The organism is Paenirhodobacter sp. (genome assembly GCF_041916475.1).
Taxonomy (GTDB): Bacteria; Pseudomonadota; Alphaproteobacteria; order Rhodobacterales; family Rhodobacteraceae; genus Rhodobacter.
This window is the reverse complement of record NZ_JAYRZN010000005.1, coordinates 1-53,856: the sequence shown is the minus strand read 5'-3', so window position 1 is coordinate 53,856 and position 53,856 is coordinate 1. Positions and strand designations below refer to the sequence as shown.

The window sequence follows — 53,856 nt, the reverse complement described above, 5'->3', positions numbered from 1 at the left end:
CAAGCGGCAAAGTGAAGCCGCGATATAGGTCCCCGCCCGTTGATAGGCAAGGGAAACTCAGTCCACCCGCAGCGTATCCCTGGCTACGGCCAGAGTGTAACCCTTGCGTGAAATATTCCTGACCAGCAGCTCCGACACCAGCGCATTGCCAAGCGCATCGCGCAGCCGCTTGATCCGCGTGGCCCCCGCCGCCTCCTCGCATTCGGCTTCGGGCTTGCCGGTGATGACCGATTCGATCTGCGCGCCGGTCAGCATTTCGTCGTCCATCCGCGCCTCGGCCAGCACCGCGAGCGTCTCTATCGCGGCGGGTGTCAGGGTGAAGACCATGTCGTTCAGCATCACCGCATTCTCCGCGCGCAGGATGCGCAGGCTCTGCACCTGAATGCCCGAGCGGCGGATCTCGCCCATCCGGCGGTTCTGGCTGACCACGGTGAGGAGCAGGACCAGCGCCGCCACCATCAGCGCCGATCCGAACACCAGCAGGATGAAAATGATCATGCGGTAGGAGGTCAGCACTTCGGAGAAGGCCGTGCCCGATTGCGCCAGCACCTCCAGCAGCCGCAGCTGCGTGGGGCTCGTCAGCGCATCATTGGCAACGAAGATCTGCTCCACGCGTTCGTTGAAGGCATCGGCATCGGGCAGCGCGAGGAACAGCAGCGCCGCCGCCAGCGCGAGGATCGCCGCGATGGCACCGACCCCCCAGACCAGCGCCCGCGACCCGGTCCGCAGCCCCTCGATGACGGAGGAAGAATGGTCCGGCACGGTGTCTCTATCTCCATTTTCCCACAGGAACATCACGTCATCCCTGGCGTTTCAAGGGATCTGCATTGCTTTTGTTCCCGTCGCCGCCTGCCGTCTATCGGCGCAGGTCCAGGACGTCGAAGGAAGTTCCACTCGCCCCGGCGCTGTCCTGGCGCTGCGAAAGCCCGTCTGCCCCGAAGATGGAGACCACGCTGAGCAGCGTCCAGCCGCGCTCGGCCAGGCGCGGGCGCAGCGCGCGGGCGGCCGATTGCTTGTCGCAGGCGTCCGGCGGCAGCAGGGCCACGCCGTATTGCAGCCGCAGCGGCGCGTCCCGCTTGGCCTTGTAATCGGCGTAGCATTCGGCCCCGGCGGGCGCGGCCAGAAGCAGCGAAAGGGCAAGGCACAGGGCCTGGGGCGCGCGAGTCATCATGCGCCCACGCTGCGGTGCGGGCTGCGCCGAGGCAAGGGCGAAAGCGGAAAACCGCCGTGTTATCGGATAACCGCGCGCCGATATTGCCTGTCTCTGGAACCGCTCCCAGTTTGGCGGCATGTATCCCCGGGGCGCATCCGCCCCGGCATGAAAGGACGGATCGACATGATCGGAGTTTTCCGCAAGCCGCTGCTGGGCGCCGCCATGGCGCTGGTCGTTGGCCTCGGCAGCCTGACGATGACCGCCCGCCCCGCCGCCGCGCTGACCGACCGCGAGGCCCTGGGGCTGGCGCTCGGGATCGGCGCCGCCGCGATTCTGCTCGACAATGACAAGGACCGCCGCAGTTATCGCGAGCCGCCGCGCCCGCGCTACTACGACAGCCGCGAGCGCTATGACCGCTATTATGATCGCGGCCCGCGCGAGGTCTATGTGGTGCGCCCCGATCGCCGCTGGGACCGCGGCTGGCATGACAACGGCCACCACAAGGGCTGGTACAAGCAGCGCGGCAGGGACCGCGACTGGGATTGAGCACAGGAGCAGGGGCGGAGCGATCCGCCCCTTTTTCGTTGCGCGGACGTGCGCGCCGGGGCACAGCGGGGCATGGCACACAAACCCGATGACATGCTCGAACAGGCCGCCCGCGCGCGAGGATGGCTCCGAATCGCCGGCGTCGATGAGGTCGGCCGCGGCCCGCTCTGCGGCCCGGTGGTGGCGGCGGCGGTGATTCTCGATCCGGACCGGATCCCGGTGGGGCTCGACGATTCGAAAAAGCTCAGCCCGGCGCGCCGCGCCGCACTGGAGGCCGAGATCAAGGCCAGTGCCGAATGGTGCGTGGCCGAGGCCAGCGTCGCCGAGATCGACGCACTGAACATCCTCCAAGCCAGCCATCTGGCGATGTGCCGGGCGATCGCGGGGCTCCTCCGCGCGCCCGATCATGTGCTTGTTGATGGCAACCGCCTGCCGAAGGCGCTCGCGATCAGCGCCGAGGCGGTGGTGAGGGGCGACGGGCGATCGGTCTCCATCGCGGCGGCCTCGATTCTGGCAAAAGAGGCGCGCGACCGGCTGATGGTGGATTTGGCGCAACAGTATCCGGGCTACGGCTGGGAAAAGAACGCCGGTTACCCGACGCCGGATCACCGCAAAGCGCTCCTAAATCTGGGTGTGACCCCTGTGCATAGGCGTTCGTTTAAGCCCATCCACAACATCTTGTGCCAAGGCCATTCTGTAAGCTCTTGATTTGAAAAAGAATTTGACGGCGAATCCGTCCTGACTCATCTTAACGATTACCAGATCGGCACAAGCCGGCACCCAACGAGCAGACTGAAACAGACCCGAAAACGGGCAGATCCGGCATCAAGTCGGGCAGAACGAGGCAGAGATGACGAAAACGACTACGCGGGCTGCGCAGGCGGCGCTACCGCTCAACCAGATTTTGGCCGGCGATTGCGTCGAGGTGATGAACTCCCTCCCGGAGGCCTCCGTCGACCTGATTTTCGCCGATCCCCCCTACAACCTGCAGCTCAAGGGCGAGCTGCACCGGCCAGACAATTCCCGCGTCGATGCGGTGGATGACGCCTGGGACCAGTTCAGCTCCTTCGCCGAATATGACCGGTTCTGCCGCGAATGGCTGGCGGCGGCGCGCAGGCTGCTGAAGCCGAACGGGGCGATCTGGGTGATCGGCTCCTATCACAACGTGTTCCGGCTGGGCGCCGAGCTGCAGAATCAGGGCTACTGGATCCTGAACGACGTGGTCTGGCGCAAGTCGAACCCGATGCCGAATTTCCGCGGCAAGCGGCTGACCAATGCGCATGAGACGCTGATCTGGGCGTCGAAGGCCGAATCGTCGAAATACACGTTCAACTACGAGGCGCTGAAGGCGCTGAACGAAGGCACACAGATGCGCTCGGACTGGGTGCTGCCGATCTGCACCGGGGGCGAGCGGCTGAAGGACGCGGCGGGCGACAAGGCGCACCCGACGCAAAAGCCCGAAAGCCTGCTGCACCGGGTGATCGTGGGCACCACGAACCCGGGCGATGTGGTGCTGGATCCGTTCTTCGGCACCGGCACCACCGGCGCGGTGGCGAAGATGCTGGGGCGCGATTTCATCGGCATCGAACGCGAATCCGACTACCGCGAGATCGCGCAGCGCCGGCTGGACCGGGTGCGGAGGCTCGACCGCGAGGTGATCGAGGTCACCGGATCGAAGCGCGCCGAGCCGCGCGTGCCCTTCGGCCAGCTGGTGGAGCGCGGCATGCTGCGCCCGGGCGAGGAACTGTATTCGATCGGCAACCGCTTCAAGGCCAAGGTGCGCGCCGATGGCACGCTGATCGGCGATGATGTGAAGGGCTCGATCCATCAGGTCGGCGCCCGGCTGGAAGGGGCGCCGTCGTGCAACGGCTGGACCTACTGGCACTACAAGCGCGAGGGCAAGCTCGTCCCGATCGACCTTCTGCGCCAGCAGATCCGCGCCGAACTGAACTGATTTCCCGACGGGATATGGTTTCCGCCAGTGTCCGGGCTGCCCGGACACCACCTGCCCCGCCGTGCTTCGGCGGGGCCTTTTCATTGGGCTCAGCTTTCGTCCAGCCGCTGGCGCAGCTCGCGCAGCACCGGCAGGGTGGCGCGGATCTTCTCCGGCCCGATGGCGCGCACCACATCGGTGATCACCGGCATGAAGGCCGCCAGCGCCGCATCCCGCGCCTGCCGCCCCGCAGGCGAAATCGCCACCAGCTTGCGCCGGGCATCGTCCCAGTCCGGGCGGATGTGGATATGCCCGGCCCATTCCAGCTTCGAGAGCGTGTTGGTCATCGCGCCCCGGGTCACGTGGAAGGTCGCGGCCAGCTGCGCGGGCGTGCGCTCCTCGCCGATATGGGCCAGATGGTTCAGCACCGAGAAATGCGAGATCTCCATGCCTTTCGGCAGCGCCCGGCTGACCACGTTGCGGGCCAGCTGGTCGACCATGAACACCTCGGCAAAGAGGCTCGCGGCGAGGGGGTCGGAGCCGTCGTTCATGGCCCCTCGAAATCGCGGTCGTGCAGCAGCGAGGGCACCCGCCCGCGGGCCTGGGCCAGGCGCTCCATGTCGATATCGACCAGCGTCACCCCGGGCTCGGTGCCGCCATCGGCCAGAATCTCGCCCCAGGGCGCAATCACAAGGCTGTGGCCCCAGGTGCGGCGCGCCCGCTCGGGCGCCTTCGGGCTCCGGGCGGCATGGGTGCCACATTGCGCGGGCGCCAGCACGAAGCAGGTGTTCTCGATCGCGCGGGCGCGCAGCAGCGTCTCCCAATGCGCGGCGCCCGTGGTGTCGTTGAAGGCCGCGGGCACGGTCAGGATTTGTGCCCCGCCCTGCGCCAGCCGGCGGAACAGCTGCGGGAAGCGCAGGTCGTAGCACACCGCCATCCCTACCCGCCCGAAGCCTGTTTCGGCCAGAACGGCCCGGGCGCCGGGGCGGTAGCCCTCGGATTCGCGGTACTTTTCCGTCTCCGAGACGTTCACGTCGAACATGTGGATCTTGTCGTAGCGCGCCACGATCTGCCCCGCGGGCCCGATCATGAAGCTGCGATTCGCGAAGCGGCCATCGGCATCATGCGTGCGCAGCCCCAGCGAGCCGATCAGCAGCCAGATCCCGAGCCGCTCGGCCTCGGCGCGCAGCGCATGCAGGGTCGGGTCCTCGTCCTCAAGGCACAGCACTTCGCGCTGCCAGGCCCGGTCCGAGGACAGCAGGTTGGTGCATTCCGGGGTCGCGACGAACTGCGCCCCGCTGCCCGCCGCCTCGCGGATGAAAGCCACCGTCACCGGCAGGTTCCGCGCCGGATCGTCGGTCACGTTCAGCTGGACCAGCCCCGCCTTCATCTCAGCCCTCCAGCAGCGCGTCGAGCTTGCCTGCGGCCTCTAGGGCATGCAGGTCGTCGCAGCCGCCGACATGGGTCTCGCCGATGAAGATCTGCGGCACGGTGCGGCGCCCGCCCGCCCGCGCCATCATCGCCGAACGGTCGGCGGAGACGTCGGTCTCGGCGAAGGCCACCCCCTTCTTGCGCAGCAGCGCCTTCGCCGCCAGGCAATAGGGGCAGGTCGGCGTGGTGTAGATTTCAACGGTTTTCATGGCGCATCCCCTCGGGTCATTCTTCATAGCGATGTAAGCCCCTTGCGGCGAATGCGCAAATGCCCCGTGGCCGATGCCCTGCTCAGCCCTCATGCGCGACGCGCGCAACGGCCGCGACGCGCACCTCGGCCGCCCCCGCGGCCAGCGCCGCTTCCGCCGCGGCGGTGAAGGTCGCCCCCGTGGTGAGTACATCGTCCACGATCAGCACCGTGCGCCCGGCAATCTGCGCGGCGCGGCGCGGATTGACCCGCAGCGCATCGGCCAGGTTCTCGTAGCGCTGGTCGCGGTTGCGGCCCTCCTGGCTCGGCGTGGCGCGGGTGCGCTGGAACAGGTCGGGGATATGCAAAAGCCCCGCCCGCCGCGCCACCTGCGCCGAGAGCAGGGCGGACTGGTTGTAGCGCCGCTTCAGCAGCCGCAGCCGGTGCAGCGGGATCGGCGCCACCACCATCCCCTCGGTGATCAGCGGCGCCGCCGCGCGGGCGAGCCATTCCCCCATCGGCCGCGCGAGATCGAGCCTGTCGCTGCGCTTGAAGGCCAGCACCAGCTTGCGCCCGGTCCCGGCATAGCGCACGGCCGCGCGACCCCGGCTCCAGGCGCGCGGGTTGCGCAGGCAATCGTCGCAGGCCACCACCCCGGCGTCCTCGCCGGGCAGGGGCGCGCCGCAGCAATCGCAGGCCAGCCCGGCGATGAACCCGGTATCGCGCCAGCATTCGCCACACAGGGCGAAATCCGTGCCCACCGCCCCGCCGCAGGCAATGCAGCGCGGCGGAAACAGGATATGGAGCGCCTGCGTCGCCACCTTGCCGATGAGCGCTGGCATCCGCGCCCGAAGCGCCGTATTTTCCATGTCCATCATGAGCACGCCCCCCAGACTGACCGATCCCCGCGCCCTGGCCCGCCACCGCGCCCGCGCCGCCCGCAACCCCGCCCTGTTCCTGCATGAGGATGCCGCCGAGGAGCTTCAGGAAAGGCTGCTCGAGGTTAACAGAACGTTTACGAAACCGGCCCTGGTGACGAATTTCGCGGCGCCGTTCCGCGCCGTGCTGCCCGGCGCGCGGGTGGTGCCGGATGCGGAGCTGCTCGCGCTGGAGCGCGGGGCGCATGATCTCGTGGTGCATGCGATGTGCCTGCATTGGGCGAATGACCCGGTGGGACAGATCGTGCAGGCGGCGCGCGCGCTCGCGCCTGACGGGCTCTTCATCGCGGTGATGTGCGGCGGCCAGACGCTGCAGGAGCTGCGCGCGGCCCTGGCCGAGGCCGAGATCGCGGCCACCGGCGGGCTCAGCCCGCGGGTGCTGCCGATGGGCGAGATCCGCGATCTGGGCGCGCTCATCGGCCGGGCGGGGCTGGCGCTGCCGGTCGCGGATGCGGTGCGGCGCAAGGTGACCTATGCCGATCCGCTGCGGCTGATGGCGGATCTGCGCGCGATGGGGGAAACCAATGCGCTGGAGGCGCGGATGCGGCATTTCACCCGCCGCGCCGTGATCCTCGATGCCGCGCGCCGCTACGCCGAGACCTTCGCCGAGCCCGATGGCCGGATCCGCGCCACGTTCGACATGGTCTGGCTCACCGGATGGAAGCCGCATCCGAGCCAGCAGAAGCCGCTGAAGCCCGGCTCCGCCGCGCACCGGCTGGCCGAGGCGCTGAACACGCAGGAGCTGCCCTCGGGCGAAAAGCCCGGTGCCGCGTGATGCCGCATTGACCGGCGCGCCCGATGCATTACCTCGGGGGCAGCCAGAACAGGACCAGACATGACCTACCGCCCCGCCCATGCCCCCGCCGATCATCCGGCCCTGCCCGAACCGAAGATCGGCCTTCTGTTTGCCAATCTCGGCACGCCCGACGGAACCGACTACTGGTCGATGCGGCGCTATCTGAACGAATTCCTCTCGGACAAGCGGGTGATCGACTATCCGTGGTGGAAATGGCAGCCGATCCTGCAGCTCTTCGTGCTGACGAAGCGGCCCTTCACCTCGAGCGCGAACTACCGCTCGATCTGGAACAACGAACGCAACGAAAGCCCGATGATGACCATCACCCGCGCGCAGGTGGCCGCGCTGGCCGGGGCCGCCGCCGCCCGCTGGGGCGACCGGGTGATGGTGGATTTCTGCATGCGCTACGGCAATCCCTCCACCTTCGACGTGGTGGACCGGATGGTGGCGGCGGGCTGCGAGCGGATCCTGTTCGTGCCGCTCTATCCGCACTATGCCGGGGCCACGTCGGCCACCGCGAACGATCAGTTCTTCCGCGCGCTGATGCGGCAGAAGCGCCAGCCTGCGGTGCGGGTGGCGCCCGAATATTTCGCCCGCCCGAGCTATATCGAGGCGCTGGCGCAATCCGTGGAGCGGGCCTATGCGGGCCTGCCGGCGCGGCCCGATGTGCTGGTGGCCTCCTATCACGGCATGCCGAAGCGCTATCTGATGGAGGGCGATCCCTACCATTGCCAGTGCCAGAAGACCTCGCGGCTGCTGCGCGAGCGGCTGGGCTGGGGGCCGGGGGCGATCGACACCACCTTCCAGTCCGTGTTCGGGCCGGAGGAATGGCTGAAGCCCTATACGGTGGAGCATGTGGCCGCGCTGGCGCAGCAGGGCAAGAAGAACATCGCCGTGATCTCGCCCGCGTTTTCCGCGGATTGCATCGAGACGCTGGAGGAGATCAACGGCGAGATCCGCGAGGCCTTCGAGCATGCGGGCGGCGAGAGCTTCACCTATATCCCCTGCCTGAACGACGACGCGGCCCATATCGCCGCGCTGATGGAGCTGGTGGCGGAGAACCTGGCGGGATGGATCGCGCCGGAATGAAAAAAGGGGCCTCGCGGCCCCTTTTCCTTAAGTTCTTCGGCCCGGAGGTCAGATCAGGATCACCTGGGTGCCGACATTGGCGAGCGAATAGAGCTGCTCGATATGCTGGTTGTAAAGCCCGATGCAGCCGTTCGACGATTTGCGCCCGATCTTGCGGGTGTCGTGGGTGCCGTGGATCCGGTAATACTGCCAGCTCAGATAGAGCGCGCGGGTGCCGAGCGGGTTGTCCGGGCCTGCGGGCACGAAATCCGGCCATTCCGGGTTGCGCTGCTTCATCGAGGGGGTGGGCGCCCAGGTCGGGTTCTCGACCTTGCGGATCACCTCGGTGCGGCCGCGCCGCGTCATCTCTTCGGAAACCGGGACCGAGGTCGGGTACAGCTTGTAGACCGACTGGTCGTCGTTCCAGTAGTGCAGCGCGCGCGAGACAGTATCGACCAGGATCGCGCCGTTGCGGGTGTTGGTGAAATAGTCGCGCCAGTCCAGCTCGCGGAAGCTCGACACGTTGCGGTGCGCGTTGCTGGTCGGCGAATTGTCGATCGTCTCGAGCCCGGCATCGGGGGTCTGGGCGAGGACCGCAGGCGCCGCGAGGCCGGCGCCGATCAGGCCCGCCGTCGCGCCGAGGAAGGCCCGGCGATCAAGGGATTTTCTGGTGAAGCTCATTGTCACGACTCCGGATATCGACCGTTCAGCGCGGCCGTTATTTCGTTTCCATTAGTGCGCGTTTGCCGCAGATGCAATCCAAACCGGCGTGATCAAGGGCTTTCACGCAACTGTGCGTTTGCGCCCGCCGGGGCAGAGGTGTAAGGCTCCCCGAAAATTCCCGGGGGATCGTGAGATGAATACCGTCAAGGCCGTTGTTTTGCTGGCGACGCTTGGGCTTGCAGCCTGCGCGCCGAAGGGGCCGCAACTGGGGCCGGATGGCAAGCCGCTGCCCGAACTCTACAAGATCAGCAGCAAGGAAGCCGAGGCCATTCCGGGCCGCGTGCTGGCCAACATCAACGAGCTGCGCACGAAGCGCGGCACCGCGCCGGTGGCGATGAACACCGCGCTCAGCACCGCCGCAATGCGGCATTCGAAGGATATGGCGGACCAGAACCGGCCGTGGCACTGGGGCTCGGATGGCTCCTCGCCGCTCGACCGGGCGCAGCAGGCGGGCTTCTACGGCAAGGTCGTCGGCGAGAATATCTCCGAGACCTACGAGAACGACACCCAGACCCTCTCGGCCTGGATGGGCGTGCCCGACACCCGCGACGTGATGCTGAACCCGGCCGCCACCCAGATGGGCTTCGGCTGGTATCAGGAAAGCTCGGGCAAGGTCTGGTGGACGCTTGTGACCGGGCGTGACTGAGCTGTCGCGGGCAGCGCTTGCGGCGGCTGCGGGCATCGCGTTGCTGTCGGCCTGCCTGCCGGGCTCGCGCGCGAGCGTCTGGCCGAGCGGCCTCAGGGTGATGGGGGAGGGCTATCCGGTCCCCGCCGCGCCCTGCCGCCGGCTCGGCGAAAGCGCCGCCACGGTAGATTATCTGGACGACACCCGCGATCTGGTCGGCTGCCCGACGCGCGCGGATGCCGAAGCCCTCGGCGGGCAGATCGTGGGCCAGGTCGAGGCGGTCACGCTGGTGTCCATGCCCCGGCGCGACTGAGCCCTTACACGTTCACCTGCGTGCCGATCTCCACCACCCGCCCCGCCGGAATGCGGAAGTAATCCGAGGCGCTGGCGGCATTGCGCGCCAGATAGATGAAGATCCGCGCCTGCCACATCGGCATCGGGCTGCGCACCGAAGGCCGCAGGCTGCGCCGCGACAGGATGAACGACGTCGCCATGATGTCGAACTTCCAGCCCTTCTTGCGGCACAGCAGCAGCGCCTGCGGCACATCCGGGTCCTCGGCATAGCCATAGCTCAGCTCGACCCGGCGGAAGCGGTCGTTGATCTCCTCCATGCGCACGCGGGCATCGTCGGGCACCCGCGGTACATCGGCGGTGATGATCGTCAGGATCACGTTCTGCTCGTGCAGCGCCTTGAAATGCTTCAGGCTGTGCAGCATCGCCCCGGGCGCGAGCTCGGGCGTCGCGGTCAGATAGACGCCGGTGCCGGGCACGGTGGTAATGGATTTGGATTCGACCTGCCGCAGCAGCACATCGAGCGGCAGCTCGGTCTCGCGGTCCTTGCGCAGCAGCAGGCCCGAGCCGCGCATCCAGCTCCACATCACCACCAGCATGCCCCCTGCGATGCCGAGCGGAATATATCCGCCCTCGGCGATCTTGGTCAGGTTCGCGCCGAGGAACACCAGATCCATCATCAGGAACGGCAGCATCACCCCGACCGCGGCCCAGAGCGGCAGCTTCCAGTGCCGCCGCGCCACCACCATGGCCAGGAGCGCCGTCACCACCATCGTGCCGGTCACCGAAATCCCGTAGGCCGAAGCCAGCGCCGAGGAGGTGTCGAACATCACCACCAGCACCAGCACACCGAACATCAGCCACATGTTCACCGCGGGCATGAAGATCTGCCCCTGCTGATGCTCCGAGGTGTGGCGGATCTTCATCCGCGGCAGCAGCTTCAGCTGCACCGCCTGCTGGGTGAGCGAGAACGCCCCGGTGATGACCGCCTGGCTCGCGATGATCGTGGCCAGCGTCGCCAGCAGCACCACCGGCAGCAGCGCCCAGTCCGGGAAAAGCAGGTAGAACGGATTGGCCAGGTTCTTCGGATGCTGGAGCACCAGCGCGCCCTGGCCGAAATAGTTCAGGATCAGCGCCGGGAAGGCCACGATGAACCAGGCCAGCCGGATCGGCTGCCGCCCGAAATGGCCCATATCGGCATAGAGCGCCTCGGCCCCCGTCACTGCGAGGAACACCGCGCCCAGCACGGTGAGGCCGATCATCCCGTTGTGGACGAGGAACATGACCGCATGCGCCGGGTTCAGCGCCGCCAGCACCGAAGGGTCGTCGGCCATGCGCCAGATCCCGCCCGCCGCCATCACCAGAAACCATACCAGCGTCACCGGCCCGAAGAACCGCGCAACCGCCGCCGTGCCGCGCTTTTGCACCACGAACAGCAGCACGATGATCGCCACGGCCACCGGCTCGATGAACGGCTCATAGCCCGGCGCGATCAGCGTCATCCCCTCCAGCGCCGAAAGCACCGAAATCGCCGGTGTGATCGCGGCATCGCCATAGAACAGCGCCGCCCCGAGCATGCCCAGCAGCAGGATCGCCGGCCGCGGCCGGCCGAGCGCGCGCTGCGCCAGCGCCAGCAGCGACAGGGTGCCGCCCTCGCCATCGTTGTCCGCGCGCATGAGGATCAGGACGTATTTGACCGAAACGATCAGCACCAGCGCCCAGACGATCAACGACAGCACACCGAGCACATTCTCGCGCACCACCGCGCCGCTGTGCCCGCCCGCGGCCATCATCGCCTCGCGGAAGGCATAGAGCGGCGAGGTGCCGATATCGCCATACACCACCCCAAGCGCCCCGAGCGCGAGCGCGAAGCGCCCGCCGCCATGGCCCGAGCCTGGGATTTCCGCATCCGGCTCGGGGGCGGGAAGGCTGACGCTGTGCATGAACTCCATCCATGGCGGCCACGCCCCTGGCGGACGTAACGGAAATATGACCGCCTGTTCATAAGATTGCGAAGGGTAAATAGGCCTTTACGCATAAGGATCCCGTAAAATCCGTGGACAAATCCGCGCGCCGCGCTTTGATGCGGGCATGAGCCGGATCGAGACACCCCGCCTGCGCCCCCGGGGGCGCCACCTGATGACCGCGCCGCGCGCGCAAGGACTGCTTGGCGCGGGCGCGATGCTGGCCGTCATCGCGATTCTCATCGACCAATGGCGCCACCTGATGCCGGAAAGCGTGGCGATTCTGCTGTTCTTGCTGGCGGTACTGCTCAGCTCCACCTTCTTCGGCTTCTGGACCGGGATCCTGAGCGCGCTCGGCGCCTTCGGCATTTTCAATTTCTTCTTCGTCGAGCCGCATCTGAGCTTCCTCGCGACGCGGCCGCAGGATCTGGTGACGCTGGGCGCCTTCCTGCTGGCGGCGGGGCTGACCGGGTTTCTGGCGGGGCGGCTGCGCGAGAAGGTGGACGAGGCCGAGGGCCGCGCCGCGGTGCTGGAGGTTCTGTCCGGGGCGAGCTCCGATCTCTCTTCCGCCGAAACCGAGGAGGAGGTTCTGACTGCTGCGCTGCGCCATCTGTCGGAGCTGACGATCGGGCCCGCGCTCGCGCTCGCGCATGATGGCGAGAAGCCCGCCTTCATCGAGGCCTGGCCCGCCGGGCATCGGCCCGGGGCCTCGGATCTGCAGGCGGCCGATCAGGCCTTCTCGCGCGGGCGGGTCGAATTCGCCACGGCGCAGGGCTGGTCGGGCTCGCGCTTCACCTTCCACCCGGTTCCGCCGGGCAAGGGGGCGCGGCATGTGCTGGGCCACGTGCCGGTCGCGGCCGACCGGCGCGACAGGGCCTGGCGCGAGCTCGCGGTCTCGGCCGTGCTGCGCCAGACCGAAACCGCGCTGGACCGGCTCGCGCTCGCGCGTGCGGCCGCGGCCGAGCGCCATGCCGCCGAGAAGCAGGCGCAGCGCGCGGCGCTGCTGGCCTCGCTCTCGCATGATCTGCGCACGCCGCTCGCCACCATCCTGGGCTCCGTCACCACCCTGCGCGACCTGCGCCAGACGCTGCCGCCCGCGGCCCAGGCCGATCTGCTCACCGCGATCGAGGAAGAGGCGCAGCGCCTCGCCCGCTATGTGGAGAAGCTGCTGCAGATGACCCGGATCGTCGCGGGCGTCCATGCGCAGCTGCATTGGGTGGACCCGGACGAGGCCGCGCAGGCCGCGGTTTCGCGCGCGCGCCGGGCCTTCCCGCAGGCCACCATCGCCGTCGGCATGCCGGATCTGCCGCTGGTGCGGGCGGAGGCGGGGCTTCTGGAGCAGGCCCTGTTCAGCCTGCTGGAAAATGCCGTGCGCTATGCGCCGGGCCCGATCCTGATGACGGGGTCTGTGGAGGCGGATACGGTCGTGCTGACCGTTACCGATGCGGGGCCGGGCCTGCCCGCGGGCACGGCCGAATGGCTCGCCGCGCCGGAGCTGACCGGGGCGCCCGGCGGCGGCCTCGGCCTGCCGATCTGCAAGGGGATCGCGCGGACGCTGGGCGGCGGGCTCTCGGCGGTGCCGGCGCCCGGGGGCGGCACGATGATCTCGATCGCGCTGCCGATCCCGCCCGAGGCCGCGCCGTGAGCGAACGGCCGCTGATCCTGGTGGTGGATGACGAGCCGCAGATCCAGCGTTTTCTCGTCCATGCGCTGGCGGCCTCCGGCTACGAGACCTGCCTTGCGGGCACCGGCGCCCAGGCGCTCTCGGTGGCGGCAGAGCGGCGCCCGGCGCTGATGATCCTCGATCTCGGCCTGCCCGACATGTACGGCAAAGCGGTGATCGAGCGGCTGCGCGAGGGCTCCGATATGCCGGTGGTGGTGCTCTCCGCGCATGATCAGGAGATGGAGAAGATCATGGCGCTGGATTTGGGCGCCAATGATTTCGTCTCGAAACCCTTCGCCATCGGCGAGCTGCTGGCGCGGCTGCGGGCCTGCCTGCGCGCGCGCCGCCCGGCAGAGGCGCAGGTGACCCGGCAGGCGGGGCTGGTGATCGACCGCGATGCGCATCAGGTGAGCCGCGATGGCCAGCCGGTGAAGCTCACCCCGAAGGAATTCGAGCTCTTGCTGGCGCTGGTCGACAATCCGGGCCGGGTGATGACGCACCGGCAGCTGCTGCTGCGGGTCTGGGGCCCCGCGCATGTGGACGACGTGCCCTATTTGCGGGTGTTCATCGGCCAGATCCGGCAGAAGCTGGAGACCGAGGCCGGCCCCGCCCTGATCCAGACCGAGCCCGGCGTGGGCTACCGCTGGGCCAGCACCGCATCGGGCTGAGCGCCCCCCGGCTTGCGCGCCGGCGCGAGCTCCACCGGCTTCAGCGCCAGCGCCGCCGCAAGGCCGATGAGCACCAGCACCACCGCCGCCGTATAGACCCAGGTGAAGGCATCGTTGAACGCCCCGGCCGCGGCATCGCGCAGCGCCGGAGGCAGCGCCGCGATCTGCTCACGCGGCAGCTCCGCCGCCGCGCCGAGCCCGGGCAGCGCATGGGCGCCGAGCTGCGCCGCGAGCAGCGCGCCATAGATAGATATAGCGAGCGACGCGCCACCCATCCGCGCCAGCGTCACCGAGCCGGTCGCGGCGCCGGTATCGCGCGCGGGGGCCGCGATCTGTACCCCGATCACGGGGGCCTGCTGGCCCAGCCCGATGGCCACGCCCTGGCCCAGAAGCAGCCCCGCCATCAGCCAGAACGGCGCATGCAGCGGCAAGAGCGCCAGCCCGGCGAGGCAACAGGCCGAGAGCGCCAGCCCGCAGACGAGCCAGGGCTTGTAAACGCCGGTCTTCTCGATCAGGCGCCCGGCGCTGAGCGAGCCCAGGGCGATCCCGCCGGTGACCGCAATGAAGAACAGCCCCGCCGCGGAGGGCGAAAGCCCCGTCGTCATCTGCAGGAACAGCGCGTGGTAATTCACCAGCCCGATCGCCGTGCCGCCGGTACAGACCGAGACGATCAGCAGCAGCGCGAAGTTGCGCTGCCCGAACAGGGGCAGCGGGATGATCGGCTCGGGCGCGCGCCGCTCGATCCGGAGCCAGAGCCACAGCGCCAGCGCCGATGCCGCGGGCAGAAGCAGCGCCACCGGCGTGAACATGCCGCCGAACAGCGAGCGCGCATCGGCCCAGAGCACCACCCCCGCAATTGCCACCGCGAGCGTGGCCGCGCCCGGATAGTCGATCTTCGGCTTGCGGTCGGGGCGCCAGTGCGGCAGCAGCAGCGCAAGCCCGGTGAGGGCTGCGATCCCGACCGGCAGGTTGATCAGGAAGATCGAGCGCCAGCCGAAATGCTCGCTCATGGCGCCGCCGAGCGCGGGGCCTACGGAGCCCGAGGCCATCAGCACCAGGCTGGAGAAGCTCTGGTAGCGGGCGCGCAGGCGCGGGGCGAACATATCGGCGTTGATCGAGAAGATCGACACCATGATCCCGCCCGCGCCCAGCCCCTGCAGCATCCGCGCCGCGATCAGGCTGTCCATCGACCAGGCCATGCCACAGGCGAGCGAGCCCAGCGTGAACAGCGCCACCGCCGACATCATCACATATTTGCGCCCGAACAGGTCGCCGAGCTTGCCATAGACCGGCATGATCGTGCTTTGCGTCAGCAGATAGGCCGACCCGATCCAGCCGAACCGCTCGATCGCGCCGAATTCGCCGATGATCGTGGGCAGCGCGGTCGAGACCACATGGGTATCGAGCGTGGCCATGAACATCGACAGCATCAGGAAGCAGAAGATGACGGTGCGCCGGCGCGCATCCAGTTCGGGCATTGTGGTGGGGGGCATGGTACGAAACCTCGGATGGCTTGCAATATATGTGACAAAAGCATATTTGTGTCAACAACACGTTTTTGCGCGGTGGGTGATGGATCAGAGCGGCAGGATCGACCAGATTTCGGCGGTGATGGGGCGGATGCGGGTGCTGATCGGACGGCGGGTGATCTCGCGCCTGGCGATGGCAGAGCTCGGCCCGATCCTCGATCTGTCGGATCTCGACGTGCTGGAGATGGTGCCGGGGCCGGGCACGGAGCGGGAAGTCTCCGTCGGCGATATCGCGCGGCAGATGCGGATCGATCCCTCGCGCGCGAGCCGGCTCGTGGCCGGGCTGGTGGAGCGGGGCTACCTGCTGCGCGCGGTGGCGCAGCAGGATGCGCGGCGGGCGGTGCTGCTGCGCTCGGAGCAGGCCGAACGGGTGCTGACCGAGATCCACCGGGTGAAGCGGCAGCTGATCGCCGATATCGTCTCCGATTGGCCCGCGGAGGAGATCGGCCAGTTCGCCGACGGGTTCGAGGCCTTCATCGCCGCGCTCGAACGCCGCACCAGCCCCTAATCCGGCAGCGGCGTGCCCGCCTGCTTCAGGCAGCGCAGCGTGAAGCTCGACCGGGTATGCCGGATGCCGCGCAGCCGATAGAGCTTCTGGCGCAGGAAATCCTCGTAGCCGCGGGTGCCATCCACCGCGATCTTCAGGAAGTAGTCGTATTCGCCCGCGGTCAGATGCGCCTCCAGAACCTCGGGCATCGCCTGGATCGCCTTGCTGAAGGCATCGAGCGCGGTGTCGTCATGCCGGTCCAGCATCACTTCCAGCAGCACCGTCTCCGGAAACCCCAGCAGCGCCTGATCCAGCACCGCCGTATAGCCGCGGATGAAGCCCTCGCTCTCCAGCCGCCGCGTGCGCTGCCAGCAGGGGCTGGGCGAGAGCCCCACCTCCTCCGCCAGCTGGGCGTTGGTCAGGCGCCCGTCGCGGCTGAGCGCGCGCAGGATGCGGTGGTCTATGGCGTCCAGTTTGCGGATGTCCATGAATGATCCTTCTGCGCTTCTGCCAGAGCGGCAGAATATTCTCCGCAGATTTTGTCAGAATGAAAAAATATCAAAAGGACATTTTGCGGGAATCGGCGCAATCTGAAGATTGAGACGACCGGTGTCGGGGAGGAGACCGGACTGTTCAGCCACCACCACGAACGCATCGGCCTGCATTGGCGGGTCGATGCATCGTTGCTGGATCCTCCCGCCGGGCGTTCGAGGCAAGGGAGGAGCCGATGACCGAGGACTATCCGCCGCTATCGCTGACCGTGCCGGAGCCGGAGGTGCGCCCGGGGGGCACACCGGATTTCTCCAAGGTGCCGATCCCGCGCGCAGGCACCGTGCGCCGCCCCGAGGTGGATGCCGATCCCGAAGAGCTGCGCGACCTCGCCTTCACCATCATCCGCGTGCTGAACCGCGATGGCCAGGCCGTCGGCCCCTGGGCCGAGGCGGTGGCCCTGAGCGACGAGGACCTGCTCGCGGGGCTGCGCCACATGATGACCCTGCGCGCCTATGATGCCCGCATGCAGATGGCGCAGCGCCAGCAGAAGACCTCGTTCTACATGCAGCATCTGGGCGAGGAGGCGGTCTCCTGCGCCTTCACCCGCGCGCTGAACCCGGGCGACATGAACTTCCCCACCTACCGGCAGGCGGGGCTGCTGATCGCCTCGGGCTACCCGGTCAAGTCCATGATGAACCAGGTCTATTCCAATGCCGAGGACCCGATGCGCGGCCGCCAGCTGCCGGTGATGTATTCGGTGAAGGACCACGGCTTCTTCTCCATCTCCGGCAATCTGGCCACACAATACATTCAGGCGGTGGGCTGGGCGATGGCCTCGGCGATCTCGGGCGACAGCAAGATCGCCGCCGCCTGGATCGGCGATGGCTCCACCGCCGAGAGCGATTTCCACGCGGCCCTGGTCTTTGCCTCTACCTACAAGGCGCCGGTGGTGCTCAATATCGTCAATAACCAATGGGCGATCTCCACCTTCCAGGGCATCGCGCGGGGCGGCGCGGGCACCTTCGCGGCGCGGGGGCTGGGCTTTGGCATTCCGGCGCTGCGGGTGGATGGCAACGATTATATCGCCGTGGTCGCCGTGGCCCGCTGGGCGGCCGAGCGCGCGCGGCGCAACCTCGGGCCCACGGTGATCGAGTATGTCACCTACCGGCAGGGCGCGCATTCCACCTCGGACGACCCCTCCGCCTATCGCCCGGCCGAGGAAAGCGCCGCCTGGCCGCTGGGCGACCCGATCCTGCGGCTGAAGAACCACCTGATCGGCAAGGGCGCCTGGAGCGAGGAGCGCCATGCCCAGGCCGAGGCCGAGATCATGGCCGGCCTGATCGCCACCCAGAAGGAGGCCGAGGCGATCGGCACGCTGCATTCGGGCGATCACCCCTCGGTGCGCGAAATGTTCGAGGACGTCTACGAGACGATGCCGCCGCATCTGCGGCGCCAGCGGCAGGAAGCGGGGTTCTGAGATGGCACGGATGACGATGATCGAGGCCATCCGCGATGCGCTCGACGTGGCGATGGGGGCCGATCCGCGCGTGGTCGTGTTCGGCGAGGACGTGGGTTATTTCGGCGGCGTGTTCCGCTGCACGGCCGGCCTGCAGAAGAAATACGGCAAGACCCGCTGCTTCGATGCGCCAATCAACGAGAGCGGCATCGTCGGCGCGGGCATCGGCATGGCCGCCTATGGCCTGCGCCCGGTGGTGGAGATCCAGTTCGCCGATTACGTCTATCCGGGGTACGACCAGATCGTCTCGGAGGCCGCGCGGCTGCGCTATCGGTCGAACGGCGAATTCACCTGCCCGATGGTGATCCGCATGCCCACGGGCGGCGGCATCTTCGGCGGCCAGACCCACAGCCAGAGCCCCGAGGCGCTGTTCACCCATGTGACCGGGCTGAAAACCGTGGTGCCCTCCAATCCGCACGATGCGAAGGGGCTGCTGCTGGCCGCGATCGCGGATCCGGATCCGGTGATCTTCCTGGAGCCGAAGCGGCTCTATAACGGCCCGTTCGACGGCCATCACGACCGGCCGGTCTCGGCCTGGAAGGCGCATGATCTGGGCGAGGTCCCGGAGGGCGCCTATACCGTGCCCCTTGGCCAGGCGGTGATCCGGCGGCCGGGGCGGCGGGCCACGATCCTGGCCTATGGCACGATGGTGCATGTGGCGCTCGCCGCGGTCGAAGACAGCGGCATCGACGCCGAGGTGATCGACCTGCGCACGCTGCTGCCGCTTGATCTGGAGACGATCACCGCCTCGGTGCAGCGCACGGGGCGTTGCCTCGTGCTGCATGAGGCCACGCTCACCTCCGGCTTCGGCGCGGAGCTGGCGGCGCTGGTGCAGGCCGAGTGCTTCTATCATCTGGAAGCGCCGATCCGGCGGGTGACGGGCTGGGATACGCCCTATCCGCATGTCCATGAATGGAGCTATTTCCCCGGCCCCGCGCGGGTCGCGGCGGCGCTGCGCGATCTGGTGGAGGAGGTCTGAGATGGGCGTTCATACGATCCGGATGCCGGATATCGGCGAGGGTATCGCCGAGACAGAGATCGCCGAATGGCTGGTGGCCGAGGGCCAGATGGTGCGTGAGGACGAGCCCATCGTCGCGGTGATGACCGACAAGGCAACGGTAGAGATCCCCTCGCCGGTCGCGGGCAAGGTGATCTGGCAGGGGGGGCAGCCGGGCGATGTGATCGCGGTCGGCGCGGAGCTGGTGCGGCTGGAAGTGGAGGGGGCGGGCAACCAGAAGGCCACGCCCCCGTCCGATGCGGCGCCGAAGCCCGTTGTGCTGGCTGCGGAAGCGGCCAGGCCCGCTGTGGCGGAGGCCGCAGCTCCCGCCCATCCGGCAGCTCCCGTGGGGGCCGCCCCCGCCAGCCCACCCCGCGCGGCGCCGCTGCGCCCGGAGGGCGAGAAGCCGCTGGCGCCGCCCTCGGTGCGGGCGCGGGCGCGCGAGGCGGGGGTGGATCTGCGCATGGTGCGCGGCTCCGGCCCGGCCGGGCGGATCGGCCATGACGACCTCTCGGCCTTCATCGCCTCTGGCGGGCTGCCGCCTGCGGCAGGGCCGCAGCCCGACGAGACGGTGGAGGAGATCAAGGTCATCGGCCTGCGCCGCAAGATCGCGGAGCGGATGGAGATCGCGAACCGCATCCCCCATATCACCATCGTCGAGGAGATCGACGCCACCGCGGTGGAGGATCTGCGCGCGCGCATGGCCACCGGGGGCAAGCTCACGCTCCTGCCGTTCCTCGCGCGGGCGATCGTGAAGGCGGTGCGCGCCCAGCCCGCGCTGAATGCGCAATACGATGCCGAAGCGGGCCTGCTGCGCCGCTTCGGCGCCGTGCATCTGGGTATCGCGGCGCAGACGCCCGCGGGGCTGATGGTGCCGGTGGTGCGCCATGCCGAGGCGCTGTCGCTGCGCGAGACCGCGGCCGAAATCGCCCGGGTGGCGCAGGCTGCCAAGGACGGCACCGCCCGGCGCGAGGAGCTGTCGGGCTCCACCATCTCCATCACCTCGCTCGGCCCCCTCGGCGCCATCGCCACCACGCCGATCCTGAACGCGCCCGAGGTGGCGATCGTGGGGGTGAACCGGCTGGCGGTGCGCCCGTTCTGGAACGGGGCCGCCTTCGAGCCGCGCAAGATGATGAACCTGTCGTGCAGCTTCGATCACCGAGTGATCGACGGCTGGGATGCGGCGGTCTTCGTCGCGCGGCTGAAGGAGCTGCTGGAGACCCCGGCGCTGATTTTCGTGGCCGAGAACTGAGGGAGAGCTGACATGCGCGAGATTTCCTGCAAGCTTCTGGTCATCGGTGCGGGGCCGGGGGGCTATGTCTGCGCGATCCGGGCGGCGCGGCTGGGCGTCGATACCGTGGTGGTGGATCCGGCCCCGCCCGGCGGCACCTGCCTGAACGTGGGCTGCATCCCCTCGAAGGCGCTGATCCATGCGGCGGAGGATTTCCACCGGCTTCAGGCGCTCACCCCCGGCATCAGCGCCACCGGCGCGGTGGATCTGGGCCAGGTAGTGGCCTGGAAGGATGGGATCGTGGCGCGGCTGACGGGGGGCGTGCAAACGCTCCTGCGTAAGGCGGGCGCGCGGCTCATCACCGGCACCGCCACCCTGCGCGACGGCAAGACGGCCGAAGTGGCCACGCCCGAAGGCCCGGTCCTGCTGCGCGCGGAGGCGGTGGTGCTGGCCACGGGCTCGGAGCCCGTGGCGCTGCGCACGCTGCCCTTCGGCGGCAAGGTGATCTCCTCGACCGAGGCGCTGTCGCTCGCGGAGATCCCGGCCCGGCTCGCGGTGATCGGGGGCGGCTATATCGGGCTGGAACTCGGCACCGCCTTCGCCAAGATGGGCGCGCAGGTCACCGTGGTGGAGGCCGCGCCGCGGATCTTGCCGCAATATGACGAGGAGCTGACCCGCCCGGTGCTGTCGCGGCTCTCGGCCTTGGGCGTGCGGGTGCTGACGGGGGCGCGGGCGGGCGGGCTGTCTCCGGGCGGCGCGCTGCGCATCGCCACCGACGACTGGGCCGAGGAGATCGAGGCCGACCGCATCCTCGTCACCGCCGGGCGTCGCCCGCGGAGCGACGCGGCCGGGATCCCGGCGCTGGACCTCGATAGGGAGGGCGCCTTCGTGAAGGTGGACGCCCAGTGCCGCACCTCGATGAAGGGTGTCTATGCGATCGGCGATATCACCGGGGAGCCGATGCTCGCCCACCGGGCCATGGCGCAGGGCGAGATGGTGGCCGAAATCGTCGCCGGGCATCCGCGCGGCTGGGACCGGCGCGCGATCCCGGCGGTGTGCTTCACCGATCCCGAAATCGTCACCGTCGGCGAGCATGGCGGCGCGGGCACGATCACCGGCCTGTTCCCCTTCGCCGCCAACGGCAAAGCCATGACCGAGGCGCGCGAGGACGGCTTCATCCGCGTCACCGCGCGCGCCGATACGCATGAGGTGCTGGGCATCCAGGCGGTGGGGGCGGGGGTGGCGGAGCTGGCGGCGGGCTTCGCGCTGGCCCTTGAAATGGGCGCGCGGCTCGAGGATATCACCGGCACGATCCACGCCCACCCGACCCGCGGCGAGGCGTTGCACGAGGCCTGCCTGCGCGCGCTCGGCCAGGCGCTGCACATCTGAGTTGCACCCATGCCGCCCCGCGCGCGATAAGGGCGGCATGGTCACCAACATCAACCTGAAACTGCTGCAGACCTTCCTGCTGGCCGCCGAGCACGGCAGCTTCCGCCGCGCGGCGGAAGAGAGCAACCGTTCGCCCTCCGCCATCTCCATGCAGATCCGCGATCTGGAGGAGCAGGTCGGCATGAGCCTGTTCATCCGCACGCCGCACTGCGTGACGCTGACGCCGGAGGGGCGGCTGCTCTATGATCAGGTGGGCCATGCCATGGGCGAGGTGCAGGCGGGCCTCGCGCGGCTCACCGAGCTTGCGGCGCAGCGGCGCGGCCGGGTGCGCATCGCCTGCGCGCCCACGCTCGCCTCGACCCGGCTCGGCGCGATCCTGATGACCTTCCGCGCGCGGTTCCCGCGCTCCATCGTCGAGGTCCGCGAAACCCCGCCCGCCGGGGCGCTGGCGCTGCTGCAGGGGCAGGATGTGGAGCTGTATATCGGGCCCGAAATCCCGAACCTGACCGAATTCCACTTCGAGCCGATCCTGCGCGACCGGCTGGCGGTCTGCGTGCCGGCTGAGTTCGACACCGGCGCCGCGGCGCTGCGGCTCGCGGATCTGGCGGCGCTGCCCCTGATCGCGCTCGACCGGCAGACGGCGGTGCGCGCGCTCGCGGACCGGATCGCGGCCGAGGCCGGGCTGCGCCTCACGCCGCATTACGAGGTGCAGAACGCCTATACCGCCGTCGCGCTGGCGGCGGCGGGTCTGGGCGTCGCGCTGGTGCCCGAAGTGGCGGTGCCGATGCTGCCCGGTGCGGGCTACCGGGTGGTGCCGGTGGCCGATCCCGGGGCGGAGCGCGCGATCGGCATCCTGACCATGCGCGGCCATGTGCTGCACGGCTATTCCGAGCAGCTCATGGAGCTGATCCGCAGCGAGCTCAGCCGCGGCTGATCAGTCGGTGTTGATCCACACCGCCTTGGTATCCAGATATTCGTCCAGATGCTCGAGCCCGCCTTCGCGGCCATAGCCCGACATTTTCACGCCCCCGAACGGCACTGCCGGGTCGATGGCGTGATACATGTTCACCCAGACCGAGCCCGCCTTCAGCCGCCGCGCCAGCTTGTGCCCGGTGCCCAGATGGGTGGTGAACACCCCGGCCGCGAGGCCATAAGGCGTGGCATTGGCGCGCGCCACAACTTCCTCCAGCGTGTCGAAGGGCAGGGCGGAGATGACCGGCCCGAAGATCTCCTCGCGCGCGATCCGCATGTCGTCGGTCACGCCGCCGAACACGGTGGGGGCGATGAAATTGCCGCCCTCGAAGCCCGCGCCTTCGAGCCGCGCGCCGCCGGTGACGAGCGCTGCGCCCTCGGCCGGGCCTGCCTGCAGGAAGCTTTCCACCCGCTCCGCCTGCCGCGCCGAAATGATCGGGCCGAGCTCCGTTTCGGGCGCGATGCCATTGCCGATCCGCAGCCCGGCGGCGAATTCGCCCACCCGGCGGACGAATTCGTCATGGATCTCGCGCGCCACGAACAGCCGCGATCCGGCGATGCAGATCTGCCCGGAATTGGCAAATACCGCCATCGCCGCCACCGGCACCGCCTTGTCGATATCCGCATCGCGGCACACGATCACCGGGGATTTGCCGCCGAGCTCCAGCGAGACCCGCTTCAGGTTCCCCGTTGCCGCGCGCGCGATTGCCTGGCCGGTGGCCGTCGATCCGGTGAACACGATCTTGTCCACGCCCGGATGCGCCGCCAGCGCCGCGCCGGCTTCGGCCCCGGTGCCGGTGACGATATTGAGCACGCCATCGGGCAGCCCCGCCTCCTGCATCAGCTTCGCGATCAGCAGGACGGTGAGCGAGGCCTCTTCCGAAGGCTTCAGCACCACGGTGCAGCCCGTGGCCAGCGCCGGGCCGATCTTCCACACCGATCCGGCGATGGGCGCGTTCCAGGGGATGATGGCGCCCACCACCCCCACCGGCTCCTTCACCGTCTGCGACAGGATCTCGCCCGGGAAACTGTTCGGGATGGTCTGGCCGTGGATCGCCACCGCCTGGCCCGCATAGAAGCGCAGCATGCCCAGCACGCGGCGGCTGTTGGCCAGCGTGCGCGAAATGGGCATGCCCATGTCCAGCGTGTCCGAGAGGCACAGGGTCTCCCAGTTCTGCTCGAATTTCTCGGCGATGCGCAGCAGCAGCGCCTGCCGCTCGAACGGGGTGAATTTCGCCCAGGGGCCCTCGAAGGCCGCCCGCGCCGCCGCCACCGCGGCATCGATATCCGCCGCCGTGCCACGCGGCACCGTGGCCAGAAGCGCGCCCGTGGCCGGGTTGCGCGCCTCGATCACCGCCTCCGCCCGCCCCGCGACCCCCCGCCCCGCGACCCATTGGCCGGCGATGAACATCGGGCGGAAGCCGCCATCATAAAGCGCCGCCGCGCGGCCGTGCCAATCGGTCATCAGAAGTCCTCCCTGCGCGGGGGTTGTGCGCGCCCGCGCGCGCGGATTCAAGGAAGGAAATCTGACGGCCCGTTCAGTTATTGAGGACTGGCCCTTTGCCCCGGCTTCGCCCATCTTGCGCCCCGCAAAGAGGAGGACAACATGCGGTTGCAGGGGAAGGTGGCGATCGTCACCGGAGGCGGATCTGGTTTCGGCGCGGGCATCGTGCGCAAATTCGTGGCCGAGGGCGCGCGGGTTCTGGTGATGGATCGCGATGCAGTGAATGCCGAGATGGTGGCCGCAGAGACCGGCGCGCGCCCCTTCGCGGGCGACGTGACGCGCCTCGCGGATTTCGAGGCGGCGCGGGATCTCGCCATCGCCGAATTCGGCGGGCTCCATATCCTGGTGAACAATGCGGGCGTGGGCCATGTGCCGATGCCGCTCGACGCGGTGGACGAAGCCACCTTCGACCGGATCAACAACGTCAACATCCGCTCGGTCTACAATTCCGCCCGCGCGATCGTGCCGCATATGAAGGCGCAAAAATACGGCGCGATCCTGAACGTGGCCTCCACCGGCGGGGTGTCGCCGCGCCCGAACCTGACCTGGTACAACGCCTCCAAGGGCTGGGATATCGCCGCCACCCGCGGCATGGCGGTGGAGCTCGCGCCCTTCGGCATCCGCGTGAACGCGATCAACCCGGTCGCGGGCGATACGCCCCTGCTTGCCACCTTCATGGGCGAGGACACGCCGGAAATGCGCGCGAAGTTCCTCTCCACCATCCCGATCGGGCGCTTCTCCACCCCGGAAGACATGGGCAATGCCGCGGCCTTCCTGTGCTCGGACGAGGCCTCCATGATCACCGGCGTGGCGATGGAAGTCGATGGCGGGCGCTGCATCTGAGGCCCGGGTGCGGCCTGCCGGACACGCCCGGCGGGCCGCTGCGCACCGCTGCGCGCGCGCGATGGACAGCGCCGCCCGTGGGCGCTAACAGGAAGCATCCTCTTCCCCTCAGGCGTCCCATGTCCTCCCCGACACATATGCAATTTGCGATCCTGTCGCTGGCGCTCGGCGCCTTCGCGATCGGAACTTCCGAATTCGCCGCGATGGGGCTCCTGCCCTGGTATGCGCGCGATCTCGGCATCACCGAGCCCGAAGCCGGCCATGTCGTCAGCGCCTATGCGCTCGGCGTGGTGGTGGGCGCGCCGCTCACCTCCATCCTCGGCGCGCGGCTGCCGCGGCGGCGCTACCTGGCCGGGCTGATCGGCGCCTATGGCGTGCTGAACGTGCTGGCGGCGGTGCTGCCGGGCTATGGCATGCTGGTGGGCATGCGCTTCCTGGCCGGGTTGCCGCATGGCGGCTTCCTCGGCGTGGCGATGCTGATGGCGGCGCAGGCGCTGCCCCATGAGCAGCGCGCCAAGGGCGTCACCCAGATCATGCTGGGGCTGACGGTGGCCAACATCATCGGCGTGCCCTTCGCAGGCCTCCTCGGGCAGAACCTCGGCTGGCGGTGGGGCTTCGCGCTGCCCGGCGCGCTGGCGATCCTGTCCGCGGTGCTGGTGCTGCGCTATGCGCCGCGCGTGGGCGTCGATCCCGATGCGCGGCCGCTGCAGGAGCTGCGCGCGCTCGGCAACCCGAACGTGATCCTGACCCTGCTGGTGGGCGCCATCGGCTCGGGCGGGCTCTTTGCCGTCTATGCCTATCTGTCGGCGGCCATGCTCGCCACTTCGGAGCCGCCCGGCTGGGCGGTGCCGCTCGCGCTCAGCGTGTTCGGCGTCGGCGCGACGCTTGGCAGCGTGATCTCCGCGCGGCTCACGATCCGCTTCGGCATCTTCCGCACCGCATTCTGGTTCATGGTGTTCATGTGCGCGGTGCAGCTGTCGTCCTCGCTCGCGGTGGGGAGCTGGGCGCTGATGGTGGGCTCGGCGCTGCTCCTCGGGCTCGGGACCGGCGTGGTGGTGCCGCTGCAGACCCGGCTGATGGATGTGGCGGGGCAGGCCCAGTCGATGGCGGCGGCGATGAACCACGCGGCCTTCAACGCCGCCAATGCGCTCGGCCCCTGGGCTGCGGGGCTGGCGCTTTCGGCGGGCCTCGGCTGGCACTCCTCGGGCGTGGTGGGGATGGGGCTCTCTGTCGCGGGGATCGTGGCGCTTGGCGTGGCCTGGCGCTTCCGGCGCTAGAATTCGACCCCGGGCTGGGCCTTGATCCCGGCCCGGAACGGGTGCTTCACCGCGCCCATCTCCGTCACCAGATCCGCGAAGTCCAGCAGCTCCGGCTTCGCATTGCGCCCGGTCAGCACCACATGCGTCATCGCGGGCTTCTCCGCGCGCAGGAAGGCCACCACCTCGGCGATGTCGAGGTAATCGTAGCGCAGCGCGATATTGATCTCGTCGAGCAGCACCATCCGGTTCGCCGGATCGCGGATCAGCGTTTTCGCCTGCTCCCAGCCGGCGCGGGCGGCGGCGCGGTCGCGCTCCAGGTCCTGTGTCTCCCAGGTGAAGCCCTCGCCCATGGTGTGGAACGCCACGCCCAGCCGCGCCAGCAGGTCGCGCTCGCCGGTGGGCCGGCCGCCCTTGATGAACTGCACCACCGCGCAGGGGAAGCCATGCGCCACGCAGCGCAGGATCATCCCGAAGGCCGAGGAGCTCTTGCCCTTGCCCGGCCCGGTCAGCACGATGACGAGCCCCTTTTCGCCGGTCTTCGTCTCCATCATCCGGTCGCGCGCGGCCTTGATCTTCGCCTTCTTCTCGGCATGCCTTTCGGCTTCGGTCATCTCTGTCTCGCTTGACATGGGGGGCGGGGCATGGCTTGGCTGTGGCATCGCTGGTTCCTGCCATAGCGCAGGCGAAGAGGGAATGCGACAGGCCTTGGGCCGAAGCGCAGCCGCCCCCGCGACCGTGACCGGAAAGGTCGCCCGACGTCACTGGCCCCCAGGCCGGGAAGGCAGGGCGCCCGCAGGGGGCAACCCCGGGATCCGCAAGCCGGGAGACCTGCCAGCACTGGCCCCTGCGCGGGCCGACCACGTCCGCGGCCGGGGTGCGCCGCAGGCCGGAGAGAGGTGCACCCCGCGCCCCCGGTCCGCCCCCGCCGCATCGCAAGGAGGGGCCATGTCCCGGCCGACTACCCTGGTGGTCTGTACCACCTGCCGCCTGCCCGGCGCCGACCCCGCCGCCCCGCGCGATGGCGCGCGGCTCTCTGAGGCGCTGCAGGCCGCGGGCATCGCGCACCGGCGGCAGGAATGCCTGTCGGCCTGCACGCGCGGCTGCGCCGTGGCGCTCTGCGGGCCCGGGCGCTTCACCTATGTGCAGGGCGGCCTCGACCCGGAGCGCGACCTTCAGGACCTGATCGCCATGGTGCGCGCCTATGCCGAGGCGCCCGATGGCATCGTGCCCTGGCGCACCCGCCCCGAGGTGATCCGCAAGAATACCATCGCCCGTATCCCGCCGCTGGAGGCCTGAATGTCGCTCGAAAAAACCCCTGTCACCATCATCACCGGCTTCCTCGGCGCCGGGAAGACCACGCTGATCCGGCACCTGCTGCAGAACCCGGGCGGGCGGCGGCTGGCGGTTGTGGTCAATGAATTCGGCGATGTCGGCGTCGATGGCGCGCTGATCCGCGAATGCGCCGATGCGAACTGCCCGGAGGCGAATATCCTCGAGCTGACCAATGGCTGCATCTGCTGCACCGTGGCCGATGAATTCATCCCCGCGATCGAGCGGCTGATGGCGCTGGAGCCGCGCCCCGATCACATCGTGATCGAGACCTCGGGCCTCGCGCTGCCGAAGCCGCTGCTGAAGGCCTTCGACTGGCCCGCCCTGCGCGCCCGCATCACCATCGACGGCGTGGTGGCGGTGGCCGATGCCGAGGCGGTGGCGGCCGGGACCTTCGCCCCCGATCCGGCCCATCCCGGCGCCGAGCCCGACCACGAGACCCCGCTCTCCGAAGTGTTCGAGGACCAGATCGCCTGCGCCGATCTGGTGCTGCTGTCGAAGGCCGATCTCGCCGGGCCCGAAGGCATCGCCGCCGCCCGCGCGATCATCGCCGCCGAGGCGCCGCGCGCGCTGCCGATGCTGCCGCTGAGCGAAGGCGTGATCGATGCGCGGGTGGTGCTGGGCCTGGGTGCTGCGGCCGAGAACGGGCTCGATCAGCGCCCCTCGCACCATGACGGCGCCCCCGAGCACGACCACGACGATTTCGACACCGTGGTGATCGACCTGCCCGAGATCGCCGATCCGCAGGCGCTGGCCGACAAGGTCGCGGCGCTGGCTGCGCGGAAAATCCTGCGGGTGAAGGGCCATGTGGCGGTGCAGGGCAAGCCGATGCGGCTCCTGATCCAGGCGGTGGGCCCGCGCGTGCGCCATCAGTACGACCGGCCCTGGGGCGCCGATCCGCGCGCCTCGCGGCTGGTGGTGATCGCCGAGAAGGGCGATCTGGACCGGGCGGCGGTGGCGGCGGCGCTGGCCTGATGCACGTCCTGTTCCGCGAAAGCCACGGGCTGGAGGAAAGCGCCAGCCCCCGGGACCTCGGGCAGACGCCCGCGGAGCTGGTGGTGCTGTCGTTCTCCGACAGCGACCTTGGCGCTTTCGCGGCCGGGTGGCGGCGCGGCGGGCTGCCCTCCCTGCGGCTGGCCAATCTCTCGGCGCTGCTCCATCCGCTCTCGGTCGATACCTATCTGGAGCAAACCCTGTCGGGCGCGCGCGCCATCCTGATCCGGCTGATCGGGGGGCAGGGCTACTGGGCCTATGGCGTGGAGCAGGTATCCCGCCTCGCGCGGGAGCGCGGCATCGCGCTGGCGCTTCTGCCCGCGGACGGGCGCCCCGATCCGGCGCTGGAGGCGGCCTCCACGCTCCCTGCGGGCACGCTGCAGCGGCTGTCCTCCCTGTGCGAGACGGGCGGCGCGGTGGCGGCGCAGGGCGCGCTCGCGCAGCTCGCGCTGGCGGCGGGGCTCTATGCCGGGCCGGTGCCGGGGGCGAAGCTGCTGCCCGCCTTCGGCCTGTGGCATCCCGAAGGCGAAAGCCGGGCGGAGGGGCCCCTCGCGGTGATCCCGTTCTACCGCGCCTGGCTCGCCGCCGCCGATACCGCCCCGGTCGAGGCGCTGATCCGCGCCTTCGAGGCGCAGGGCTGGCGCGCGATGGGCGCCTATCTGCCCAGCCTGAAGGAGCCCGCTGCAGCGGCCTGGCTCAGGGCGGAGCTTTTGCGCCTGGCGCCCGCGGCCGTGGTCAATGCCACCGCCTTTTCGGCAGGTGCGGGTGCGCCGCTGGATGCGCCGGGCGTGCCCGTGTTCCAGGTGATCCACGCGACGAGCAGCCGCGCCGCCTGGGCCGCGGCGGAGCGGGGCCTCTCGCCCTCCGACCTCGCGATGCATGTGGCGCTGCCGGAGGTCGATGGCCGCATCGGCCTCGGCGTGGTCTCGTTCAAGGAAACCGGCGCGCCCGATCCCGATCTGCAATTCGCCTGCGCACGCCACTGCCCGGATCCGGAGCGCATCGCGGCCGCCGTGCGCCGGGTGCTGGCCTGGCACCGGCTGGCGGCGGCTCCGGCGGCGCAGAAGCGGGTGGCGCTGGTGCTCTCCACCTACCCGGGCCAGGCGCACCGGATGGCCCATGCCGTGGGCCTCGATGCGCTGGCCTCGGCCGAAGCGATGCTGGAGGATATGGCCGCTGCGGGCTACACCCTGGCCCCCGGCGCCGCGCTGGAGGTGGCGCTGGTGCGGGAGTGGGTGGAGTGGCCGGTGGCGGATTATCTGGCGGCGCTGCCCGCGCCCCTGCGCGAAGCCATCGAGGCCGCCCATGGCCCGGCCCCCGCCGCGCCCTTCCGCTTCGCCGTGGCGCGGCGCGGCCATGTGCTGGTGGCGCTGCAGCCCGAGCGCAGCCCCGCGCCCGACCGCGAAGGCGAATACCACGATCTCAGCCGCGTGCCGAGCCATGCCTATGCGGCGTTCTACCTGTGGTTGCAGCGCGAGGTGCAGGCGCTGGTGCATGTGGGCGCGCATGGCACGCTCGAATGGCTGCCGGGCAAGGCCGTCGCGCTTTCGGACGGGTGCTGGCCCGCGGTGCTGACGGGCGATCTGCCGATCATTTATCCGTTCATCGTGAACGATCCGGGCGAGGCCGCGCAGGCGCGCAGGCGCCTCGGCGCGCTCACGCTCGGGCATCTGCCGCCGCCGCTCGCGGCTTCGGGCCTGCCCGAGGCGCTGGTGCGGCTGGAGCGGCTGCTCGATGAATATTCCACCGCCGACGGGCTCGACCCGGCCCGCCGCGGGCGGCTCATCGCCGCGATCCGGCTGGAGGCACAGGTGGCGGGCGTGGAGGATGACCTCGGCCTGCCCGGCACCGCCTCCGCCGCCGAGGCGATCCCGCGGATCGACCGCTTCGTCTGCGATCTGAAGGAAAGCCAGTATGGCGAGGGGCTTCATATCTGGGGCCGGGGCCTGCCGGGCGCGGATCAGGCTTCGGTTGCGGCGGAGCGCGGGGGCCTGATCGCGGCGCTGGCGGGGCGGCGGATCGCGGCGGGGCCATCGGGCTCTCCGTTCCGGGGCCGCACCGATGTGCTGCCCACCGGGCGCAATCTCTATGGCACCGATCCGCGGGCGGTGCCCTCACGCGCGGCTCATGCCCAGGGGGTGAAGCTCGCCGAAGAGCTCCTGCGCCGGCATCTTCAGGATCAGGGCGACTGGCCGCGCGGCCTGGTGGTCAATCTCTGGGGCTCGGCCACGATGCGCACCGCGGGCGAGGAATTCGCGATGGCGCTGCATCTCGCCGGGCTCGCGCCGCTGTGGGACGCGGACCGGGTCACCGGCTTCGAGGTGCTGCCGCTCGCGCTGATGGACCGGCCGCGGATCGAGGTGACGCTGCGGGTCTCGGGCCTGTTTCGCGATATCTTCCCGGGTCTCGCGCAGCTGTTCGAGGCGGGCACGGTGGCGCTGGCGGCGCGCGACGAGCCCGCAGACATGAACCCCTATATCGCCGCAGCCCCCGGGCCGCGGGTGTTTGCTCCCGCGCCCGGCGGCTATGGCCTCGGCATAGAGACCGGCCCGCTGGATCCGGCGGCGCGCGCGCGGGCGGGCGAGGCTTGGCTCGCGGCCTCGGCCTACAGCGCCGCCGGGGCGCCTGCGCGCGGCGCGCTGGAGGCGCGGCTGCGCGGCGCCGATGCCTTCGTCCATACCCAGGACCTGCCCGAAACGGACCTGCTGCTGGCCGAGGATTACGCCGTGCATGAGGCGGGCTTTGCCGCCGCCATGGCGCGCGTGGGCGGGGCGGCCGCGCTCTATCACCTGGATGCCACCCGCCCGGGCGCCCCGCGCGCGCGGACCCTGCCCGAAGAAATCGCCCGGGTCACGCGGGCGCGCGCGGCGCATCCGGGCTGGCTCGCGGCGATGCGGCGCCACGGCTTTCGCGGCGCGGCCGAAATCGCGGCCACGCTCGATCACATGGCCGCCTTCGCGCATCTGGCGGGGGTGGTGCCGCCGCATCTGTTCGATCTCTACCACGCGGCCACGCTCGGCGATGCCGATCTGCGCGCGTTTCTGGCCGCGGCCAATCCGGGCGCGCTGGCGGCGATGGAGGCGCGTTTCGCGGAGCTCGCCCGCGCCGGGCTCTGGCACAGCCGCTCCAATTCCCGCGCGGCAGGTGTGCCATGAGCCTGCGCGGCTGGTGCCCCGGCGCGCTGCGCCCGATGATGAGCGGCGACGGGCTGGTGCTGCGGATCCGCCCGCATGCCGGGCGGCTTTCGGTGGCCCAGGCGCGCGCGGTGGCCGATCTGGCGCAGGCCCATGGCAATGGCCGCATCGACCTCGGCGCGCGCGCGCATCTGCAGTTGCGTGGGGTCGCGGAGGCGGCGCTGCCCGCGCTCTGGGCGGCGCTGGCGGATCTCGGCCTGCTGGATCAGGATGCCGGTGCCGAGGCCCGGCGCAACATCCTCACCACGCCCATCCACGGCGCCGATGAAACCCTGGCGCTGGTGGCGGCGCTGGAGGAGGGGTTGCGCACGGGCCCGGATCTGCCCGCGAAATTCGGCTTCGCGGTGGATACCGGGGCGGCGGCGGTGCTGGGCGGCGCCTCGGCGGACCTGCGGATCGAGCGCGCGGCCGATGGGCTGATCCTGCGCGCGGAGGGCATGGCGCGCGGCGAGGCGGTGAGCGCTGCGCAGGCGGTGCCCCGCGCGCTGGAGATTGCGCGCTGGTTCGCGGCCCGGCGCGGGGCGGAAACGCGGATCGCGCGGCTGGGCCTCGCGCCGCCGCTCCGGGCGGAGCAGCCTCCCCTTACAGGCGCGGTGCTGGTCCCCGGCGCCACCCCCTTCGGCCTTTGCATAGGCCTGCCCTTCGGGCAGATCGGCGCGCAGGATCTGCACCGCCTCGCGCTGGCGCCGCTGCGGCTCACGCCCTGGCGCTCGGTGCTGCTGGAAGGCGTGGCCGCGGCCGATCTGCCGCCCGGCCTGATCCGCAATGCGGCCGATCCGCTCCTGCGGGTCAGCGCCTGCACCGGCGCACCGGGCTGCGCCTCGGCCACGGTCGAGACCCGCGCTCTGGCGCGCAGGCTGGCGGCCGGGCTGCCCGCCGGGGCCACGTTGCATGTCTCGGGCTGCGCCAAGGGCTGCGCCCATCCGCGCCCCGCCGACATCACCCTCACCGGGCGCGATGGCGCCTTCGACCTGATCCTGAACGCAGGCCCCGCCGCCGCGCCCCTGCGGCGCGGGCTCGGCCCTGCCGACATTCCCGACGCGATACGAGGTTCCCTTGCCCCACGTCTATGAAAAGGATGGCGCCGCGATTTACCGCGCCTCTTTCGCCACGATCCGCGCCGAGGCGGAGCTCGCGCGCTTCACCCCCGAGGAGGAGCCCGTCGCGGTGCGCATGATCCATGCGAGCGGCATGGTCGGGCTCGCGCCCCATATCCGCTTCGCGCCGGGCTTCGCGCTCGCTGCGCGCCGGGCGCTGGAGGCGGGCGCGCCGATCCTGTGCGATGCGCGCATGGTCTCCGAAGGGATCACCCGGGCGCGCCTGCCCGCAGACAACCCGGTGCTCTGCACCCTGCACGCCCCCGATATCGCCGCGCTGGCGGCGATGATGGGCGATACCCGCTCCGCCGCGGCGGTGGAGCTGTGGCGGCCGCATCTGGCGGGTGCGGTGGTGGCGATCGGCAATGCGCCAACGGCGCTGTTTCGCCTGCTGAACATGCTCGAAGACCCGGCCTGCCCGCGCCCCGCCGCCATCATCGGCTGCCCGGTGGGCTTCATTGGCGCCGCCGAATCCAAGGCCGCGCTGATGGCCGACAATCCGGTGCCGTGGTGCGTGGTGGAGGGGCGGCTTGGCGGCTCGGCGATCACGGTGGCGGCGGTCAATGCGCTCGCCTCGCGGAGCGAATGATGGCACGGGTGATCTGCATCGGCCTCGGCCCCGGCGACCCGGACCTGATGAGCGTTCGCGCCCACCGGCTGCTCGCGGGCGCCCGGATCGTGGCCTATTTCCGCAAGGCCGGCCGCCCGGGGCAGGCGCGGCGCATGGTCGAGGGGCTGATCCCCGAAGACGCCGAGGAATGGCCGATGGAATACCCCGTCACCACCGAGATCCCGCTCGGTGATCCGGCCTATAATGCCGCGCTCGCGCCCTTCTATGCGGACTGGGCCGCGCGCCTGGCCGCCGCGCCGCACGATGTGATCGTGCTCTGCGAGGGCGACCCGTTCTTCTACGGCTCCTTCATGCACCTGCATTCCCGGTTGCCGCGCGATCAGGTGGAGGTGGTGCCCGGCATCCCCGGCATGGCCGGCTGCTGGACGGCGACGGGCCAGCCGATCACCTGGGGCGACGATGTGCTTACCGTGCTGCCCGCGACCCTGCCGCAGGCGGAGCTCGCCCGCCGCATCCGCGATACCGATGCGCTGGTCGCGATGAAGATCGGCCGCAATCTGCCGCGCCTGCGGGCGGCGCTCGCGGAGGCGGGGCGGCTGCAGGATGCCTGGCTGGTGGAGCATGGCACCATGCCCGCCGAGCGGGTGCGGCCGCTGGCCGGGGTGGAGGGGCCGGTGCCCTATTTCTCCATCGTGCTGGTGCATGGGCGGGGGCGGCGGCCATGAGCGGATGGCTCGCCATTGCGGGGCTGGGGCCGGGGGATGCGGGGCTGGTCACGCCCGAGGTTTCCTCCGCGCTGGCCGCGGCCACCGATGTGGTCGGCTATATCCCCTATGTGGCGCGGGTGGCGCCGCGGCCGGGGCTCTCGCTGCATCCGTCCGACAACAGGGTCGAGCTGGAGCGCGCCACCGAAGCGCTACGCATGGCGGCGGCGGGGCGGCGCGTGGTGGTGGTCTCCTCGGGCGATCCGGGGGTGTTTGCCATGGCTTCGGCGGTGTTCGAGGCGCTGGAGGGCCATCCCGAATGGCAGGGGCTGGAAATCCGCGTGCTCCCCGGCATCACCGCGATGCTGGCGGCGGCGGCCGCCGCAGGCGCGCCGCTCGGCCATGATTTCTGCGCGATCAACCTCTCCGACAATCTGAAGCCCTTCGAGACGGTGCTGCGCCGGGTGCGGCTGGCAGCCGAGGCGGATTTCGCGATGGCCTTCTACAACCCGCGCTCGCGCGCCCGGCCGGGGCAGTTCGGGCAGGTGCTGGCGGCGCTCCGGGCGGTGTGCGAGCCGGCGCGGCTCATTGTATTTGCCCGCGCCGTTGCCACCCCCGAGCAGCAGATCCGCGTGCGGCCCCTCTCGGAGGCCACCGAGGAGATGGCCGACATGCGCACGGTGGTGATCGTGGGCTCCTCGCGCACGCGGCAGGTCGGGCGCTTCACCTATAGCCCGAGGTCGGCATGAAGCCAGTCGAGCACGGCATCGACCGCGCCCACGACCGCCCGCGGCGGCAGCGCGGGGCGATCGATCATCACCACCGGCAGGCCGAGCGCGCGCGCGGCCGCGAGCTTCGCCTCCGCGCCCGCGCCGCCCGCATTCTTGGCCACGACCAAAGTGATGCCATGGCGGCGCAGGAGCGCCGTATCCCCGGCCGCATCGAACGGCCCGCGCGCGATCTCCACGCTCACCCGGCCCAGCGGCAGCGCCTGCGGCGGATCCACCAGCCGCAGCAGGAAATGATGCGGCAGCCCCGCGAACTCCGCCAGATGCTGGCGCCCGATCGCCAGGAATACGCGCCCGGGCGCGCGGGGCAGGGCGCGGGCGGCTGCGGCAATATCGGGCACGCGGGTCCAGGCATCCCCCGGCCCCGGCTGCCATTCCGGGCGCTGCAGCGCCAGCAGCGGCACGCCGGTGGCGGCGCAGGCGGCAATGGCATTGCGGCTGATCTGCGCGGCGAAGGGGTGCGTGGCGTCGATCACCCGGCCGATGCCCTCCTGCCGCAGATAGCGCGCGAGCCCCTCGGCGCCGCCGAAGCCGCCGATGCGCACCGGCACCGGCTGCGCGCGCGGCGCCTCCGTGCGCCCGGCATAGGACAGGATCGCGGGCTGCCCCTGCAGCGCGGCGGCCAGGCGGCTGGCCTCGGTGGTGCCGCCAAGGATGAGGATGCGGCGCATGGCTGAATGGCTCTCGATCATCGGTATCGGCGAAGATGGCCCCGATGGGCTCGGAAAGGCAAGCCGCGATGCGCTGGCGGCGGCGGAGGTCGTGTTCGGCGGGCCGCGGCACCTGGCGCTGATCGAGCATCCGGACCGGCGGCCCTGGCCGGTGCCGTTCTCGGTGGCGCCGGTGCTGGCGCTGCGCGGGCGCCGGGTGGCGGTGCTGGTCTCGGGCGATCCGTTCTGGCACGGGGCGGGGGGCACGCTGGTGCCGCATCTGGCGCCCGGGGAATGGCGTGCCTGGCCCGCGCCGTCGGTGGGCGCGCTGGCCGCGGCGCGGCTCGGCTGGCGGCTGGAGGAGGTGCTGCTCCTGGGGCTGCATGCGGCGCCCCTGGCCCGGCTGCGCCCGCATCTGGCGCCCGGTCTGCGCGCCATCGTGACCCTGCGCGACGGGGCCGCGGTGGGCGATCTGCTGCGCTACCTGAGCGAGGAGGGCTTCGGCGAAAGCCGGGTGGTGGTGATGGAGCGGCTCGGCGGCCCGGCCGAGCGGCTGCGCTGGCTCCGCGTGGACGAGGGGGTGGCGGAAACCGCATCCCCCGTCACCGCGGCGCTTGAGGTGCAGGGCGGCGGGCGCACCGTGCCGCGCGCCTCCGGCCTGCCCGACGACCTTTTCGCCCATGACGGCCAGATCACCAAACGCCCGGTGCGGGCGCTCGCGCTCTCGGCGCTGGCGCCGCGGGCGGGGGAACTCCTGTGGGATCTCGGCGCGGGCTCGGGTTCCATCGGCATCGAATGGCTGCTGGCCCATCCCGCCACCCGCGCGGTCGGGGTGGAGGCGGATCCCGTCCGCGCGGCGCGCGCGCGTGCCAATGCCGCGCGCCTCGGCGTGGACCGGCTCGAAATCCGCCAGGGCCGCGCGCAGGATCTGCTCGCGGATCTGCCGGATCCGCAGGCGGTGTTCGTGGGCGGCGGCTGCGATGGCGCGCTGCTGGAGGCGCTCTGGGCGCGGCTTTCCCCCGGCGCGCGGATCGTGGCCCATGCGGTGACGCTGGAGACCGAGGCCCTGCTGGTGCAGTGGCAGGCGGCGCGGGGCGGGCAGCTCTTGCGGATCGCGCTCTCCGAAGTGGCCCCGATCGGGCGCCGGCGCGGCTGGCGCGCGGCCTATCCGGTGGTGCAATGGAGCGTCACCCGATGATCGCCGGGATCGGCCTGCGCGAGGCCGCGAGCCCCGCCTCCATCCTCGATGCGCTGGCCCGCGCGGGCGGCGCGGATCTGCGCCGCCTCGCGGTGCCCGCGGTGAAGGCGCGCCACCCCGCCATCGCCGCGCTGAAGGGCCTCGGCTATGCCGTCACCTCCGTCCCGGCCGAAGCCCTCGCGCCCCAGCCCACCCTGACCGACAGCCCCCATGCGCGCGCCGCAATGGGCACCGGATCGGTGGCCGAAGCCTGCGCGCTCGCCGCCCTCGGCCCCGGCGCGCGGCTGCTGGGCCCGCGCGCCATCTCGGCCGACCGCCTCGCCACCGCCGCCATCGCCACAGGAGACCCGGCATGACCGTCCATTTCATCGGCGCAGGCCCCGGCGCCCCCGACCTGCTCACCCTGCGCGGGCGCGACCTGATCGCGGCCTCCCCGGTCTGCCTCTATGCCGGATCGCTGATCCCGGAGGCGGTGCTCGCGCATTGCCCGCCCGGCTGCCGCATCGTGAACACCGCGCCGATGGACCTCGACAGCATCATCGCCACCATCGCCGAAGCCCATGCGCAGGGGCATGATATCGCCCGCCTGCATTCGGGCGATCTCTCGGTCTGGTCCGCCATGGGCGAGCAGCTGCGCCGCCTGCGCGCGATGGGCATCCCCTATGACGTGACCCCCGGGGTCCCGAGCTTCGCCGCCGCCGCCGCCGCCCTCGGCGCGGAGCTGACCCTCCCCGGGCTCGCGCAAAGCGTCGTCCTCACCCGCACCCCGGGCCGCGCCTCGCCGATGCCCGGCGGCGAAAGCCTCGCAGCCTTCGCCGCGACCGGCGCCACGCTCGCCATCCACCTCTCCATCCACCGGCTGGAGGAGGTGGCGCGCGACCTCGCCGCCCATTACGGCGCCGAATGCCCGGTGGCCGTGGTCTGGCGCGCCACATGGCCCGATCAGCGCGTGGTGCGCGGCACGCTCTCGGGCATTGCCGCCGCCGTGGGCGCCACGATGGAGCGCACCGCGCTCATCCTCGTGGGCCCCGCGCTCGCGGCGGAGGGCTTCGACGAAAGCCGCCTCTACGCGCCCGATTACGACCGCCGCTTCCGCGCGGGCCGCGCCGATGCGGTGACGGAATGACCCCGGGGCTGATCGTCTCGGCGCCGCGCTCGGGGGCGGGGAAAACCACGGTGATGCTCGGCCTGCTGCGCTGCCTCACTGAGGACGGCATCGCCGTGCAGCCCTATAAATGCGGCCCGGATTACATCGACCCCGCCTTCCACCGCGCCGCCTGCGGCCGCGACAGCTTCAACCTCGACAGCTGGGCGATGCCCGCGGGCCTGCTGGGCCGGCAGCTGGCGCGCGGCGGAGACATGGCGCTGGCCGAAGGCTCCATGGGCCTGTTCGATGGCGTGGCGCGCCCGGGCGCCACCGGCACCGGCGCCAGCGCCGATATCGCCCGGCTCACCGGCTGGCCGGTGGTGCTGGTGCTCGATGTTTCGGGCCAGGCGCAAACCGCGGCCGCTCTGGCCCTGGGCATGGCCCGGTTCCGCCCGGATGTGCAGATAGCGGGCGTGATCCTGAACCGCGTGGCCTCGCCCCGGCACGAGCGGCTCTGCCGCCTCGGGATGGAGGCCGCGGGGCTTCGCGTCTTCGGCGCGCTGCCCCGGCGCGGCGATCTCACCATCGCCGAGCGCCATCTCGGCCTCGTGCAGGCGGTGGAGCACCCGGATCTGGAGGCGGCGGTGGCGCAATATGCGGCCTTCCTGCGCGCCCATGTGGATCTGGCGGCGCTGCGGGCCGCGGCCGCAGGCGGGCAGGCGCCCGCGCCCGGCCCCGCCCCGCGCCCGCCCGGGCAGCGCATCGCTTTGGCGCAGGATGCGGCGTTTTCCTTCATCTATCCACATCTGCTCGATGCCTGGCGCGCGCAGGGGGCGGAGATTTTGCCGTTCTCGCCGCTGGCCGATGCGCCGCCGCCCGCGGCCGATATCTGCTGGCTGCCGGGGGGCTATCCGGAACTGCATGCAGGGCGGATCGCGGCGGCGGGGCGGTTCCTCGCCGGGCTGCGCGGCTTCGCGGGCCGGGTGCATGGCGAATGCGGCGGCTACATGGTGCTGGGCGCTGCGCTGATCGATGCAGAGGGCCAGCGCCACGAAATGGCCGGGCTCCTCGGGCTCGTCAGCAGCTACGAGAAGCGCCGGATGCATCTGGGCTACCGGCTGGCGGAGCTGCCGGGTGGCACCCGGCAGCGCGGGCATGAATTCCACTATTCCACCATTCTCGCGCAGCCCGATGCGCCGCTGGCCCGGGTGACCGATGCAGATGGCGCCGAGGTGGCCGAGACCGGCTCGCGCCGCGGGGCCGTCAGCGGCACCTTCTTCCACCTGATCGCGGAGGCTGCATGACCGGCTTCGTCAGTTTCGTCTCCTCCGGCCCCGGCGATCCGGAGCTCCTGACCATGCGCGCCGCGGACCGGCTGCGCGCGGCCGAGGTGGTGCTCTTCGACGATCTCTCCGCCGGGCCGATCCTCGGGCTCTGCGCCGGGGCGGAGCTCGTCTCGGTGGGCAAGCGCGCGGGCCGGGTCTCGCCGCGGCAGGACCATGTGAGCCGGCTTCTGGTGGAGCATGCGCGCAGCGGCGCGCGGGTGGTGCGGCTCAAATCCGGCGATGCGGGCCTGTTCGGCCGGCTGGAGGAGGAAATCGCGGCCCTGCGCGCGGCGGGTATCGGCTTCGAGATCGTGCCCGGCGTGACCGCGGCCACCGCGGCCACTGCGGCGGCGGGCATCCCGCTCACCCGGCGCGGCATCGCTAGGCGGGTGCAGTTCGTCACCGGCCATGACGTGACCGGCGCGCTGCCCGAAGGGCTGAACTGGGCCGCGCTTGCGGATCCCTCCGCGGTCACGGCGGTGTTCATGGCGCGCGGTACCTTCGCGCTGCTGGCCGCGGGGCTGATCGCGGCGGGCCTGCCGCCGGAGACGCCCGCGCTGCTGGCGCAAGGGGTCTCCACCCCGGGCGAGGCGATCTTGCGCGAGACGGTGGCCGGGCTCGCGCAGCGGCTGGCCGGGGCCGCGCCCGACCCTGCGCCGACGCTGATCCTCTATGGCGCACTGGCGGGCTGAGCGCAGGCCAGCAGTGCCCCCGCGAAGCCCCGCAGCCGCCGGGCGCTTGAACGCGCGGCCAGAGTTCCGCTGGGTAATGCTCTTTGCGCGCCGGGCCGTACCTGCCGCGACCCCTCAGGGCTGGTGCCGCGGGCGCGCCGGCCCGGGGGCCTGCGCTGCGGGCTCCTCCGCGCCCGCAGGATCCCTCCTCAGCAGGTAGATGTCCATGATCCAGCCATGCGCCGCCCGCGCCGCCGCGCGCGCGGCCACGATCCGTGGCCCGGCTTCGCTCAGGGGGCCGTGCTCCAGGATCTGCTCGGGCATGCCCACATAGGCGCCCCACCAGATCGCGATGCCCTCCGGCGCCAGCGCCTGGAAGGCGCAGTCCCCGTCGAGCATCACCACCAGCGTATCGCAGCCCACGGGCCAGCCCTCCGCCCGCAGCCGCCGCCCGGTGGTGACCATGAACGGCGCGCCCAGATCATTCAGCGCGATGCCATGCGCCGCCGTCAGCACCTGCGGCGACATCAGCCCCGGGATCACCGTCACCTCCGCCCCGAGCCGCGCCGCGATGCGCAGCGTGCTGTCATAAAGCGCGGGGTCGCCCCAGACCAGCAGCGCCACTGCCCCGGCCCCGGGCGGGATCGCCGCCTGCCAGCGCGCGGCAATGGCATCGTGCCAGTCGTTCACCCGCGCGATATAGCCCGGCGTCGCCGGGTCGCGCACCGGCATGTCGAATTCCACGATCCGGGTTTCGGGGCTGGTGATCACCTCGGCGCAGATCGTGCGCCGCAGATCGGCCAGGTCGGCCTTGTCGGGCCCCTTGCGCGGGATCAGCACCACATCCGCCCGGTTCAGCGCCCGGATCGCCTGCAGGGTCAGATGCTCGGGGTTGCCGGTGCCGATACCGATGAGAAACAGATGCATGCCGCCTACAAAGCAGGAAGCAGGCGCGAAGGGAAGCCCGGCGCTGAACGGGAGGTCAGGTAATTTCACCGCATCCCCCTTATTGGCCTTGGAAAAGCTGATCCTGCCGGGCTAAGCAGGGGCAGCACTGGAGGAGGAAAACAGATGCGCAGACGTTCCTTTATCAAGGGGGCGGGGTTCGTTGCCGCCGCCACGACGGTCGCCGCACCGGCCATCGCCCAGACCAATCCCAAGATCACCTGGCGGCTGACCTCGAGCTATCCGAAAAGCCTCGAAACCCTGTTCGGCATCTCGAGCCAGCTCTCGGCGCGGATTGCGGAGCTGACCGACGGCAATTTCCAGATCCAGGTCTTCGCCCCCGGAGAGATCGTGCCCGGGCTGCAGGCGCTCGATGCGGTGCAGAACGGCACGGTGGAATGCGCGCATACGCTCTCGAGCTTCTATGTCGGCAAGAACCCGGCCTTCGCCTTCGACACCGCGCTGCCCTTCGGCCTGAACACGCGCCAGCACATCAGCTGGCTCTATTACGGTGGCGGCCGCGAGCTGGTGAGCAATTTCATGAAGCAGTACAACGTCCATTCGATCCCGGCCGGCAACACCGGGGCGCAGATGGGCGGCTGGTACCGCAAGGAGATCAATGGCCTCGATGACCTGAAGGGCCTGAAGATGCGCATCGCGGGCCTCGGCGGCAATATCATGGCCCGCCTCGGCGTGATCCCGCAGCAGATCGCCGGCGGCGACATCTATGCCGCGCTGGAAAAAGGCACCATCGACGCGGTCGAATTCTCCGGCCCCTTCGATGACGAGAAGCTCGGCTTCAACAAGGTCGCGCCCTATTACTACGCCCCCGGCTGGTGGGAAGGCACCGCGAACGTCACGCTGATCGTGAACCTCGACCAGTGGAACGCGCTGCCGAAGGCCTATCAGGCCGCGCTGGAATGCGCCTCCTCCGAGACCATGTCGCATTGCCTGGCGAAATACGACGCGAAGAACCCCGATGCGCTCTACCGCCTTGCCGCGAACGGGGCGCAGCTGCGCAACTTCCCGCAGGAGGTGCTGGAAGCGGCGTTCAAGGAATCGCGCGCCTATTACGAGGAAATCGCGGCCTCGAACCCGGATTTCAAGACCTTCTACGATCAGTGGCTGCCCTATTGGCAAAAGGAGCAGGTCTGGTTCCGCTTCGCGGAGCTGCCCTTCGATGCGCTGACCTCCTCGCACGCGCAGACGCGCTAGAAAAAAGGGGCGGTGCCGATGGCGCCGCCCCTCCTTCATTCTGTACGCGGGATCAGAAATCCCAGTCTTCGTCCTCGGTCGCGACCGCCTTGCCGATCACATAGGACGAGCCCGAGCCCGAGAAGAAGTCGTGGTTCTCGCTGTCGGGGCTCAGCGCCGCGAGGATCGCCGGGTTCACCTCGCAGGCCGCCGGCGGGAACAGCGCCTCATAGCCCAGGTTCTGCAGCGCCTTGTTGGCATTGTAGTGCAGGAAGGCCTTCACGTCCTCGGTCAGCCCGATGCCGTCATAGAGCTCTTCGGTGTATTTGGTCTCGATCTCATACAGGTCGAACATCAGCGCGAAGGCGAAATCCTTCAGCTCCTGGCGGCGCGCCTCCGGCAGGGTTTCCAGCGCGCGCTGGTACTTGTAGCCGATGTAATAGCCATGCACCGCCTCGTCGCGGATGATCAGGCGGATCAGGTCGGCGGTGTTGGTCAGCTTCGCCCGGCTGGACCAGTACATCGGCAGGTAGAAGCCCGAATAGAACAGGAAGCTCTCCAGGAACACGCTGGCGATCTTGCGCTTCAGCGGGTCCTCGCCGGCCCTGTACTTCTCCAGCACGATCTGCGCCTTCTGCTGCAGATGCGGGTTCTCCTCGGACCAGCGGAACGCCTCGTCCACTTCCTTCATCGAGCACAGCGTCGAGAAGATCGACGAATAGCTGCGCGCATGCACCGCCTCCATGAAGGCGATATTGGACAGCACCGCCTCTTCATGCGGCGTGATCGCATCGGGCATCATCGCGGGCGCGCCCACGGTGTTCTGCACGGTATCGAGCAGCGTCAGCCCGGTGAACACCCGGATCGTCAGCTGCTGCTCTTCGGGGCGCAGCGTGGACCAGCTCTGCACATCGTTCGACAGCGGCACCTTCTCCGGCAGCCAGAAGTTCACCGTCAGCCGGTTCCAGACCTCGAGGTCCTTTTCGTCCTGCAGCCGGTTCCAGTTGATCGCCTTCAGCGCGGTGCGGGTCGTCACGGCGTGATCTTTCATCGGAGGCCCTGTGAATGAATGAATGCGGTGGGGGCGGGGTATGCGAACTCCCCGAAGAACACAACCGATACTGTAACGCATTATGCCGCAGCGCCAACGATTCTAGTATTAATATCGCTACATTTTGCGATCCACGGCGCGAATGCCCACTATTTGTTGCGTTCCCTGGCCTATGGCAAAGGGCGCCCCGCCTGCACGGAGCGCCCCCCCTGTATTTCTCGCCCGTCCGCTCAGAGCGTGCAGGAAACGCAGCCCTGAACCTCGGTGCCTTCCAGCGCGGTCTGGCGCAGGCGGATGTAGTAGATCGTCTTGATCCCCTTCTTCCACGCATAGATCTGCGCCTTGTTGATGTCGCGCGTGGTGGCCTCCGCCGGGAAGAACAGCGTCAGGCTCAGCCCCTGGTCCACATGCTCGGTCGCGGCGGCATAGGTGTCGATGATCTTCTCCGGGCCGATCTCATAGGCATCCTGATAATAGTCCAGGTTGTCGTTGTTCATGAAGGCGGCGGGGTAGTAGACGCGGCCGATCTTGCCTTCCTTGCGGATCTCGATTTTCGCCACGATCGGGTGGATCGAGGAGGTCGAGTTGTTGATGTAGCTGATCGAGCCGGTGGGCGGCACCGCCTGCAGGTTGCGGTTATAAAGCCCATGCGCCATCACGTCGTCGCGCAGCTGCGCCCAGTCCGCGCGCGAGGGCAGGGTATGGCTCTCGAACACGCGCGCCACCTCGGGCAGCGTCGGCAGCCAGTCGCGCATCACATATTTGTCGAAGAAGGTGCCATCGGCGTATTTCGACTGGTCGAAATCCTTGAACGTGCTGCCGTGCTCCTGCGCCAGCAGGCACGAGGTCCGGATCGCATGATAGGTGACGGCCGCGAAATAGACGGAGGTGAACTCCACCCCCTCGGGCGAGCCATAGAAGATCCGCTCGCGCGCCAGGAACCCGTGCAGGTTCATCTGGCCGAGGCCGACGGCATGCGCCTCCTCATTGCCGCGCCGGATCGAGGGCACCGCGTCGATCGACGACATTTCCGAAACGGCCGTCAGCGCGCGGATCGCGGCCTCGATCGCGGCGCCGAAATCCGGCCCGTCCATCGTCGCCGCGATGTTCATCGAGCCGAGGTTGCAGGAGATATCGGTCCCGAGGTGGCTGTAGCTCAGGTCCTCGTTGAACTCGCTCGCCTCGTTGACCTGCAAGATCTCCGAGCACAGATTGGACATGGTGATCCGCCCCGCGATCGGGTTGGCGCGGTTCACCGTGTCTTCGTACATGATATAGGGATAGCCGGATTCGAACTGGATCTCGGCGATGGTCTGGAAGAACTCGCGCGCGTTGATCTTCTTCTTCTTGATCCGCTTGTCGTCCACCATCTCCTGATACTTCTCGTTGACCGAGATTTCGGAGAAGGGCACGCCATAGACCTTCTGCACGTCATGCGGCGAGAACAGGTACATGTCCTCGTTCTTCTTCGCCAGCTCGAAGGTGATATCCGGGATCACCACGCCGAGGCTCAGCGTCTTGATCCGGATCTTCTCATCCGCATTCTCGCGCTTGGTATCGAGGAAGCGCAGAATGTCGGGGTGGTGGGCATTCAGATAGACGGCCCCGGCGCCCTGGCGGGCACCGAGCTGGTTTGCATAGGAGAAGCTGTCCTCGAGAAGCTTCATCACCGGGATCACCCCCGAGGACTGGTTCTCGATCCCCTTGATCGGCGCGCCCATCTCGCGCAGGTTTGTCAGCATCAGTGCGACGCCGCCCCCACGTTTCGAGAGTTGCAGCGCCGAATTGATCGACCGCCCGATCGATTCCATGTTGTCTTCGATCCTCAGCAGGAAGCACGAAATCAGCTCCCCGCGGGACTTCTTGCCTGCATTGAGAAAGGTCGGCGTGGCCGGCTGGAACCGGCCCGACAGGATTTCCTCCATGAAGCGCATGGCGAGCTTCTCGTCGCCGCGCGCGAGCGCGAGCGAGACCATCACCACCCGGTCTTCATAGCGTTCCAGGAACCGCTGCCCGTCACGGGTCTTGAGCGTGTAGCTGGTGTAGTATTTGAACGCGCCGAGGAAGGTCGGGAAGCGGAACTTCTTCTTGTAGGCCGCATCCCAGATCGCGCGCTGGAAATTCTTGGAATACTGGTCGAGGACTTCGGCCTCGTAATAGCCTTCCTCCACCAGGTAATCGAGCTTCTCGTCCAGCGAGTGGAAGAAGACCGTGTTCTGGTTCACATGCTGCAAGAAGTACTGCCGCGCCGCCATGCGGTCCGCGTCGAAGCGGATCTTGCCTTCCCCGTCATAGAGGTTCAGCATCGCGTTGAGTGCGTGGTAGTCGAGCGTGCCTTTCACGCCGTCATCGAGCATGTCATCCCCCAGAATTTTTCAAGCCCCGCGCGGACGCGGTCAATATCGGTTTCGGTGCCGGCCAGCTCGAACGTATAGAGCACCGGCACGGCGCATTTTGCCGCGATCACCTTGCCGGCGCAGGCATAGGTTGCGCCGAAGTTGCGGTTGCCGCTGGCGATGACGCCGCGCAATAGGGCGCGGCGGTCGGGGTCGTTCAGAAAGCGGATCACCTGTTTGGCGACCGCGCCCCGGCCCTCGCCATCGGCATAGGTCGGGGAGATCAGCACATAGGACCCTTCGGGCGCGGGCATCGCTTCGTCCGGGCGGATCGGGATCCGCTGGGCTGGCAGGCCCAGCCGGGCCACGAACCGCGCCGTATTCCCCGAGGCCGAGGAATAATAGACGAGCCCGCCCATCGCCGGTCAGGCCAGACGGCCGATCATGTCCGGGCGGAAGCCCGCCCAATGCGCGTCGCCGGCGACGACGACGGGTGCCTGACGATACCCCATCGACACCACCATCTCCATTGCATCGGCATCCTCGGTCAGGTCGATCACCTCGAACGAGAGGCCCTTGGCCTCCAGCGCGCGGGTGGTCGCGGTGCATTGCACGCAGGCGGGCTTGGAATAGACGGTGATGGTCATGGCTCTGTCCCTCAGTCTTTGCCTTTTCTGGCGCGCAGGTTGCGAAGACCTGCCCGACGCATCCGCCGAACACGCCCCGCGCCTGTCGCACGGTTTGATTGTCGCGTCGTGGCGGGTCTCCAATCCCAGGGCCGCGCCTTGGCCGGCAGGGCGATCAATTCGCCGAAACCGGGCCATGCTACCATTTACAAAACAGGGCCTGACGCCAGTTCCGCATCATGCCCCATTCAACAGTCCCGAATGCTCTCGAGTTCACCACGTCACGCCCATAGATAGCCATTATTGGCGTCGTCCGTCAACGATATATAAGGACTTGACAGGGTAGGGGCCCCAAATGTTGTGGCAGGTATGGGGCGAAAGTAGGCTGCCGCATTTTTGCCCAAATGCCGATTTTTTGGTTAATCAAGCCTCATCCGGGGTGTTTCGCGCCCATCCCCCGCGCGCCGCCGCGCCCGCCGCCCAGGCGCCATCTGGCGCCGCAGAAAGGGATTTTCGGCGCTGTCCTCAGCGGCGCCGGGCGGTGTTAACCCTTTTCTGCGGAGCCTGCCGGAGGTTCGAATCAATCTCATGACAGGCCGCAACGGCTGGTGGCTGCGGCGCCCGCGCAACACTCCGGGGCACAACCTGTAGGCGAATCACGCAAGCTCTTGCCCCGACTCGGCGCGCCCAGGCCCGGATCTTCCCCGCCAGCCTCCCGCAGGCCGGGCAGGCACCGCGCGCCCGGGTTCCCCTCGCCGCGGTTTTCGCGGAGACTATGCGCAAGCCCCAGCCCCTTCAGGAGACCGGCATGCCCGTCACAGCCCTGCGCGGCCAGATCGTCTATCTCGACGGCAATCCTTTCGAGCGCGACCCGCAGGAGTGCCTCGTGCATCATCCCGACGGGCTGGTGATCATGGAGGCGGGCCGGATCACCGCGGCCGGCCCCTATGCCGAAACCGCGCCGCTGCTGCCCGCGGGCGTCACGCCGGTGCACTACCCCGATCAGCTGATCATGCCCGGCATGATCGACACCCATGTGCATTATCCGCAGCTGCAGATGATCGGCGCCTATGGTGCGCAGCTGCTCGAATGGCTCAATACCTATACTTTCGTGGCCGAGCAGCAGTTCGCCGACGCGGCCCATGCCGCGATGGTGGCGCAGGTGTTCCTGCGCGAGCTGCTGCGCGCGGGCACCACCACGGCCGTGGTCTATTGCACGGTGCATCCGCAATCGGTGGAGGCGTTCTTTGCGGAATCCGCGCGGCTGAACACCCGGATGATCGCGGGCAAGGTGCTGATGGACCGCAACGCCCCCGCGGCCCTGCTCGATACCGCGCAGCAGGGCTATGACGAGAGCGCCGCGCTGATCGGGCGCTGGCACGGGCAGGGCCGGCAGCTCTATTGCGTGACCCCCCGCTTCGCCCCCACCTCGAGCGAGGCGCAGCTCGAGGCCGCGGGCGCGCTCCTGCGCGATCATCCGGGCGTGTACCTGCAGACCCATCTGTGCGAAAACCCCGCCGAGGTCGCCTGGGTGCGCGAGCTGTTCCCCGCCCGCCAGAGCTATCTGGACGTGTATGATCATGCGGGCCTCGTCGGGCCGCGCGCGGTCTTCGGCCATGCGATCCACCTGCACGAGGGCGATTTCTGCACCTGCCATGCCCGCGGCGCGGCGCTGGCCTTCTGCCCGACCTCGAACCTGTTCCTGGGCTCGGGTCTGTTCCGCCTGGCCGAGGCGAAGGACCCGCGCCGCCCGGTGCGGGTCGGGCTCGGCACGGATGTGGGCGCGGGAACCTCGCTCAGCCAGCTGCAGAGCCTGAACGAGGCCTACAAGGTCACCGCGCTGGCGGGCGGGCGGCTCGATGCGGTGCGGGCCTTCTATCTCGCCACGCTGGGCGGCGCCGAGGCGCTCTATCTGGACGATCGCCTCGGCCGCGTCGCGCCGGGCTACGAGGCCGACCTGATCGTGCTCGACCCGAAGGCCACGCCGCTCCTCGCCTTCCGCACCGGCTATTGCCGCGATCTCACGGAGCTTCTGTTCACGCTGATGACCATGGGCGACGACCGCGCCATACGGGCGACCTGGGTCGCGGGCGCATGCCTGTGGGACCGTGACACGGGCGCCTGGGCCATGGACAGCGCGCGCAGAGGACAAGACTAGCCTGCACCGGCCCGCCCCCTGCCATCGGGCGCCCCGCGGGCTCACTTCAGAATATGAGCAGCCGCCGCCCGATCATGGATCCGGGCACGCCCCCGGGCAGCGCAATCCCCTCGCGCCCCGCCCTTGCGCGCAGCGCCTCCCGGGCAAGGCCCGCGCGGACACCGGAAGATATCGCGTTCCGGGGCCATGTTCTGATCCTCCACGGTCAGCCTTGTCTGAGGCCCCCGGATGGCGCGACCCAGCAGCGCGTTGCGGCGAGGCGCCCGTTCCCTGCGCGGCGGCCTGAAGCGGCCAAGGGCCTCATCGAGAGGGCGCCACCCGTCTGGGGAAAGGCCCGCACCGCAGTGACGCCTGCCTCCCGGCGGTGTTTTCCGGCCCTCAGGCCCCTCCAGACGCCGAAGACACCAGCGGCACGCTCAGCACCGGGCGCCTCATGGTCTCAGCCAGATCCATAGCCGGGTAACGCGGTAGCAGGCCAGCTGCGCTGCCAGCCGGTCTCCGGCACAATGCGTTCGCGCGGGCCCGGGCCGATGGCGGCACCATCTGCCAGGTGCGCCGCGTCGAGGTCAGCCGCATTGAGCCAGCGGCGATCCGCCCGCAGGCTCTCGGCCGCGTCACAGATCGGGAGTGCCCCATCGGCACGGGCTTCGGCCAGGGCGCGGGCCCTCTTCTGCGCGCTTGCGCTATCCCGGTTCGTGAACCGCTCCGAGATGCGCTTTCGGTCAACACCGTACCAATTGGCTGCGCAAGATGCCCATCCACTTCCGCGGCAGGCCGAGGCGCATCCCGAGCCCTCCGCTGCGCTATCGGCACCCGCCCGTTCGGGCTGCCATGGCATCCCGGACTGGCGCTGCGGTGCCCGCCCGTCGCCCGCCGCGCCACAGCCTCCCAATCCCTCGCATCCCATTCCTGCCCTCGTGCAGCCGGGCGACGCGCGTCGCCTCCGGGCGCAGAGCCCGCGCCCGGTCGCGCCACTTTGCCGGATCCGGCAGGCTGTCCGCCGGGCCCCTAACCGAAGGCGCGCTTCCGGCCGCAGCCAGATCCGCGCCCTGACCGGGCCGGGGGGCCGCAGCCCCGTTCTGCCTCCTCCGCCTTGCAGGGGCAGGACGGTGGCTCTTTCGTGGCGCGCCCCGTGAATACCCGCCTATCCCCTTGCAGCGCCCGACGAAGGTCAAAAGGCCGACCTCAACCGCCGGGAGGCCGATATGGGCGCCGGGGATGCGCCGTCCGGTTTGGAAACGCGCCCATCGGTTGAGCCAAACTACGGGACCACAGCGACGGACAGGAACGTATCGCGGATGCTGCGGCGCGTAGGGTCGCTCGTCAAAGCGTCTCACGGAGATGCGCCGCCACCGGCCGAGCCGCTGCTTCCGAACAAAAATACCTTCAACGCCAGCTATTTCCTCCGCAACCGCATTTCCCTTCCCTGCGGAGGCGATGCCTTCTCGCGATCAAGCCGGCCGCTCTTCAAAACCTGCCCCAAACACCTCTTCGAACCTGCGGCCCAGCCCATTCGGCCGCTTTGGTGGGCCGGAGCCCACGCGCCCGGCGCCCCCGGGTGGTCTGTCATCGCTGCGTCACGATCGCGCGCTACCCTTCTCCCCCGGCAGCTTTTCGCCTTCTGCGCGAGCCGCTATTAAATACTTCGCGTCATGGTTTTGCCCCGCGCCTGCCCGCCCGGCCGGGCACGGATTTCAAACTGCACGCGGGGCGGTCAAACCCCGGCGGTTCGGTTCATTATCGGGCAGATCCGGCCGCAGCCTGCAAAACCTGCCCCGGAGCGCGGAGCGGGTCTTGATCTGGCGCCGCCGCGATTCCAAAGTTCTCAATAGCTTATGCCTCCCCTCCCGGCCGGGGCGCCCGTATCAGGTTTCTGTGCCGCCCGCGTGGCGCGCCAGGTGTTCATGAGGACCCCAGCGATGAAGCTGCGCGAAGTCACCCCGAACGATCATCTCTTCGTCTCCATCCTGCTGCAAACGGCCTTCGACGGGCCCGATCAGGCCCGGCTGGTGGAGCGGCTGCGCCTTGATGGCGATATGGCGATGGAGCTGCTGGCGGTCGATGAGCAGACCGGCAAGGCCATCGGCCACATGTCTTTCGCGAAGCTGCATGCGCCCGCGGGCTGGTGGAGCCTCGCGCCGGTCGCGGTGGTGCGCGACCTGCAGTTCAGCGGCATCGGCACCGAAATCATCCGCTATGGGCTCGATATCGCGCGGCAGGCGAAGGCGCCTGCCATCCTGGCCACGGGGGCGGCGAAATATTTCGCCCGGTTCGGCTTCTCCGCGAAGGCGGCGGAGCATCTGACCTCGCCGCGGATCCGGGTGCCGCTGCTGCTGTACCCGATCGCGCAGGGCACGGCCGGGCGCGCCGGCGCGGTCATCTATCCGCCCGCCTTCGATTCCTTTGATGCTGGCGATACCCAGCCGCAGGCGGTGCCGCCCGACGGCGCCTTACCGCGCCCCTGCTAGGCGCCGGGCAGGCGCTCGAGCGACAGCGCCAGCAGCCGCAGGGCCTCGCGCCGGGGCGCATTCCCGGCCGCGGGCAGGGCTGCGCGCAGGGCCGCCGGGTCGCGCGCCTGCAGTGCCGCGCGCCAGCCGCCGCCGTCGTCCTCCCGCAGCTCGATGACGGCATGGCCCGCCGCCACCAGCGCCAGCAGCTCCGGCGGCACTTGCTCGCGCGCCTTCTCCAGCTCCACCGCCAGGTTCAGGATCTGCCGCCCGGCCACCTCCGCCCAGCGGTCCGCGCCGCGTGGCTGGCCTTCGGCGAGCAGCCCGATCTCGCGCCACAGCTTCTGCGCCGCCGGCGCGATCAGGTGCCGCCCCGGCCGGCGCAGCATCAGGAACAGCGATATCACCGTGACCGTCCCCGCGATCATCGCCAGCGTGTCGATCACGGCCGCGCGCGCGGGCACGGCCGCCGCCCCGGCCTGGCTGGCCAGCATGAAGCACATGTTCGCATCGAGCCCATAGATCGCCGTGCGCCGGTGCACCCGCGCCAGCGCGCCCACCGCAATGAACGGCGCCAGCGTCAGCACCAGCCCGGGCCAGCCCTCCACCCAGGGCTGCACCCCGATCCGGTACAGCATCCCCGCCAGCGCGCCGCAGGTGACGCCAACGGCAACCTTCGGCGCCATCGCCTGCGGCAGCGGCAGCGAGCCGATCACCAGCACGAAAATCACCACCGAAAAGGCGGTGAGCTCGGCCCAGAGCTGCCCGGTGGCCACCACGCTCAGCGTACCGATCAGGCTCACGCTCAGCGCGAAGCCCGCGCCCAGAAGCGCCCGCCCGGGGTTGCGCCGGGTGCGCAGGCGGGGCGCATCTTCGGCCAGCGGCTGGTCGCGCCCGGCCTGCAGCGCGGCGCAGGCCGCCTGCAGCGCCGCATCCGCGCGCGCGAGCCGCGCCAGCGCGCCATGCTCCGCCCCCCCTCTCTCTCCGGGCGCTTGGCCCCGCAGCACCGAGAGCGCCCGCTCCCGCAGGCCCGGCACTTCCGCCGCCAGCGCATGCGCAGCCCCCGCCGCCTCCAGCAGCATCAGCGCCGCGGCCAGCACCCGGTCCGTGCCCCGCATCAGCCGGTAGCCGCGCGCCGAGCCCGCGCCGATGAGCCGCGCGCGCGCCTCCAGCTCCGCCGCGCGGCCAAGCAGCGCGCCCACGGTATCGCTGCCGCTGTCGATCCGGGCGATGGCCTGCGCGCGCAGATCGGCGGCGAAGGCGCTCACCTCGTCGCGGAAGGCGTGGCGCCCGGCGCGCGGGGTGAACAGCCCGACGATCAGCGCCACCGCGACGCCCCCGATCAGCGTGCAGGCCAGCCGGTCGAGCGCCAGCGCGATGCCCCCCTCCGGATGCAGCAGCCCCGGCATCACCACCACCGCGATGGTGATCGCGATCATCATCGGGATATAGGTCCGCACGCCATGGGCGAGGTGGATCGCCGCAGCCCCGGCCGCGATGCAGACCGACATCGCCACCGCCGTGACCCAGGGCGCGGGCGAGAGCTGCAGCAGCGCGATCCCGAGCGCGCCGCCGATCAGCGTGCCGACGATGCGCCATAACGCGCGCTCGAACACCACTCCGCGCTAGGGCTGCGCCACCACCCAGACCGGCATCGACGCCCAGAAGGCATGGTCGATCCCGAGGCCAGAAGCCACCGCGAAGGCGCCCCATGCCGCCAGCCCGAGCCGGAACGCGCCCAGAAGCTCCGCGCGGGTGAAGATCATGCCGCACCTCCCGTGGGCAGGTCCGGATCCAGCAGATTGGCCTCGATCCGCGCCAGCAGCCGCAGCCCGGCGGCGATGTCGTCCTCGCCCGTCCCGGCGAAGATGCCCTCGCGCAGCGCCGCGAGCTTGCCTGCGAATGCGGCATGCAGCGCGCGCCCCTTCGCGGTCACACAGACAATCTTGGCGCGGCGGTCCTGCGGGTCTTCGCGCCGCTCCACGAGGCCCATCGCGCCCAGCTGGTCCAGCACCTGCACGAGGCTCGGCGCCTCGATGTCCAGCCGTTCGGCCAGCTCCTTCTGCCGGATCCCGGCGTCGAGCCAGGCCAGATAACGCAGCGGCAGCGCCGTCGCATCGGTCAGGCCATGCTCGGCCAGCGCCGAATCCATCACCCGCCGGAACCGGCGCGCGACGATGACGAGCTGCAGGCCGAACTGCGCTCTCTGGGTGCTGCTGTCCATACTGGTCCCGATATTCCGTTCGTTCGGCGAATTATATGGTGGCCTAATCAAATGCAAGACCTTGCCGCCGGGCGCCGGAGGCGGGATCCTGCGGCCGTACACACGCGGCGCGCGCAGCGAGGAGGTTCCCATGCCCGACACCCCGATCACCGGCGCGCTCCTGCTGGCGGCGGGCCGCTCCGAACGCTTCGGCCCGCAGAACAAGCTGCTCGCCCCTGTCGCCGGGGAGCCGATGGTGCGCCATGCGCTGCGGCTCCTGCGGGCCCCGGGGATCGCGGCGCCGCTCGTCGTGGCCTCGGCGCCCGAAATCGCCGCCGAAGCCGCGCGGCTCGGGCTGGAGGCGCTGATGCTCCCCCCCGGCGGCCCGCAATCCGAAAGCCTGCGCGCGGGCCTTGGCCAGCTGCGCGCGCGCGGCATCGGCCGGCTGCTCGTCCTTCTGGCCGATATGCCCTTCCTCACCGATGCGGATGTGGCGCGGGTTCTGGCCGCGCCGCCGGGGCAGGCGGCCAGCGCGGAGCTTGATGGGGCGCCGCTGCCGCCCGCGCTGTTCCCGGCCGCGCTGTTCGCCCGGCTGGAGGCGCTCAGCGGCGATCGCGGCGCGGGGGCGGTGCTGCGCGCGCTGCCGGGCCGGATCGCGGTCCCGGTTCCGCCCGCACATCTGCGCGATATAGACCTGCGCTCGGATCTCGACGGGTAGGCTAGGGGGGCGGGCTAGGCGGGCGGGAAATCCAGCCGCGCCTCCGCCCAGCCCGCGCCGATATGCAGGCTCAGCGCCACCCCGTTCTGCCGGGCGATGGCCTCGGCGATGGTCAGCCCGAGGCCGCTCCCGGCTGAATCTGGCGCCTTGTCGAAGCGCCCGGCGCGGAAGCGCGCGCCTTCGGCCACCGGATTGCGGATCCGCAGCACCGGGCCCGGCCCGAGCCGCAGCTCCACCCGCCCGGTGCCATGCTCGCGCGCATTGCGCAGCAGGTTGCCCAGCAAGATCGCCAGCGCATCCGGATCGAGCGCCACCGGCGCCGCCTCCATATCGCCATCGTCAAACACCACATCGCCCGGCGCCATC

55 protein-coding genes, 1 pseudogene and 1 riboswitch are annotated in these 53,856 nt (G+C 69.9%); of the genes and pseudogenes, 33 read left to right on the top strand and 23 right to left on the bottom strand.

The genetic code is table 11. The features are described from left to right. Positions 1-57: 57 nt before the first annotated feature. Positions 58-795 (bottom strand): hypothetical protein, encoded by a 738-nt coding sequence (locus ACOMG5_RS03350; protein ID WP_420342368.1) that lies wholly within the window; start codon positions 793-795, stop codon positions 58-60. 61 nt (positions 796-856) lie between these two features. Then, the gene (locus ACOMG5_RS03345; protein WP_420342367.1) at positions 857-1,171 is read right to left on the bottom strand and encodes a hypothetical protein; all 315 of its coding nucleotides are present in this window, start codon (positions 1,169-1,171) and stop codon (positions 857-859) included. Positions 1,172-1,336: 165 nt separating this feature from the next. Here ACOMG5_RS03345 and ACOMG5_RS03340 point away from each other — a divergent pair, with 165 nt between their 5' ends. The 3 genes from ACOMG5_RS03340 (at position 1,337) to ACOMG5_RS03330 (ending at position 3,653) form a co-directional block, all read left to right on the top strand. Next, positions 1,337-1,699, top strand: coding sequence for a hypothetical protein (locus ACOMG5_RS03340; RefSeq protein ID WP_420342366.1), 363 nt, complete (start codon positions 1,337-1,339; stop codon positions 1,697-1,699). A 93-nt stretch (positions 1,700-1,792) separates the two neighbouring features. Next, entirely contained in the window at positions 1,793-2,407 is a 615-nt protein-coding gene (locus tag ACOMG5_RS03335) for a ribonuclease HII (RefSeq protein ID WP_420342365.1), read from the top strand. Positions 2,408-2,549: 142 nt separating this feature from the next. Next, positions 2,550-3,653, top strand: coding sequence for a site-specific DNA-methyltransferase (locus tag ACOMG5_RS03330; protein ID WP_420342364.1), 1,104 nt, complete (start codon positions 2,550-2,552; stop codon positions 3,651-3,653). Between the two features lie 89 nt (positions 3,654-3,742). On the opposite strand, the gene ACOMG5_RS03325 is transcribed toward ACOMG5_RS03330, so the two are convergent. The 4 genes from ACOMG5_RS03325 to ACOMG5_RS03310 all read right to left on the bottom strand — a co-directional run bounded on the left by ACOMG5_RS03325 (position 3,743) and on the right by ACOMG5_RS03310 (position 6,092). Beyond that, complete coding sequence (locus tag ACOMG5_RS03325) at positions 3,743-4,183, bottom strand: MarR family winged helix-turn-helix transcriptional regulator (protein ID WP_420342363.1); 441 nt, start codon at positions 4,181-4,183, stop codon at positions 3,743-3,745. After that, positions 4,180-5,022 (bottom strand): carbon-nitrogen hydrolase family protein, encoded by an 843-nt coding sequence (locus tag ACOMG5_RS03320; protein WP_420342362.1) that lies wholly within the window; start codon positions 5,020-5,022, stop codon positions 4,180-4,182. The genes ACOMG5_RS03325 and ACOMG5_RS03320 overlap by 4 nt, the downstream gene beginning before the upstream one ends. 1 nt (position 5,023) lies before the next feature. Further along, positions 5,024-5,272, bottom strand: coding sequence for a glutaredoxin 3 (grxC, locus tag ACOMG5_RS03315; RefSeq protein WP_420342361.1), 249 nt, complete (start codon positions 5,270-5,272; stop codon positions 5,024-5,026). A gap of 82 nt (positions 5,273-5,354) precedes the next feature. Then, the gene (locus ACOMG5_RS03310) at positions 5,355-6,092 is read right to left on the bottom strand and encodes a ComF family protein (protein WP_420342360.1); all 738 of its coding nucleotides are present in this window, start codon (positions 6,090-6,092) and stop codon (positions 5,355-5,357) included. A gap of 34 nt (positions 6,093-6,126) precedes the next feature. Between ACOMG5_RS03310 and ACOMG5_RS03305 the strand changes: the two genes are divergently transcribed. Both ACOMG5_RS03305 and hemH read left to right on the top strand, forming a co-directional pair. After that, positions 6,127-6,963 (top strand): methyltransferase domain-containing protein, encoded by an 837-nt coding sequence (locus ACOMG5_RS03305; RefSeq protein ID WP_420342359.1) that lies wholly within the window; start codon positions 6,127-6,129, stop codon positions 6,961-6,963. Between the two features lie 60 nt (positions 6,964-7,023). Further along, positions 7,024-8,073 (top strand): ferrochelatase, encoded by a 1,050-nt coding sequence (gene hemH, locus ACOMG5_RS03300; protein WP_420342358.1) that lies wholly within the window; start codon positions 7,024-7,026, stop codon positions 8,071-8,073. A 48-nt stretch (positions 8,074-8,121) separates the two neighbouring features. On the opposite strand, the gene ACOMG5_RS03295 is transcribed toward hemH, so the two are convergent. Further along, positions 8,122-8,733 carry a L,D-transpeptidase gene (locus ACOMG5_RS03295; protein WP_420342357.1) on the bottom strand — a complete coding sequence of 204 codons (612 nt, stop codon included), beginning with the start codon at positions 8,731-8,733 and terminating at the stop codon, positions 8,122-8,124. A gap of 175 nt (positions 8,734-8,908) precedes the next feature. Here ACOMG5_RS03295 and ACOMG5_RS03290 point away from each other — a divergent pair, with 175 nt between their 5' ends. Together ACOMG5_RS03290 and ACOMG5_RS03285 are read left to right on the top strand one after the other, a co-directional pair. Then, positions 8,909-9,421, top strand: a complete 513-nt coding sequence (locus tag ACOMG5_RS03290; protein ID WP_420342356.1) for a CAP domain-containing protein — start codon at positions 8,909-8,911, stop codon at positions 9,419-9,421. After that, a complete protein-coding gene (locus ACOMG5_RS03285; protein ID WP_420342355.1) occupies positions 9,414-9,713 on the top strand; it encodes a hypothetical protein in 300 nt (99 codons plus the stop codon). The genes ACOMG5_RS03290 and ACOMG5_RS03285 overlap by 8 nt, the downstream gene beginning before the upstream one ends. Positions 9,714-9,717: 4 nt before the next feature. Here the strand turns inward: ACOMG5_RS03285 and ACOMG5_RS03280 are convergent, their stop codons facing one another. After that, entirely contained in the window at positions 9,718-11,634 is a 1,917-nt protein-coding gene (locus ACOMG5_RS03280; protein WP_420342354.1) for a potassium transporter Kup, read from the bottom strand. Positions 11,635-11,782: 148 nt separating this feature from the next. Between ACOMG5_RS03280 and ACOMG5_RS03275 the strand changes: the two genes are divergently transcribed. Both ACOMG5_RS03275 and ACOMG5_RS03270 read left to right on the top strand, forming a co-directional pair. Further along, on the top strand, positions 11,783-13,300 hold the full coding sequence (locus ACOMG5_RS03275; protein WP_420342353.1) for a sensor histidine kinase: 1,518 nt from the start codon (positions 11,783-11,785) through the stop codon (positions 13,298-13,300). Next, positions 13,297-13,986: a response regulator transcription factor gene (locus ACOMG5_RS03270; protein ID WP_420342352.1), complete on the top strand. Its 690-nt coding sequence runs from the start codon at positions 13,297-13,299 to the stop codon at positions 13,984-13,986. Before ACOMG5_RS03275 ends, ACOMG5_RS03270 begins: the two co-directional genes overlap by 4 nt. On the opposite strand, the gene ACOMG5_RS03265 is transcribed toward ACOMG5_RS03270, so the two are convergent. After that, entirely contained in the window at positions 13,956-15,479 is a 1,524-nt protein-coding gene (locus ACOMG5_RS03265; protein ID WP_420342351.1) for an MDR family MFS transporter, read from the bottom strand. The two genes, ACOMG5_RS03270 and ACOMG5_RS03265, sit on opposite strands and share 31 nt — an antisense overlap. A gap of 79 nt (positions 15,480-15,558) precedes the next feature. Between ACOMG5_RS03265 and ACOMG5_RS03260 the strand changes: the two genes are divergently transcribed. After that, on the top strand, positions 15,559-16,023 hold the full coding sequence (locus ACOMG5_RS03260) for a MarR family winged helix-turn-helix transcriptional regulator (protein ID WP_420342350.1): 465 nt from the start codon (positions 15,559-15,561) through the stop codon (positions 16,021-16,023). On the opposite strand, the gene ACOMG5_RS03255 is transcribed toward ACOMG5_RS03260, so the two are convergent. Continuing rightward, positions 16,020-16,490 carry an Lrp/AsnC family transcriptional regulator gene (locus tag ACOMG5_RS03255; protein ID WP_420342349.1) on the bottom strand — a complete coding sequence of 157 codons (471 nt, stop codon included), beginning with the start codon at positions 16,488-16,490 and terminating at the stop codon, positions 16,020-16,022. The genes ACOMG5_RS03260 and ACOMG5_RS03255 overlap by 4 nt on opposite strands. Positions 16,491-16,544: 54 nt before the next feature. Beyond that, the gene (locus tag ACOMG5_RS03250; protein ID WP_420342348.1) at positions 16,545-16,667 is read right to left on the bottom strand and encodes a hypothetical protein; all 123 of its coding nucleotides are present in this window, start codon (positions 16,665-16,667) and stop codon (positions 16,545-16,547) included. Between the two features lie 62 nt (positions 16,668-16,729). On the opposite strand from ACOMG5_RS03250, the gene ACOMG5_RS03245 reads away from it, so the two are divergent. Genes ACOMG5_RS03245 through ACOMG5_RS03225 form a run of 5 tightly spaced genes read left to right on the top strand, consistent with a single transcriptional unit; the run spans position 16,730 to position 22,561 of the window. Next, complete coding sequence (locus ACOMG5_RS03245) at positions 16,730-17,971, top strand: 3-methyl-2-oxobutanoate dehydrogenase (2-methylpropanoyl-transferring) subunit alpha (RefSeq protein WP_420342347.1); 1,242 nt, start codon at positions 16,730-16,732, stop codon at positions 17,969-17,971. A 1-nt stretch (position 17,972) separates the two neighbouring features. Next, positions 17,973-18,989, top strand: a complete 1,017-nt coding sequence (locus ACOMG5_RS03240; RefSeq protein ID WP_420342346.1) for an alpha-ketoacid dehydrogenase subunit beta — start codon at positions 17,973-17,975, stop codon at positions 18,987-18,989. Between the two features lies 1 nt (position 18,990). Continuing rightward, positions 18,991-20,259 (top strand): dihydrolipoamide acetyltransferase family protein, encoded by a 1,269-nt coding sequence (locus tag ACOMG5_RS03235; protein ID WP_420342345.1) that lies wholly within the window; start codon positions 18,991-18,993, stop codon positions 20,257-20,259. A gap of 12 nt (positions 20,260-20,271) precedes the next feature. Next, complete coding sequence (lpdA, locus tag ACOMG5_RS03230; RefSeq protein ID WP_420342344.1) at positions 20,272-21,627, top strand: dihydrolipoyl dehydrogenase; 1,356 nt, start codon at positions 20,272-20,274, stop codon at positions 21,625-21,627. Positions 21,628-21,664: 37 nt separating this feature from the next. After that, the gene (locus ACOMG5_RS03225) at positions 21,665-22,561 is read left to right on the top strand and encodes a LysR family transcriptional regulator (RefSeq protein WP_420342343.1); all 897 of its coding nucleotides are present in this window, start codon (positions 21,665-21,667) and stop codon (positions 22,559-22,561) included. On the opposite strand, the gene ACOMG5_RS03220 is transcribed toward ACOMG5_RS03225, so the two are convergent. Further along, the gene (locus ACOMG5_RS03220) at positions 22,562-24,064 is read right to left on the bottom strand and encodes an aldehyde dehydrogenase family protein (protein ID WP_420342342.1); all 1,503 of its coding nucleotides are present in this window, start codon (positions 24,062-24,064) and stop codon (positions 22,562-22,564) included. 141 nt (positions 24,065-24,205) lie between these two features. Here ACOMG5_RS03220 and ACOMG5_RS03215 point away from each other — a divergent pair, with 141 nt between their 5' ends. Both ACOMG5_RS03215 and ACOMG5_RS03210 read left to right on the top strand, forming a co-directional pair. Next, on the top strand, positions 24,206-24,946 hold the full coding sequence (locus ACOMG5_RS03215; RefSeq protein ID WP_420342341.1) for a glucose 1-dehydrogenase: 741 nt from the start codon (positions 24,206-24,208) through the stop codon (positions 24,944-24,946). A 137-nt stretch (positions 24,947-25,083) separates the two neighbouring features. After that, positions 25,084-26,223 (top strand): MFS transporter, encoded by a 1,140-nt coding sequence (locus tag ACOMG5_RS03210; RefSeq protein ID WP_420342340.1) that lies wholly within the window; start codon positions 25,084-25,086, stop codon positions 26,221-26,223. Here the strand turns inward: ACOMG5_RS03210 and cobO are convergent. Continuing rightward, a complete protein-coding gene (gene cobO, locus ACOMG5_RS03205) occupies positions 26,220-26,816 on the bottom strand; it encodes a cob(I)yrinic acid a,c-diamide adenosyltransferase (RefSeq protein WP_420342339.1) in 597 nt (198 codons plus the stop codon). The two genes, ACOMG5_RS03210 and cobO, sit on opposite strands and share 4 nt — an antisense overlap. 34 nt (positions 26,817-26,850) lie before the next feature. Next, a riboswitch (cobalamin riboswitch) is annotated at positions 26,851-27,056 on the top strand. Positions 27,057-27,150: 94 nt separating this feature from the next. Between cobO and ACOMG5_RS03200 the strand changes: the two genes are divergently transcribed. Genes ACOMG5_RS03200 through cobJ form a run of 7 tightly spaced genes read left to right on the top strand, consistent with a single transcriptional unit; the run spans position 27,151 to position 34,842 of the window. Further along, on the top strand, positions 27,151-27,501 hold the full coding sequence (locus ACOMG5_RS03200) for a DUF1636 family protein (protein ID WP_420342338.1): 351 nt from the start codon (positions 27,151-27,153) through the stop codon (positions 27,499-27,501). Beyond that, positions 27,502-28,509, top strand: coding sequence for a cobalamin biosynthesis protein CobW (gene cobW, locus ACOMG5_RS03195; RefSeq protein WP_420342337.1), 1,008 nt, complete (start codon positions 27,502-27,504; stop codon positions 28,507-28,509). Next, the gene (gene cobN, locus ACOMG5_RS03190; protein WP_420342336.1) at positions 28,509-31,682 is read left to right on the top strand and encodes a cobaltochelatase subunit CobN; all 3,174 of its coding nucleotides are present in this window, start codon (positions 28,509-28,511) and stop codon (positions 31,680-31,682) included. The genes cobW and cobN overlap by 1 nt, the downstream gene beginning before the upstream one ends. Then, positions 31,679-32,794 carry a hypothetical protein gene (locus ACOMG5_RS03185; protein ID WP_420342335.1) on the top strand — a complete coding sequence of 372 codons (1,116 nt, stop codon included), beginning with the start codon at positions 31,679-31,681 and terminating at the stop codon, positions 32,792-32,794. Before cobN ends, ACOMG5_RS03185 begins: the two co-directional genes overlap by 4 nt. Beyond that, entirely contained in the window at positions 32,778-33,407 is a 630-nt protein-coding gene (locus tag ACOMG5_RS03180) for a precorrin-8X methylmutase (protein WP_420342334.1), read from the top strand. Before ACOMG5_RS03185 ends, ACOMG5_RS03180 begins: the two co-directional genes overlap by 17 nt. After that, entirely contained in the window at positions 33,407-34,114 is a 708-nt protein-coding gene (gene cobI, locus ACOMG5_RS03175; RefSeq protein ID WP_420342333.1) for a precorrin-2 C(20)-methyltransferase, read from the top strand. The genes ACOMG5_RS03180 and cobI overlap by 1 nt, the downstream gene beginning before the upstream one ends. Continuing rightward, on the top strand, positions 34,111-34,842 hold the full coding sequence (cobJ, locus tag ACOMG5_RS03170; protein WP_420342332.1) for a precorrin-3B C(17)-methyltransferase: 732 nt from the start codon (positions 34,111-34,113) through the stop codon (positions 34,840-34,842). The genes cobI and cobJ overlap by 4 nt, the downstream gene beginning before the upstream one ends. Here the strand turns inward: cobJ and ACOMG5_RS03165 are convergent. After that, positions 34,821-35,552 carry a cobalt-precorrin-6A reductase gene (locus tag ACOMG5_RS03165; RefSeq protein ID WP_420342331.1) on the bottom strand — a complete coding sequence of 244 codons (732 nt, stop codon included), beginning with the start codon at positions 35,550-35,552 and terminating at the stop codon, positions 34,821-34,823. The genes cobJ and ACOMG5_RS03165 overlap by 22 nt on opposite strands. On the opposite strand from ACOMG5_RS03165, the gene cbiE reads away from it, so the two are divergent. The 5 genes from cbiE to cobA are packed head-to-tail and all read left to right on the top strand — an operon-like array spanning position 35,551 to position 39,833. Next, positions 35,551-36,729 (top strand): precorrin-6y C5,15-methyltransferase (decarboxylating) subunit CbiE, encoded by a 1,179-nt coding sequence (cbiE, locus tag ACOMG5_RS03160; RefSeq protein ID WP_420342330.1) that lies wholly within the window; start codon positions 35,551-35,553, stop codon positions 36,727-36,729. The two genes, ACOMG5_RS03165 and cbiE, sit on opposite strands and share 2 nt — an antisense overlap. Beyond that, positions 36,711-37,085: a cobalamin biosynthesis protein gene (locus ACOMG5_RS03155; protein ID WP_420342329.1), complete on the top strand. Its 375-nt coding sequence runs from the start codon at positions 36,711-36,713 to the stop codon at positions 37,083-37,085. The genes cbiE and ACOMG5_RS03155 overlap by 19 nt, the downstream gene beginning before the upstream one ends. Beyond that, positions 37,082-37,855, top strand: a complete 774-nt coding sequence (cobM, locus tag ACOMG5_RS03150) for a precorrin-4 C(11)-methyltransferase (protein ID WP_420342328.1) — start codon at positions 37,082-37,084, stop codon at positions 37,853-37,855. Before ACOMG5_RS03155 ends, cobM begins: the two co-directional genes overlap by 4 nt. Continuing rightward, positions 37,852-39,120: a cobyrinate a,c-diamide synthase gene (locus ACOMG5_RS03145; protein WP_420342327.1), complete on the top strand. Its 1,269-nt coding sequence runs from the start codon at positions 37,852-37,854 to the stop codon at positions 39,118-39,120. Before cobM ends, ACOMG5_RS03145 begins: the two co-directional genes overlap by 4 nt. Beyond that, positions 39,117-39,833 (top strand): uroporphyrinogen-III C-methyltransferase, encoded by a 717-nt coding sequence (gene cobA, locus ACOMG5_RS03140; protein ID WP_420342326.1) that lies wholly within the window; start codon positions 39,117-39,119, stop codon positions 39,831-39,833. The genes ACOMG5_RS03145 and cobA overlap by 4 nt, the downstream gene beginning before the upstream one ends. Positions 39,834-39,947: 114 nt before the next feature. Here the strand turns inward: cobA and cobF are convergent, their stop codons facing one another. Then, entirely contained in the window at positions 39,948-40,739 is a 792-nt protein-coding gene (cobF, locus tag ACOMG5_RS03135) for a precorrin-6A synthase (deacetylating) (protein ID WP_420342325.1), read from the bottom strand. 144 nt (positions 40,740-40,883) lie between these two features. On the opposite strand from cobF, the gene ACOMG5_RS03130 reads away from it, so the two are divergent. Beyond that, positions 40,884-41,972 (top strand): TRAP transporter substrate-binding protein, encoded by a 1,089-nt coding sequence (locus ACOMG5_RS03130; RefSeq protein ID WP_420342324.1) that lies wholly within the window; start codon positions 40,884-40,886, stop codon positions 41,970-41,972. 52 nt (positions 41,973-42,024) lie between these two features. Here the strand turns inward: ACOMG5_RS03130 and nrdF are convergent, their stop codons facing one another. The 4 genes from nrdF to nrdH all read right to left on the bottom strand — a co-directional run bounded on the left by nrdF (position 42,025) and on the right by nrdH (position 45,985). Further along, entirely contained in the window at positions 42,025-43,002 is a 978-nt protein-coding gene (gene nrdF, locus ACOMG5_RS03125) for a class 1b ribonucleoside-diphosphate reductase subunit beta (RefSeq protein ID WP_420342323.1), read from the bottom strand. A gap of 230 nt (positions 43,003-43,232) precedes the next feature. After that, positions 43,233-45,359: a class 1b ribonucleoside-diphosphate reductase subunit alpha gene (nrdE, locus tag ACOMG5_RS03120; RefSeq protein WP_420342322.1), complete on the bottom strand. Its 2,127-nt coding sequence runs from the start codon at positions 45,357-45,359 to the stop codon at positions 43,233-43,235. Then, positions 45,341-45,757 carry a class Ib ribonucleoside-diphosphate reductase assembly flavoprotein NrdI gene (nrdI, locus tag ACOMG5_RS03115; protein ID WP_420342321.1) on the bottom strand — a complete coding sequence of 139 codons (417 nt, stop codon included), beginning with the start codon at positions 45,755-45,757 and terminating at the stop codon, positions 45,341-45,343. The genes nrdE and nrdI overlap by 19 nt, the downstream gene beginning before the upstream one ends. A gap of 6 nt (positions 45,758-45,763) precedes the next feature. Then, on the bottom strand, positions 45,764-45,985 hold the full coding sequence (nrdH, locus tag ACOMG5_RS03110) for a glutaredoxin-like protein NrdH (RefSeq protein ID WP_420342320.1): 222 nt from the start codon (positions 45,983-45,985) through the stop codon (positions 45,764-45,766). Between the two features lie 787 nt (positions 45,986-46,772). Here nrdH and guaD point away from each other — a divergent pair. Then, positions 46,773-48,122, top strand: a complete 1,350-nt coding sequence (guaD, locus tag ACOMG5_RS03105; protein ID WP_420342319.1) for a guanine deaminase — start codon at positions 46,773-46,775, stop codon at positions 48,120-48,122. Positions 48,123-50,041: 1,919 nt separating this feature from the next. Further along, on the top strand, positions 50,042-50,590 hold the full coding sequence (locus ACOMG5_RS03100) for a GNAT family N-acetyltransferase (RefSeq protein ID WP_420342318.1): 549 nt from the start codon (positions 50,042-50,044) through the stop codon (positions 50,588-50,590). On the opposite strand, the gene ACOMG5_RS03095 is transcribed toward ACOMG5_RS03100, so the two are convergent. Genes ACOMG5_RS03095 through ACOMG5_RS03085 form a run of 3 tightly spaced genes read right to left on the bottom strand, consistent with a single transcriptional unit; the run spans position 50,587 to position 52,793 of the window. Further along, positions 50,587-52,185: an FUSC family protein gene (locus ACOMG5_RS03095; RefSeq protein ID WP_420342317.1), complete on the bottom strand. Its 1,599-nt coding sequence runs from the start codon at positions 52,183-52,185 to the stop codon at positions 50,587-50,589. The genes ACOMG5_RS03100 and ACOMG5_RS03095 overlap by 4 nt on opposite strands. A gap of 9 nt (positions 52,186-52,194) precedes the next feature. Further along, the gene (locus ACOMG5_RS03090; RefSeq protein WP_420342316.1) at positions 52,195-52,335 is read right to left on the bottom strand and encodes a hypothetical protein; all 141 of its coding nucleotides are present in this window, start codon (positions 52,333-52,335) and stop codon (positions 52,195-52,197) included. Beyond that, positions 52,332-52,793, bottom strand: coding sequence for a MarR family winged helix-turn-helix transcriptional regulator (locus tag ACOMG5_RS03085; RefSeq protein WP_420342315.1), 462 nt, complete (start codon positions 52,791-52,793; stop codon positions 52,332-52,334). The genes ACOMG5_RS03090 and ACOMG5_RS03085 overlap by 4 nt, the downstream gene beginning before the upstream one ends. A gap of 130 nt (positions 52,794-52,923) precedes the next feature. Between ACOMG5_RS03085 and ACOMG5_RS03080 the strand changes: the two genes are divergently transcribed. Next, positions 52,924-53,490, top strand: a complete 567-nt coding sequence (locus ACOMG5_RS03080) for a nucleotidyltransferase family protein (RefSeq protein WP_420342314.1) — start codon at positions 52,924-52,926, stop codon at positions 53,488-53,490. A gap of 14 nt (positions 53,491-53,504) precedes the next feature. Here ACOMG5_RS03080 and ACOMG5_RS03075 read toward each other — a convergent pair. Then, positions 53,505-53,856, bottom strand: a pseudogene (locus ACOMG5_RS03075) (hypothetical protein); the annotation flags it as partial.

Bases quoted from the DNA above. Each gene is read 5' to 3' on its own strand.
- ACOMG5_RS03350 (WP_420342368.1), bottom strand. From the start codon at position 795: ATGTTCCTGTGGGAAAATGGAGATAGAGACACCGTGCCGGACCATTCT.
- ACOMG5_RS03345 (WP_420342367.1), bottom strand. From the start codon at position 1,171: ATGATGACTCGCGCGCCCCAGGCCCTGTGCCTTGCCCTTTCGCTGCTT.
- ACOMG5_RS03340 (WP_420342366.1), top strand. From the start codon at position 1,337: ATGATCGGAGTTTTCCGCAAGCCGCTGCTGGGCGCCGCCATGGCGCTG.
- ACOMG5_RS03335 (WP_420342365.1), top strand. From the start codon at position 1,793: ATGCTCGAACAGGCCGCCCGCGCGCGAGGATGGCTCCGAATCGCCGGC.
- ACOMG5_RS03330 (WP_420342364.1), top strand. From the start codon at position 2,550: ATGACGAAAACGACTACGCGGGCTGCGCAGGCGGCGCTACCGCTCAAC.
- ACOMG5_RS03325 (WP_420342363.1), bottom strand. From the start codon at position 4,183: ATGAACGACGGCTCCGACCCCCTCGCCGCGAGCCTCTTTGCCGAGGTG.
- ACOMG5_RS03320 (WP_420342362.1), bottom strand. From the start codon at position 5,022: ATGAAGGCGGGGCTGGTCCAGCTGAACGTGACCGACGATCCGGCGCGG.
- grxC (WP_420342361.1), bottom strand. From the start codon at position 5,272: ATGAAAACCGTTGAAATCTACACCACGCCGACCTGCCCCTATTGCCTG.
- ACOMG5_RS03310 (WP_420342360.1), bottom strand. From the start codon at position 6,092: ATGCCAGCGCTCATCGGCAAGGTGGCGACGCAGGCGCTCCATATCCTG.
- ACOMG5_RS03305 (WP_420342359.1), top strand. From the start codon at position 6,127: ATGAGCACGCCCCCCAGACTGACCGATCCCCGCGCCCTGGCCCGCCAC.
- hemH (WP_420342358.1), top strand. From the start codon at position 7,024: ATGACCTACCGCCCCGCCCATGCCCCCGCCGATCATCCGGCCCTGCCC.
- ACOMG5_RS03295 (WP_420342357.1), bottom strand. From the start codon at position 8,733: ATGAGCTTCACCAGAAAATCCCTTGATCGCCGGGCCTTCCTCGGCGCG.
- ACOMG5_RS03290 (WP_420342356.1), top strand. From the start codon at position 8,909: ATGAATACCGTCAAGGCCGTTGTTTTGCTGGCGACGCTTGGGCTTGCA.
- ACOMG5_RS03280 (WP_420342354.1), bottom strand. From the start codon at position 11,634: ATGCACAGCGTCAGCCTTCCCGCCCCCGAGCCGGATGCGGAAATCCCA.
- ACOMG5_RS03275 (WP_420342353.1), top strand. From the start codon at position 11,783: ATGAGCCGGATCGAGACACCCCGCCTGCGCCCCCGGGGGCGCCACCTG.
- ACOMG5_RS03265 (WP_420342351.1), bottom strand. From the start codon at position 15,479: ATGCCCCCCACCACAATGCCCGAACTGGATGCGCGCCGGCGCACCGTC.
- ACOMG5_RS03260 (WP_420342350.1), top strand. From the start codon at position 15,559: ATGGATCAGAGCGGCAGGATCGACCAGATTTCGGCGGTGATGGGGCGG.
- ACOMG5_RS03255 (WP_420342349.1), bottom strand. From the start codon at position 16,490: ATGGACATCCGCAAACTGGACGCCATAGACCACCGCATCCTGCGCGCG.
- ACOMG5_RS03250 (WP_420342348.1), bottom strand. From the start codon at position 16,667: ATGCAGGCCGATGCGTTCGTGGTGGTGGCTGAACAGTCCGGTCTCCTC.
- ACOMG5_RS03245 (WP_420342347.1), top strand. From the start codon at position 16,730: ATGACCGAGGACTATCCGCCGCTATCGCTGACCGTGCCGGAGCCGGAG.
- ACOMG5_RS03240 (WP_420342346.1), top strand. From the start codon at position 17,973: ATGGCACGGATGACGATGATCGAGGCCATCCGCGATGCGCTCGACGTG.
- ACOMG5_RS03235 (WP_420342345.1), top strand. From the start codon at position 18,991: ATGGGCGTTCATACGATCCGGATGCCGGATATCGGCGAGGGTATCGCC.
- lpdA (WP_420342344.1), top strand. From the start codon at position 20,272: ATGCGCGAGATTTCCTGCAAGCTTCTGGTCATCGGTGCGGGGCCGGGG.
- ACOMG5_RS03225 (WP_420342343.1), top strand. From the start codon at position 21,665: ATGGTCACCAACATCAACCTGAAACTGCTGCAGACCTTCCTGCTGGCC.
- ACOMG5_RS03220 (WP_420342342.1), bottom strand. From the start codon at position 24,064: ATGACCGATTGGCACGGCCGCGCGGCGGCGCTTTATGATGGCGGCTTC.
- ACOMG5_RS03215 (WP_420342341.1), top strand. From the start codon at position 24,206: ATGCGGTTGCAGGGGAAGGTGGCGATCGTCACCGGAGGCGGATCTGGT.
- ACOMG5_RS03210 (WP_420342340.1), top strand. From the start codon at position 25,084: ATGCAATTTGCGATCCTGTCGCTGGCGCTCGGCGCCTTCGCGATCGGA.
- cobO (WP_420342339.1), bottom strand. From the start codon at position 26,816: ATGACCGAAGCCGAAAGGCATGCCGAGAAGAAGGCGAAGATCAAGGCC.
- ACOMG5_RS03200 (WP_420342338.1), top strand. From the start codon at position 27,151: ATGTCCCGGCCGACTACCCTGGTGGTCTGTACCACCTGCCGCCTGCCC.
- cobW (WP_420342337.1), top strand. From the start codon at position 27,502: ATGTCGCTCGAAAAAACCCCTGTCACCATCATCACCGGCTTCCTCGGC.
- cobN (WP_420342336.1), top strand. From the start codon at position 28,509: ATGCACGTCCTGTTCCGCGAAAGCCACGGGCTGGAGGAAAGCGCCAGC.
- ACOMG5_RS03185 (WP_420342335.1), top strand. From the start codon at position 31,679: ATGAGCCTGCGCGGCTGGTGCCCCGGCGCGCTGCGCCCGATGATGAGC.
- cobI (WP_420342333.1), top strand. From the start codon at position 33,407: ATGGCACGGGTGATCTGCATCGGCCTCGGCCCCGGCGACCCGGACCTG.
- cobJ (WP_420342332.1), top strand. From the start codon at position 34,111: ATGAGCGGATGGCTCGCCATTGCGGGGCTGGGGCCGGGGGATGCGGGG.
- cbiE (WP_420342330.1), top strand. From the start codon at position 35,551: ATGGCTGAATGGCTCTCGATCATCGGTATCGGCGAAGATGGCCCCGAT.
- ACOMG5_RS03165 (WP_420342331.1), bottom strand. From the start codon at position 35,552: ATGCGCCGCATCCTCATCCTTGGCGGCACCACCGAGGCCAGCCGCCTG.
- ACOMG5_RS03155 (WP_420342329.1), top strand. From the start codon at position 36,711: ATGGAGCGTCACCCGATGATCGCCGGGATCGGCCTGCGCGAGGCCGCG.
- cobM (WP_420342328.1), top strand. From the start codon at position 37,082: ATGACCGTCCATTTCATCGGCGCAGGCCCCGGCGCCCCCGACCTGCTC.
- ACOMG5_RS03145 (WP_420342327.1), top strand. From the start codon at position 37,852: ATGACCCCGGGGCTGATCGTCTCGGCGCCGCGCTCGGGGGCGGGGAAA.
- cobA (WP_420342326.1), top strand. From the start codon at position 39,117: ATGACCGGCTTCGTCAGTTTCGTCTCCTCCGGCCCCGGCGATCCGGAG.
- cobF (WP_420342325.1), bottom strand. From the start codon at position 40,739: ATGCATCTGTTTCTCATCGGTATCGGCACCGGCAACCCCGAGCATCTG.
- ACOMG5_RS03130 (WP_420342324.1), top strand. From the start codon at position 40,884: ATGCGCAGACGTTCCTTTATCAAGGGGGCGGGGTTCGTTGCCGCCGCC.
- nrdF (WP_420342323.1), bottom strand. From the start codon at position 43,002: ATGAAAGATCACGCCGTGACGACCCGCACCGCGCTGAAGGCGATCAAC.
- nrdE (WP_420342322.1), bottom strand. From the start codon at position 45,359: ATGCTCGATGACGGCGTGAAAGGCACGCTCGACTACCACGCACTCAAC.
- nrdI (WP_420342321.1), bottom strand. From the start codon at position 45,757: ATGGGCGGGCTCGTCTATTATTCCTCGGCCTCGGGGAATACGGCGCGG.
- nrdH (WP_420342320.1), bottom strand. From the start codon at position 45,985: ATGACCATCACCGTCTATTCCAAGCCCGCCTGCGTGCAATGCACCGCG.
- guaD (WP_420342319.1), top strand. From the start codon at position 46,773: ATGCCCGTCACAGCCCTGCGCGGCCAGATCGTCTATCTCGACGGCAAT.
- ACOMG5_RS03100 (WP_420342318.1), top strand. From the start codon at position 50,042: ATGAAGCTGCGCGAAGTCACCCCGAACGATCATCTCTTCGTCTCCATC.
- ACOMG5_RS03090 (WP_420342316.1), bottom strand. From the start codon at position 52,335: ATGATCTTCACCCGCGCGGAGCTTCTGGGCGCGTTCCGGCTCGGGCTG.
- ACOMG5_RS03085 (WP_420342315.1), bottom strand. From the start codon at position 52,793: ATGGACAGCAGCACCCAGAGAGCGCAGTTCGGCCTGCAGCTCGTCATC.
- ACOMG5_RS03080 (WP_420342314.1), top strand. From the start codon at position 52,924: ATGCCCGACACCCCGATCACCGGCGCGCTCCTGCTGGCGGCGGGCCGC.